The organism is Nitratireductor sp. OM-1 (genome assembly GCF_003296175.1).
In the GTDB taxonomy this organism is placed as follows: Bacteria; Pseudomonadota; Alphaproteobacteria; order Rhizobiales; family Rhizobiaceae; genus Nitratireductor; species Nitratireductor aquimarinus.
On the sequence record NZ_CP029208.1, the window covers coordinates 3,268,726 to 3,325,561 of the forward strand.

The 56,836-nt window shown below is 61.0% G+C and carries 54 protein-coding genes and 2 pseudogenes (1 of these 56 cut by a window edge); 32 read left to right on the plus strand and 24 right to left on the minus strand.

Annotated elements, in window-relative coordinates; genetic code table 11:
* Positions 1-387 precede the first annotated feature (387 nt).
* The 12 genes from DEJ54_RS15675 (at position 388) to DEJ54_RS15735 (ending at position 15,813) form a co-directional block, all read left to right on the plus strand.
* A complete protein-coding gene (locus DEJ54_RS15675; RefSeq protein WP_113155392.1) occupies positions 388-1,638 on the plus strand; it encodes an outer membrane protein in 1,251 nt (416 codons plus the stop codon).
* 254 nt (positions 1,639-1,892) lie between these two features.
* Positions 1,893-3,281 carry a diguanylate cyclase gene (locus tag DEJ54_RS15680; protein WP_113155393.1) on the plus strand — a complete coding sequence of 463 codons (1,389 nt, stop codon included), beginning with the start codon at positions 1,893-1,895 and terminating at the stop codon, positions 3,279-3,281.
* 262 nt (positions 3,282-3,543) lie between these two features.
* Positions 3,544-3,750 (plus strand): hypothetical protein, encoded by a 207-nt coding sequence (locus tag DEJ54_RS15685; protein ID WP_113156323.1) that lies wholly within the window; start codon positions 3,544-3,546, stop codon positions 3,748-3,750.
* A 221-nt stretch (positions 3,751-3,971) separates the two neighbouring features.
* A complete protein-coding gene (locus DEJ54_RS15690; protein WP_113155394.1) occupies positions 3,972-4,175 on the plus strand; it encodes a hypothetical protein in 204 nt (67 codons plus the stop codon).
* Positions 4,176-4,289: 114 nt separating this feature from the next.
* Positions 4,290-4,775: a hypothetical protein gene (locus DEJ54_RS15695; RefSeq protein WP_113155395.1), complete on the plus strand. Its 486-nt coding sequence runs from the start codon at positions 4,290-4,292 to the stop codon at positions 4,773-4,775.
* Between the two features lie 471 nt (positions 4,776-5,246).
* On the plus strand, positions 5,247-7,037 hold the full coding sequence (locus tag DEJ54_RS23245) for a hypothetical protein (protein ID WP_204360818.1): 1,791 nt from the start codon (positions 5,247-5,249) through the stop codon (positions 7,035-7,037).
* Between the two features lie 168 nt (positions 7,038-7,205).
* Complete coding sequence (locus DEJ54_RS15710; RefSeq protein WP_113155396.1) at positions 7,206-9,179, plus strand: type I secretion protein; 1,974 nt, start codon at positions 7,206-7,208, stop codon at positions 9,177-9,179.
* A 20-nt stretch (positions 9,180-9,199) separates the two neighbouring features.
* On the plus strand, positions 9,200-11,344 hold the full coding sequence (locus tag DEJ54_RS15715; protein ID WP_113155397.1) for a type I secretion system permease/ATPase: 2,145 nt from the start codon (positions 9,200-9,202) through the stop codon (positions 11,342-11,344).
* Positions 11,345-11,358: 14 nt separating this feature from the next.
* Positions 11,359-12,702 (plus strand): HlyD family type I secretion periplasmic adaptor subunit, encoded by a 1,344-nt coding sequence (locus DEJ54_RS15720; protein ID WP_113155398.1) that lies wholly within the window; start codon positions 11,359-11,361, stop codon positions 12,700-12,702.
* An 88-nt stretch (positions 12,703-12,790) separates the two neighbouring features.
* A complete protein-coding gene (locus DEJ54_RS15725; RefSeq protein WP_113156324.1) occupies positions 12,791-13,285 on the plus strand; it encodes a hypothetical protein in 495 nt (164 codons plus the stop codon).
* Positions 13,286-13,424: 139 nt separating this feature from the next.
* Positions 13,425-14,225 carry a methyltransferase, TIGR04325 family gene (locus DEJ54_RS15730; protein WP_113155399.1) on the plus strand — a complete coding sequence of 267 codons (801 nt, stop codon included), beginning with the start codon at positions 13,425-13,427 and terminating at the stop codon, positions 14,223-14,225.
* A gap of 133 nt (positions 14,226-14,358) precedes the next feature.
* Entirely contained in the window at positions 14,359-15,813 is a 1,455-nt protein-coding gene (locus DEJ54_RS15735) for a TrkH family potassium uptake protein (RefSeq protein ID WP_113155400.1), read from the plus strand.
* A 109-nt stretch (positions 15,814-15,922) separates the two neighbouring features.
* Here the strand turns inward: DEJ54_RS15735 and DEJ54_RS15740 are convergent, their stop codons facing one another.
* Positions 15,923-17,806 carry a murein L,D-transpeptidase gene (locus DEJ54_RS15740; protein WP_113155401.1) on the minus strand — a complete coding sequence of 628 codons (1,884 nt, stop codon included), beginning with the start codon at positions 17,804-17,806 and terminating at the stop codon, positions 15,923-15,925.
* Between the two features lie 190 nt (positions 17,807-17,996).
* Positions 17,997-18,950, minus strand: a complete 954-nt coding sequence (locus DEJ54_RS15745; RefSeq protein WP_113155402.1) for an alpha/beta fold hydrolase — start codon at positions 18,948-18,950, stop codon at positions 17,997-17,999.
* A gap of 48 nt (positions 18,951-18,998) precedes the next feature.
* On the opposite strand from DEJ54_RS15745, the gene DEJ54_RS15750 reads away from it, so the two are divergent.
* Positions 18,999-19,451: a MarR family winged helix-turn-helix transcriptional regulator gene (locus tag DEJ54_RS15750; RefSeq protein ID WP_113155403.1), complete on the plus strand. Its 453-nt coding sequence runs from the start codon at positions 18,999-19,001 to the stop codon at positions 19,449-19,451.
* A gap of 118 nt (positions 19,452-19,569) precedes the next feature.
* Here the strand turns inward: DEJ54_RS15750 and DEJ54_RS15755 are convergent, their stop codons facing one another.
* Entirely contained in the window at positions 19,570-20,397 is an 828-nt protein-coding gene (locus DEJ54_RS15755) for a helix-turn-helix domain-containing protein (protein ID WP_113155404.1), read from the minus strand.
* Between the two features lie 136 nt (positions 20,398-20,533).
* Here DEJ54_RS15755 and DEJ54_RS15760 point away from each other — a divergent pair, with 136 nt between their 5' ends.
* Positions 20,534-21,736, plus strand: coding sequence for an MFS transporter (locus tag DEJ54_RS15760; protein ID WP_283800772.1), 1,203 nt, complete (start codon positions 20,534-20,536; stop codon positions 21,734-21,736).
* Between the two features lie 72 nt (positions 21,737-21,808).
* Complete coding sequence (locus tag DEJ54_RS15765; protein ID WP_113155405.1) at positions 21,809-22,159, plus strand: VOC family protein; 351 nt, start codon at positions 21,809-21,811, stop codon at positions 22,157-22,159.
* Between the two features lie 23 nt (positions 22,160-22,182).
* Here the strand turns inward: DEJ54_RS15765 and DEJ54_RS15770 are convergent, their stop codons facing one another.
* Entirely contained in the window at positions 22,183-22,776 is a 594-nt protein-coding gene (locus DEJ54_RS15770) for a pyridoxamine 5'-phosphate oxidase family protein (protein WP_113156326.1), read from the minus strand.
* Positions 22,777-22,816: 40 nt separating this feature from the next.
* Entirely contained in the window at positions 22,817-23,170 is a 354-nt protein-coding gene (locus DEJ54_RS15775) for a gamma-butyrobetaine hydroxylase-like domain-containing protein (RefSeq protein WP_113155406.1), read from the minus strand.
* 177 nt (positions 23,171-23,347) lie between these two features.
* Between DEJ54_RS15775 and moaA the strand changes: the two genes are divergently transcribed.
* The 10 genes from moaA (at position 23,348) to DEJ54_RS15825 (ending at position 32,560) form a co-directional block, all read left to right on the plus strand.
* Positions 23,348-24,352: a GTP 3',8-cyclase MoaA gene (gene moaA, locus DEJ54_RS15780; RefSeq protein ID WP_113156327.1), complete on the plus strand. Its 1,005-nt coding sequence runs from the start codon at positions 23,348-23,350 to the stop codon at positions 24,350-24,352.
* Between the two features lie 418 nt (positions 24,353-24,770).
* The gene (locus DEJ54_RS15785; RefSeq protein ID WP_113155407.1) at positions 24,771-25,691 is read left to right on the plus strand and encodes a DMT family transporter; all 921 of its coding nucleotides are present in this window, start codon (positions 24,771-24,773) and stop codon (positions 25,689-25,691) included.
* A 100-nt stretch (positions 25,692-25,791) separates the two neighbouring features.
* A complete protein-coding gene (locus tag DEJ54_RS15790) occupies positions 25,792-26,997 on the plus strand; it encodes a multidrug effflux MFS transporter (RefSeq protein ID WP_113155408.1) in 1,206 nt (401 codons plus the stop codon).
* A gap of 9 nt (positions 26,998-27,006) precedes the next feature.
* Complete coding sequence (gene mobA, locus DEJ54_RS15795; protein WP_371685903.1) at positions 27,007-27,636, plus strand: molybdenum cofactor guanylyltransferase MobA; 630 nt, start codon at positions 27,007-27,009, stop codon at positions 27,634-27,636.
* Positions 27,633-28,151, plus strand: coding sequence for a molybdopterin-guanine dinucleotide biosynthesis protein B (gene mobB / locus DEJ54_RS15800; protein WP_113155409.1), 519 nt, complete (start codon positions 27,633-27,635; stop codon positions 28,149-28,151). Before mobA ends, mobB begins: the two co-directional genes overlap by 4 nt.
* 404 nt (positions 28,152-28,555) lie before the next feature.
* On the plus strand, positions 28,556-29,341 hold the full coding sequence (locus DEJ54_RS15805; protein WP_113155410.1) for an ABC transporter substrate-binding protein: 786 nt from the start codon (positions 28,556-28,558) through the stop codon (positions 29,339-29,341).
* A 169-nt stretch (positions 29,342-29,510) separates the two neighbouring features.
* A complete protein-coding gene (locus DEJ54_RS15810; RefSeq protein ID WP_113155411.1) occupies positions 29,511-30,224 on the plus strand; it encodes an ABC transporter permease in 714 nt (237 codons plus the stop codon).
* The gene (locus DEJ54_RS15815) at positions 30,221-31,045 is read left to right on the plus strand and encodes an ABC transporter permease (protein ID WP_113155412.1); all 825 of its coding nucleotides are present in this window, start codon (positions 30,221-30,223) and stop codon (positions 31,043-31,045) included. Before DEJ54_RS15810 ends, DEJ54_RS15815 begins: the two co-directional genes overlap by 4 nt.
* 24 nt (positions 31,046-31,069) lie before the next feature.
* On the plus strand, positions 31,070-31,960 hold the full coding sequence (locus DEJ54_RS15820) for an NAD(P)-dependent oxidoreductase (protein ID WP_256370543.1): 891 nt from the start codon (positions 31,070-31,072) through the stop codon (positions 31,958-31,960).
* A 9-nt stretch (positions 31,961-31,969) separates the two neighbouring features.
* Positions 31,970-32,560, plus strand: a complete 591-nt coding sequence (locus DEJ54_RS15825) for a DUF3299 domain-containing protein (protein ID WP_113155414.1) — start codon at positions 31,970-31,972, stop codon at positions 32,558-32,560.
* Here the strand turns inward: DEJ54_RS15825 and DEJ54_RS15830 are convergent.
* From DEJ54_RS15830 to DEJ54_RS15845, 4 genes are all read right to left on the minus strand, one after another.
* Positions 32,515-33,009 carry an Lrp/AsnC family transcriptional regulator gene (locus DEJ54_RS15830; protein WP_113155415.1) on the minus strand — a complete coding sequence of 165 codons (495 nt, stop codon included), beginning with the start codon at positions 33,007-33,009 and terminating at the stop codon, positions 32,515-32,517. The two genes, DEJ54_RS15825 and DEJ54_RS15830, sit on opposite strands and share 46 nt — an antisense overlap.
* Positions 33,010-33,108: 99 nt before the next feature.
* Positions 33,109-33,741: a uracil-DNA glycosylase family protein gene (locus DEJ54_RS15835; protein ID WP_162742321.1), complete on the minus strand. Its 633-nt coding sequence runs from the start codon at positions 33,739-33,741 to the stop codon at positions 33,109-33,111.
* A gap of 2 nt (positions 33,742-33,743) precedes the next feature.
* On the minus strand, positions 33,744-34,355 hold the full coding sequence (locus tag DEJ54_RS15840; protein ID WP_113155416.1) for a glutathione S-transferase: 612 nt from the start codon (positions 34,353-34,355) through the stop codon (positions 33,744-33,746).
* A complete protein-coding gene (locus DEJ54_RS15845) occupies positions 34,342-34,968 on the minus strand; it encodes a thermonuclease family protein (RefSeq protein WP_204360819.1) in 627 nt (208 codons plus the stop codon). The genes DEJ54_RS15840 and DEJ54_RS15845 overlap by 14 nt, the downstream gene beginning before the upstream one ends.
* Before the next feature lie 68 nt (positions 34,969-35,036).
* On the opposite strand from DEJ54_RS15845, the gene DEJ54_RS15850 reads away from it, so the two are divergent.
* Positions 35,037-36,578: a HAMP domain-containing sensor histidine kinase gene (locus DEJ54_RS15850; protein WP_113155417.1), complete on the plus strand. Its 1,542-nt coding sequence runs from the start codon at positions 35,037-35,039 to the stop codon at positions 36,576-36,578.
* A 14-nt stretch (positions 36,579-36,592) separates the two neighbouring features.
* On the opposite strand, the gene DEJ54_RS15855 is transcribed toward DEJ54_RS15850, so the two are convergent.
* The gene (locus DEJ54_RS15855; protein WP_113155418.1) at positions 36,593-37,561 is read right to left on the minus strand and encodes a nicotinate-nucleotide--dimethylbenzimidazole phosphoribosyltransferase; all 969 of its coding nucleotides are present in this window, start codon (positions 37,559-37,561) and stop codon (positions 36,593-36,595) included.
* Between the two features lie 143 nt (positions 37,562-37,704).
* Between DEJ54_RS15855 and DEJ54_RS15860 the strand changes: the two genes are divergently transcribed.
* Positions 37,705-37,929, plus strand: coding sequence for a DUF1289 domain-containing protein (locus DEJ54_RS15860; RefSeq protein ID WP_113156331.1), 225 nt, complete (start codon positions 37,705-37,707; stop codon positions 37,927-37,929).
* Positions 37,930-37,931: 2 nt separating this feature from the next.
* Positions 37,932-38,633, plus strand: a complete 702-nt coding sequence (locus DEJ54_RS15865) for a TIGR02281 family clan AA aspartic protease (protein WP_113155419.1) — start codon at positions 37,932-37,934, stop codon at positions 38,631-38,633.
* Between the two features lie 66 nt (positions 38,634-38,699).
* Here DEJ54_RS15865 and DEJ54_RS15870 read toward each other — a convergent pair whose 3' ends face one another.
* From DEJ54_RS15870 to DEJ54_RS23745, 7 genes and pseudogenes are all read right to left on the minus strand, one after another.
* Entirely contained in the window at positions 38,700-39,302 is a 603-nt protein-coding gene (locus tag DEJ54_RS15870; RefSeq protein ID WP_113155420.1) for a hypothetical protein, read from the minus strand.
* Positions 39,303-40,840: 1,538 nt separating this feature from the next.
* A complete protein-coding gene (locus DEJ54_RS23395) occupies positions 40,841-41,014 on the minus strand; it encodes an IS110 family transposase (protein ID WP_245447809.1) in 174 nt (57 codons plus the stop codon).
* Positions 40,965-41,099 (minus strand): hypothetical protein, encoded by a 135-nt coding sequence (locus tag DEJ54_RS23530; RefSeq protein WP_245447583.1) that lies wholly within the window; start codon positions 41,097-41,099, stop codon positions 40,965-40,967. Before DEJ54_RS23530 ends, DEJ54_RS23395 begins: the two co-directional genes overlap by 50 nt.
* 29 nt (positions 41,100-41,128) lie before the next feature.
* Positions 41,129-42,069 (minus strand): annotated as a pseudogene (locus DEJ54_RS23535) (IS256 family transposase); the annotation flags it as partial.
* Between the two features lie 184 nt (positions 42,070-42,253).
* Positions 42,254-42,382, minus strand: a complete 129-nt coding sequence (locus DEJ54_RS23620) for a hypothetical protein (protein ID WP_256370530.1) — start codon at positions 42,380-42,382, stop codon at positions 42,254-42,256.
* Positions 42,383-42,545: 163 nt separating this feature from the next.
* Positions 42,546-42,872: a transposase gene (locus DEJ54_RS15895; protein WP_371685980.1), complete on the minus strand. Its 327-nt coding sequence runs from the start codon at positions 42,870-42,872 to the stop codon at positions 42,546-42,548.
* A pseudogene (locus DEJ54_RS23745) lies at positions 42,846-43,004 on the minus strand (transposase); the annotation flags it as partial. The gene DEJ54_RS15895 and the pseudogene DEJ54_RS23745, both read right to left, overlap by 27 nt.
* A gap of 339 nt (positions 43,005-43,343) precedes the next feature.
* Here DEJ54_RS23745 and rpmG point away from each other — a divergent pair.
* A complete protein-coding gene (gene rpmG, locus DEJ54_RS15900; protein ID WP_007008183.1) occupies positions 43,344-43,511 on the plus strand; it encodes a 50S ribosomal protein L33 in 168 nt (55 codons plus the stop codon).
* Positions 43,512-44,088: 577 nt separating this feature from the next.
* On the opposite strand, the gene DEJ54_RS15905 is transcribed toward rpmG, so the two are convergent.
* The 3 genes from DEJ54_RS15905 to DEJ54_RS15915 form a co-directional block, all read right to left on the minus strand.
* Positions 44,089-46,164, minus strand: a complete 2,076-nt coding sequence (locus DEJ54_RS15905; protein ID WP_162742322.1) for a TonB-dependent receptor domain-containing protein — start codon at positions 46,162-46,164, stop codon at positions 44,089-44,091.
* Between the two features lie 372 nt (positions 46,165-46,536).
* Positions 46,537-47,901, minus strand: coding sequence for a PleD family two-component system response regulator (locus tag DEJ54_RS15910; RefSeq protein WP_113155423.1), 1,365 nt, complete (start codon positions 47,899-47,901; stop codon positions 46,537-46,539).
* A gap of 42 nt (positions 47,902-47,943) precedes the next feature.
* Entirely contained in the window at positions 47,944-48,315 is a 372-nt protein-coding gene (locus DEJ54_RS15915; protein WP_113155424.1) for a response regulator, read from the minus strand.
* A gap of 225 nt (positions 48,316-48,540) precedes the next feature.
* Here DEJ54_RS15915 and DEJ54_RS15920 point away from each other — a divergent pair, with 225 nt between their 5' ends.
* Together DEJ54_RS15920 and DEJ54_RS15925 are read left to right on the plus strand one after the other, a co-directional pair.
* The gene (locus tag DEJ54_RS15920; protein ID WP_113155425.1) at positions 48,541-48,825 is read left to right on the plus strand and encodes a DUF3572 domain-containing protein; all 285 of its coding nucleotides are present in this window, start codon (positions 48,541-48,543) and stop codon (positions 48,823-48,825) included.
* Positions 48,826-48,846: 21 nt separating this feature from the next.
* Positions 48,847-49,500 (plus strand): hypothetical protein, encoded by a 654-nt coding sequence (locus tag DEJ54_RS15925; RefSeq protein ID WP_113156332.1) that lies wholly within the window; start codon positions 48,847-48,849, stop codon positions 49,498-49,500.
* A gap of 184 nt (positions 49,501-49,684) precedes the next feature.
* Here the strand turns inward: DEJ54_RS15925 and DEJ54_RS15930 are convergent, their stop codons facing one another.
* A complete protein-coding gene (locus tag DEJ54_RS15930) occupies positions 49,685-50,260 on the minus strand; it encodes a GNAT family N-acetyltransferase (protein WP_113155426.1) in 576 nt (191 codons plus the stop codon).
* A 113-nt stretch (positions 50,261-50,373) separates the two neighbouring features.
* Here DEJ54_RS15930 and DEJ54_RS15935 point away from each other — a divergent pair, with 113 nt between their 5' ends.
* Complete coding sequence (locus DEJ54_RS15935) at positions 50,374-51,684, plus strand: DNA polymerase IV (RefSeq protein ID WP_113155427.1); 1,311 nt, start codon at positions 50,374-50,376, stop codon at positions 51,682-51,684.
* Between the two features lie 21 nt (positions 51,685-51,705).
* On the opposite strand, the gene DEJ54_RS15940 is transcribed toward DEJ54_RS15935, so the two are convergent.
* The 3 genes from DEJ54_RS15940 to dnaE all read right to left on the minus strand — a co-directional run.
* A complete protein-coding gene (locus tag DEJ54_RS15940; protein WP_113155428.1) occupies positions 51,706-52,728 on the minus strand; it encodes a M48 family metallopeptidase in 1,023 nt (340 codons plus the stop codon).
* Positions 52,729-52,785: 57 nt separating this feature from the next.
* Positions 52,786-53,889, minus strand: coding sequence for a YjgN family protein (locus tag DEJ54_RS15945; protein WP_113155429.1), 1,104 nt, complete (start codon positions 53,887-53,889; stop codon positions 52,786-52,788).
* Between the two features lie 100 nt (positions 53,890-53,989).
* A protein-coding gene (gene dnaE, locus DEJ54_RS15950) for a DNA polymerase III subunit alpha (RefSeq protein ID WP_113155430.1) crosses the window boundary here: on the minus strand, positions 53,990-56,836 show its 3' portion. It continues 678 nt past the right edge of the window; 2,847 of the gene's 3,525 nt are visible here — the last part of the coding sequence; its start codon lies off the right edge, out of view — the gene reads right to left on this strand; the stop codon is at positions 53,990-53,992.

A 56,836-nucleotide genomic window follows, 5' to 3' on the forward strand; every position in this document is an offset into this window, starting at 1 on the left:
CAGATGTGTCGCTCTTGGAATGTGTTTTCAAAGCATTTCACTACTCAAGTTCAGCGAAGCTCAATCGGCCTCACATCCTGTCTTCCCGTTCACGCAGCAATTCCGCGTTAACCCCATCGGGGCTGGAATCCTGGCCCGTCCACATAACTGTCAAGTGACGCCCTCAAGCCAGCGCCTCACACTCCCCGCACCTCACCGCCATCCACGCATCCTCAAGCTGAAATTACTGCAGGCGTTCTCCGGCATCGACAACATAGCTTCCCATACGGAATGTTGCATAAAGAACACAACCTATCCGCTTTCATATTTGGGCAATACGACCATATAGACTCTTTGCCGAACAACTGTATTAAGCCAACTGACTACATTTTCAGGGGGTGGATAATTATGAAAACGAGTCTCATCGCATTAGTTGCCGCAAGCTGCGGACTGGCGCTTGCCACGCAGTCTGCCACGGCGGCTGATCTCACGGAAAACACAACGTCAGGCTACAACTGGTCCGGCGTCTATGTTGGCTTTGGCGGCGGCGCAGGCGCGCTCGTCGGCGAAGTGGACATCAACCCGCTTGCCGCCTCGGCAAACGGCATCGGCGGCGAAGGTGTGTTCGGCGAACTCACCATCGGCTACGACTACATGATGTCGCCGCGCTTCCTCATCGGTGCGTTTGCTGACGCTCGGATCGGCAATATCGGCGCGAAGCTATCGATGGGTCCCGGTTCCATTGACGCCAAGGCCGACTACGGATTCGACGTGGGCGTGCGCGCTGGCTATCTGCTCACGCCCTCAACGCTTGCCTATGTTCTCGGCGGATACAGCTGGCAGCATTTCGACGTTTCCTCAAACCCGGCCGGCCTTGATTACAGCTGGGACAGCAGCGGCTTTGTCGTTGGCGCGGGCATCGAGACGGCAATCTCGAGCAACTGGACTCTCAAGTCGGAGTACCGGTACTCGCACTTCGGATCGGAAGACTTCGGTTCTGCCGGCGTGATCGAGGTTACACCATCGATGCACACGTTCCATGCGGGGCTGAACTATCGCTTCGGAATGAACTCCGGCGGTGCGGGCTTCGACGCGCCTTCGTACAGCTGGAATGGCCTGACAATCGGTGCGGCAGTGGGTGCCGGTGGCCTGGTTCATGATCTCAAAGTGCCTGGCCTCGGCCTCGGCTTCAACGGGATCGGCGCTGAGGGCATCTTCGCTGAAGCCTCGATCGGCTACGATATGGAGTTCAGCGGAAACTGGGTCGCAGGCGTGATGGCCAACGCGCGCTATTCCACGATCTCCAGCGAGCTTTCCGCGCCTGGCGGCAACGCCTCCATTGATGCCGACTACGGCTTCGACGTGCTCGCCCGCCTCGGCTACAAGGTTGGCGCAGGTACGCTTGTCTATGGTCTCGCCGGCTATAGCCACCAGCATTTCGAGATCAATGTCAGCGGCCTTGGCGGTCTCTATGACTGGAACGCCAGCGGCTTTTCGGTTGGCGGCGGCATCGAAACGGCCGTTACGGACCGCACCACGCTCAACCTCGAATATCGCTACTCTGACTACGGTTCCGAAGACTTCGGTTCGGCTGGCCTGTTTAAAGTTGACCCGTCCTCGCACACCGTGCGCGCCGGCCTCAAGTTCAAGCTGATGTAGGTCTGTAGCTACACCTTAAGAACACGGTCACGAGAGCCCGGACTGATGTTCGGGCTCTTTCATTTGATGACAAGCTGCGACGGCCTCCCCCTCACCTGCGCACCTTCCTCCCGGATCGGCCGCATGCGCGCCTGAAGACATCAGGAATTGGGCCTGTGCGTGGGCAAGATTGTCCCACCTCCCCATCACCGCTTGATTCCTTCAGGGTGCAACGTAAAGGGGAGCCGACGAAAGATTCGACGGGGGTTTGAGCGATGAACGGTCGGGCCGGAGTGCTGGGATGGCTTTCCTCCAGTGAAGACGAACGCGAGGCGGCTTGCAGCACGATTGTTCGTATCGTTCATCAGGAGGCCGACGCGCTGGTGGCCGCCTTCTACGAAGTCTTCCTTGGCGACACCCAGAGCGCCCAGTTTCTCAGCCACAATGTCGTGCAGGACAGGCTGCGCCACTCGCTGCGCAAATGGCTTCTCGCACTGGTGGAATTCGATCCGCTGGCCGACATTGAGGCTTTTGAGCACCGGCAGATCGAGATCGGCGAAGTGCACGCCCGCCTGAACATCCCCAACAATCTCGTTATGGAGGGCACGACCCTCATCAAAACGAAGGTCGCAGACAAGATTGCCACCGCCGGCAATCACAGCCCGTCCGCCTTCCATGCGATCATCCTGTTCAACGAGGTCGTGGATTACGCAATCAGGCTCATGAGCACGGCCTACATGTCGGGCGCGAACCGGCGAACCAAGACGGAAGAGGCCTTTCGCATCTTCTCGCTCGGTCAGGACATCAACCTGGAACGCGAAACCCAGCGCGCCGCGCTCATGGAATGGAGCCATTCGGTTCTCTTGTCCATGCTCGGCAATGAGAGCGAGCCGTCTCACAACAGTTTTGCGGCCTCGCCATTCGGCCTCTGGATCCGCCACCGTGCGGCAGTGCTGTTTCAGGGATCGCCACTGCTCGACAAGATCCAGCATCTCATCCGCGAAGTGGATACCGAGATCCTGCCGAACATTTCGAGCAGTCAGCCGGCATCACTGGTGATGTTTCAACGGCGCATCGACGAAATCAAGTTTCTGCTCAACGACCTGTTCAAGCTCGCAGCCGGCGTTGAGAACGGGCGCGATCCGCTGACGCAGACGCTGAACCGGCGCTTCCTGCCAACGGTTCTCGGGCGCGAAATCAGCCTGTCGAAGAAGGCAGGCACGCCACTGAGCGTGCTTATGGTCGACCTGGACCACTTCAAGACCGTCAATGATCGCTTCGGTCATCCGGCCGGTGACGCGGTTCTGAGCCAGACGGCGGAAACGATCCTTAACAATGTCCGTGCGACCGACTTCGTCTTTCGCTATGGCGGCGAAGAGTTTCTGATCGTGCTGGTCGAGACGGCGGAGAGCCAGGCCCAGGCACTGGCGGAGCGCATCCGCACGGAGCTGACGAAAACACCCATTTCCGTAGCCGAAACCGAAAGCATCAAGGTCACGGCTTCCATCGGCGTTGCCGCCTATGAGGGTCATCCGGACTACGAATATCTGATCAATGCTGCAGACGCCGCCCTCTATGCGGCAAAGCAGAATGGCCGCAACTGCGTCGTGGTCGCCGGAGACGAAAGCGGCACGTCCGCACTTTCTGCGTCCGGCCAAGGGTGATCCGTCCAGCTTGAGGCAAAAAGGCGCACGGGTTTGACTTCCGGGCGCCAGTGTCCGACATGTCAGTCATGCTCACCCACGACCGTCATAGACCGCGTTTTCCAAAGGGCAGCCGCAAACCCGGCTAGTTGCCTGACGCCACTACCTGCGAAGGCAAGAGCGGCGTCAGGATTATTCCACCCAAAACACGATCTGGACACAGCACGATGCCGCAGCTCCGCTGCGCGCGTCTGCGATCCTTTGCGAATTGAAGGAATGCAAAGTGAGCTTCAAATACAGTTTCACCTTTCCCATCGAAGGCCCCAACAAGCTCTCGCGGTTCAAGAGCTGGCTCGAGAAGAACGCGCCCGGCGTCGCCGTTTCCCTGCCCCCGCAGGTGCCCTCGAAAAGCACGTCGCTGACCGTTCGCGTCAGTTCCGTCGCCGACCGGGACATCCTGCTCAGGAACCTTGACGGGGCCTCGATCTAAGCCATAGGGCCGGCGTCGCCATCACTGGCGGCGCTGGTCCGCGCTACAGGCGTCCCGGACCGCACCATGGCGGTCCGGGATGTTTCGAAAACGAACCAAGGCCGTTCAGCTATTTAAAATTTTACTATTATCCTATTGTTTTTACTCATCTCTCTTTCATCAGAATCAACGATGCCTCTGCCGGTGAGCATTGTGACTTAACCCGATGAAGGAGACGGGACTTGAAAGACCGCTACGAGATCATCCTCGACCCTTCAAACCTCTGGACCGTCTGGGACAACTTAACCAACGAGCCGGCGGTGATCGGCATGACCATCGTTGCCGGCATCACCCAGTCCGAGGCCGAGGACGCCTGCTATGTTCTCAACGAAGTGGAGAAACGGCGGCGCAGCAGAGAAGAGCGCAGGCACGCCGCGAATTCCTGAAACATTCACTGAGACAGCCGCAGGTGCCGCAGATTGCGCCACATCCGGGCTTTCCTGCTTCAGAATATCGTCCTATTCGGGAACGGAACGATCCGATTCCCGGAGAGGAACATCATGAACCGCACCGCATCCGCCTTTCTGCTTGTCGCCGTACTGACGGGCCTTCTTGTCGCGCTCAGCTTCGCGCTGCGGATCAAGGGATACGGTTTCGGCACGCTCGGCATCGAGCGCCTCGACGGTCTGGCCAATGCCGCCAGCTTCATCCCGCTGGCAGCGCTTTACGCGTTCGCAGCCATGCTCGTGACAATCCTCCCCATTCGCGCAGCAGCCGTGGTTCACGCCAATGGCACAACACCGGTCTACTCGACGGCGCTGGTGCTTCTGGCAACCATTGTGGGCGTACAGGTCGCGCGCTTCGCCTTCGGCAATAATTCAGCGCTGTGGACGCTGATTGACTGGCAGTTCATCTTTGCCGCCGGCATCATCGTCGCGCATCTGTCGCTCGATACGCTGCGCCGCAACGTCCTTCTGCGGACGCTGGCATTCATCGGCTTCACGATCGCCACCCTCGCCTGCCTCTACTGGACGTTCCGCTTCTAGAACCGCCGCGAATCGCCGCCCGGTCTTGCGCGCCGCGTTCGCGCCAGGAGCAGCGTCTCAGCATCACAATCGACGCGTTTCCCCCAAAGATTACTACCCCGCCTCTAATCATTTTTAGGTGGGGGCTGAACCTATGGTGAGGCCTCAAACGGCCCTGCTCCACCGAATTTGCGGGTTTTTAGTCGCCGGTTCACGCACGACAATCCCTCCCGTCGGATAACTCCGAAAGGTCTGCCGCGAGAACTGATCTCGGGTCGCATCAAAGACGCGGGCGGTGGGGATTCGCTTCAGACATACAGGGTCGTCCGAATGAGGGAGGAGTGCATCTCGTTCGACATCCGAACGTGTTTCCGCACTTCAAAGGCGGCCGGAAGGCCGCAAAACAGCAGAACCGTGTGAGCACAATATCACCTGAGAGATGAACAGTGATCGTGTCCACACGGTTCTCATTTTGAGGATGAGGACACGATCATGCCCAAACAAAACGGTTTCGGCGTTTTCTTTCCTGGTTGGCCTGGGAACAGCCAGTCGCAGGATCAAGACCAGGATCAGGACCAGCATCAACATCAGGGTGAATGGCAGCATCAGGGCCAGGAACAGACTGCCCTGAACACGGCGGAAAACACGGCCGGCAATGATGCCGACAACAACGCCGACAATGATGCGAACAACACCAGCAACAATACCGGCACGAACGCCGCCAACAACACCGCAGGCAACGCCGCAAGCAATCAGGCAGAAAATGCCGCTGGCAACGAAGCCGCCAATGAGGCGGCCAACGCTGCGAGCAATGCGGCGCAGAACTCGGCCACAAACAACGCCACGAACAACACCGATGTGGCGACTGCCGTGGCCACATCCGTCAACACGTCCGTGAATGTCGGCCTCGACGGGTTCATCCCGAGTGATGACGACTTTGCAGATGTGGATGTCTATGACGGCGGTTCGGTCGACCAGCTGTTCATCAATCGCGATGGCGAGATTTCCTACGATCCGGGCGACGACATGACGTTCGAGGACATCCTGAACGACTCGCTCAATGGCGGCGGCAATGACAATGCCTTCGTGATCGGTCAGGTGAATGATCTCGTCGACAATGACACGCTTGAGAACCCGACCGTCTCCAACAATGCCGACTTCAACCAGAACGGCGACGCATCGGGCGGTGACGCCTATGCCGAAGAAGGCATCGTGGCCGGCGGCGACGGTGGCGAAGGCGGCGGCGATGCAGACGCCGACGGCGGCGCTGGCGCTCATGGCTGGGCCGATGGCGGCAACGCCAATGGCGGCGCGACCGATGACGCCAAGGCCTATGGCGGCAACGGCAATGGCGCAGCCGGCGGTTCCGGCGGCACGGCGACCGGTACGGGCCTTGGCCTCGGTGGTCTGGGCGTTGGCGTCGGTCTCGGCGGTGAAGGCGGCTCCGGTGGTGCCGGTGGCGCTGGCGGTGCTGGCGGCATGGGCGGCCTTGGCGGCACGGCAACCGGCGGTGACGGCGGTGAAGGCACCGGCGGCGACGGCGGTGACGGCGATGGCGGCGAAGGCGGCACCGGCGGTGAAGCCGGCGATGGCGGCGATGGCGCAGCAGCGGCCTCCGCAGCGGCAGCAGCAGACGCAGCAGCGGCTCTGGGCTTTGCAGACGCAGCAGCAGATGCAGCCGCAGCAGCTGCAGCAGCCCCTGGTGGCGATGGCGGCGCAGCAGGCGCTGGCGGCATGGGCGGCACCGGAACAGGTGCCGCAGGTGCTGAAGGCTCCGGCGGCAATGGCGGAACCGGAACCGGCGGCGACGGCGGCATGGGCGGCATGGGTGGCATGGGTGGCACCGGTGGCGCAGCCGACGGCGGCGGCGGCCTTGGTTTCGGCGCAGGTCAGGGCATGGGTATGGGCCTCGGCGCTGCCCGTGGCGGCAATGGAGGTGATGGAGGCGACGGCGCAGGCGGTTGGGCTTCTGCAGTCGGCGGAAACGCCGGTGATGCATGGGCCGGACCGGTCTCAGGCGGCAACGGCGGCGCCGGCGGCATGGGCGGCATCGCAACCACAGGTGCTGGCGGCGCAGGCGGCGCTGGCGGCATGTGGGGCTCCAACAATGGAGATGACGGCTATGTGACCGGAATCTCCGAGGCATCTGCCGATGCCATCGTGGATACGAGCGCCTTCAATCAACAGATCGTCATGGGCGCCAACGTGCTTGGAAACTCCGTGGACACGACAGTGGTCGGCGGCGATCTCAACAGCACGGTTGTCGGCGAAGACGACGCCTGACGGCAAACGAGAATTCCGGCGCCCTGTCCCCCTGGGCGCCGGAACCGGAGGTTTGCGCCTTTCACCCTTCGCCTGACACCCGCAAACCTCCGATCCTTTTTCGGGGCTGTCGACCGGCGATGGCAGAACACGAGGTTACTCGCCAAACCCGCAGCAAGGTAATGCTCCATGCATCTGGACTCCACCACGGAAGCAATCGCCCACTTCATAGGACTGTTCTCGCAGACGGTCGAAGAGGTGCGCATGCGGATGGATTATGTGGAGTTCGATCCGCTTGAAGAGACGGCGCCGGAGCAGGACGAACTCCTCAACATAAACATCAACATCATCAGCCCCTACCTTCTGAAGGACTACAGTCCGCGGGTGGAATACACGCCGCCTCCGACAGATCAGTTCAGGGAGAAGGTGGTTTCAGCGGTCGCGCACAATCCGATGGCGCTCGACGCCCAGAGCGGTGGCTTTGGCGGCGCGGGACCGTCTACTGACGCGATCGCCTTCAGAACCGGGGCCGAAGCCGCCGCCTTTCCCGAATACCAGCCGCTTGGCTCTCTCGCATGGTATGTGAAGCAGGAAGCGCGGCTCGAAGACAACGATTATCTCAGCATCGGTGATCATGGTCTGGTCATGAGCCAGGTCGGCGATCCCGGCGCAGCCCTTGCAGCACTGATAGGCGCTGCATCCGAATTCCAGCCCTTCAGCCATCTGGACGAACCCGGCTCGGCGGAAGAGATCGGCGATTTCATCATGCACGCGCCGCATCTGGCGGACGCCTTTGCAGATGATTTGCCCGATGGCGCAGACATATTCATCGCCCGCAGCGAGGCTCTCGAGGGGCAGTATGTGAATGGCGAGGCCGTTGAGGAAACGCCGCTTCTTGAAGACCACCTGCCCGATGGCGTGAAGGCCAACGGCGGCGAAGATGACGATGCAGAAACCGACTTCTCGCTCCATGCGAAGATCGAGGTTGAAGCCGGCGGCAATCTTCTGGTCAACGAAGCCATCCTCGTGAACGACTGGTATGGCGCGCCGGTGCTGGCGGTTGCCGGCGACTATGTTCATTTCAACACCATCAGCCAGTTGAATGTCTGGAGCGACAGCGACGCCGTTGGCGGCGCGCTCGAAGGCTGGCAATCGCTCACGGCGCAGCCGACAAAAGCCTTCAACATCGCGACGATGCAGACCATCGACAATCCGCGCCCTGAAACGGCCGGCAATGGCGAGGGCGAACCCGACTTCCCTTCCCACTGGCTGGTGTCGCGGATCGATGGCGACCTTGTTCTTGCAAACTGGGTCAAGCAGGTCAGCTTCGTCGAAGACAACGACATCACGGTGATGTCGGCAACCGGCGGCGGCACCGTGATTGAACTGGGCGGGAATCTGACCGTCAACGTCGCCTCGCTGGCCGAACTGGGCATCTATTACGACCTGATCATCATCGGCGGGAACATCTACAACGCCAACATCATCAGCCAGACGAACATCCTGCTTGATGACGATCTGGTGGGAACGCTCGAAGGGTTCGAGACCAGCGGCCCGACCTCGCTTTCCACCAGCGGGAACCTGCTCTGGAACGAGGCCTCGATCACCCAATACGGCACCATGTCGTTCGAGGCGCTGCCGCCGTCCTATCTGGAGGCGGCAAACCAGCTGGAGGCAGGCCCGGGCGCAGCTCCGGGCGCCCTGCTCGCCAGCGATGACTTTTCGGGAATGACGAACCTCAAGGTTCTCTACATTTCAGGCGACGTGGTGGACCTGCAATATATCAGCCAGACCAACGTTTTGGGCGATGCCGATCAGGTGGCGCTTGCAAAGGCGGGCGCAGAAGCCAACGCCGATGGCGACTGGAGTGTGTCGACCGGAGGGAATGCGCTGGTCAACCAGGCTGCGATCACCGATGGCGGCGTCAATGCGACGACCTATGCGGGCGGCAACGTCTATTCGGACGAATTGCTGATCCAGGCCGAGCTCATTTCAGACGATACCGGTCTCTACACGCAAAGCGGCGATGCGCTGGTGAACGAGGCGGTGGCATTTCTCAGCGATGACCTGATGGCTCCCGAACAGGATGGCGGGCACTCCGCACCGGATGCGGCAACACCGGATGCGGGTTCGGCAGACGTCATGCAGACCATGCTGGGTTAGCGGATACCGGGGGGAAACGCATGCTCGACAAACCGACAAAGCAACCTGCCCACGCGAAGGATGCATCATCCTGGGTGATCGAAGAAGCGCGGCCGAGAGAACAACGCGCAGAACCGCGCAGCAAACCACAGACGCTCTCGGTGGATCAGGAGATTTCCCGGATTTTCAGGGAAGTCGATGCGCGCGCAGCGCGGATGGCGCAAGAAGCAGCCAAACGGGAGGCGCAGCAGGACCGGGCAACGGATAATGCCGCCCCCAAAGCTTCCGAAACGCCACAGGCAAAGACTGCCCGGCGGGAAGCGGCAGCGCCGCAGAACAAGCCTCGGGAAGGCAGGAAGAGCGCGGCGAAAACAGCTCCTGCCGAGCAAAGGCAACGGTCGGCTGAGGAAGCGCCTCAGATCAAACAGTCGGGCGACACGAAGGAAAAATTCCATCGCCGTCTGGGGCCGGTCGACTTCTCAAAGAGCCTGTCCGCCGGGCTGGGCGCGGTGCGCAAGAACCTGCTGATGGTTCTGCTTTTCACCAATGCCAGCAACATTCTGGTGCTCGCGATCCCTGTCTATCTCTTCCAGATTTCGGACCGCGTTCTGACCAGCCGCTCCACCGATACGCTCATCATGCTGACCATTGTGATCATCGGGGCGGTGTTGCTGCAGGCGATTTTCGACGCGATCCGGCGCTTCATCCTGATGCGCACGGCCGTTGAGGTGGCAGCACAGCTGGGCGCGCCCATTCTGAGTGCGGCAGCGCGCGCTTCGCTGCATGGCACGGGCCGCGAATACCAGACGCTGGGCGACCTGCAACAGCTGCGCTCCTTCCTGGTTTCGGGCACGCTTCTGTCGTTCCTCGACATCCCGTTCGCGCCGATCTTCGTTCTCGCCGTTTTTCTGGTTCACCCGCATCTCGGCAGCATCGTGGTGCTGTCGGCCTTCCTGCTCATGATCGTCGCCTTCATCAACCAGCGCGCCACCGCCGCCCCGTTCGGCGAGGCCAATGTCTATCAGAGCAAGGCCAATATGCATCTGGATTCCATGGCGCGGAATTCGCAGATCATCAACGCGCTGGCGATGATCCCCGAAGCGGTGAAGATCTGGGGGCAGGACACGGCCGGATCACTGAAGGCGCAGGTCAAGGCGCAGGACCGCAACATCATGTCGGCCGCCACCTCGCGCGCCATCCGCCTCCTGACGCAGGTGGCCCTGCTCGGCTGGGGCGCTTATCTGGCGATCCAGGGATACATTACCGGCGGCATGGTGATTGCGGCATCGATCATCGCCGGTCGCGCGCTCGCGCCCATAGAAGGCTCCATCGAGGGCTGGAACCAGTTCATCCTTTCACGCGGCGCATACCGGCGCATCAAGGCGCTCCTGCAGGCCTCCCCGCTCAATCTGGAACGGCTCGTGCTGCCGAAACCCGAGGGACGGCTCGATGTGGAGCGCGTTCTCTACGTGCCGCAGGGAACAAAACGGGTCGTGCTCAACGGCATCAATTTCTCGCTGCGCCCGGGGGATTCGCTCGCAATCATCGGCAATTCCGGGGCCGGCAAGACCACGCTCGGCAAAATGCTGGTCGGCTCCATCCTGCCCACATCGGGCAGTGTGCGGCTCGATCTGATGGATCTGCGCAACTGGGACCAGCGCCAGTTCGGCGACAATATCGGTTACCTGCCGCAGGACGTTCAGCTCTTCCCCGGCTCGATCAAGGCCAATATCGCGCGCATGCGCGACGATGTGGACGACAGGGAAATCTATCAGGCAGCCATCCTGGCCGACGTGCATGAGATGATCGCCACCTTCCCGCAGGGCTATGAAACCATCGTGGCCGCCGATGGCTCACCGCTGTCGGGCGGGCAGAAGCAGCGCATTGCGCTGGCGCGCGCATTCTTCGGAAATCCACGCATGATCGTTCTGGATGAGCCGAATTCCAATCTCGACAGCGCCGGCGACGCCGCGCTTGCCCGCGCACTCAAACACGCCAAGGAAAACCGGATCACCATGATCGTCATCACGCAGCGGCCATCGCTGCTGCGCTATGTCGACAAGATCCTGCTGATGACCAACGGAACCATCTCGATGTTCGGCCGGCGCGAGGACGTGCTGCGCGCCCTTGCCGCCCACCAGGCCGGACAACTCGAAAACGGTCCCTTCGCCAACCAGCTTCCCTGAAGGGCAGGTCCATCATGAGCTCCACCGAAATCGCCAAGCTTCAAGACATGACGTGGTACGCGGAGGTGCCGCGTTCGATCCGCAAGCAGAGCATTGCCGGCATCATCCTGCTCATTATCTGTTTCGGCGGGTTCGGCATATGGGCCGCCTTCGCGCCGCTTGCAGCCGCCGTCATCTCACAGGGCAGTTTCGTCGCCACCGGTCAAAACAAGATCGTGCAGCATCTGGAAGGCGGCGTGATCAAGGACATTCTGGTGTCCGAAGGCGATCATGTGACCGCCGGCCAGCCGCTGGTGCAGCTGGACGAGACCTCAGCCCTTGCCAATGAACGCCAGCTTTTCCTGCGGCGGGCGCGGCTTGTGGCGATCGTCGCGCGGTTGTCTTCTGAATATGAGGAAAAGACCAGCATCGACTTCCCCGCCGATCTGACGGATCGGATGGCAGACCCGGAGATTGCGGAAATACTGGCGAGCCAGCGGCTCAATTTCGAATCCTCGCAGCGCAAGCTCCACAGTGAACTGGAGCTATTGAACAACAACATCGCCGCGCTGGAAATTCGCGGACGCGGCTACACGGCCCAGCACAAGGCCCTGACGCGGCAGCTCGCCTTCCTGACAGACGAGTATTCCGGCAAGCAGAAGCTCTATGAGCAGGGGCTGATGCGCAAACCCGAAATCTCCGCCATCCGGCGGGCCATGGCCGAGGCGGATGGCCAGCTCGGGCGTCTTTCGGCCGAAGTCGATGAAACCCATGCCCAGATGAAGCGCTATCGAGAGCAGGCCAACCAGACGCTCGCCGCCTATCGGCAGGCGGCCCTTGATGAGCTGCAGAGCATCGAGGCGGAGCTCGACGCGGTTCGCGAGCAGTCGCGCGCGGCAGAAAACATCCTGCGTCGCGCCACGATCAACACGCCAGTCGCAGGCACCGTCGTGCGGCTCTACTACCACACGCCCGGCGGCGTGATCGAAAGCGGCAAGAGCATTGCAGAGATTTTACCCTCGGACGTGCCGCTGATCATCGAAACGCAGATCCCGCGCACAAAGATCGACAGCGTGCGGGTGGGACAGGAAGCAACCGTGCGTCTGACCGCGCTCAACCAGCGCACCACGCCGGTCCTGACGGGCGAAGTGTTCTATGTTTCGGCCGACGCGCTGCGCGACGGCTCGGTCGATGAGAAACGCGAAATCTATCTGGCGCGGGTGCGGCTGCCGCCGAGCGAACTGGCGCGGGTTCACGGATTCCTGCCGACACCGGGTATGCCGGCCGAAGTCCTTATCCAGACGGCCGAACGCACCTTCTTCGAATATCTCTCGAAGCCCATCATGGACAGCATGAACCGGGCGTTTCGCGAGAACTAGGAAGGGTCACAGAAAGTAGACGACTGAAACGTGCGGTGATAGCATGAGGGACAATGAGCTATCCGAGGTGGACGCGAGCCGTTTCGCCATGAATGAAGCTACCCCACGTTTCCGAAAAGTACTCACACTGCTGGGGCAGCTCAATTACACGTGGACCAACACCGAGAGCCTTCTCATCCATCTGATCGCGGGACTTGCGCGGGTGGACATGGAAACGGCCACGATCATTTTCCTGACGCTGAACACGTCGCGCGCGCGGGTCGATCTGGTGGAGCGGCTGGCCAAGACATCGCGCACGGATGAGGCGGTTCGCAGGGATGTGCTGGGCGTTACGCGCCGGATGATGAGCGAAGCCAAGCTCAGGAACAAATACAACCACTGCATCTATTCCTTTGACGACACGGGCGAAAATGTCTCGACCCTGCTCATGCGGATTTCCGACAGCGGCGACCGGCTGAAATATGGCAAGGTGGACGCCATCGACGATGCGGAAATCGACAACATCACCGGGTCCATCAACCGGCTGATCGAGACCAACCGGGACATCTGGGCAATCGCAAAGCGGTATGGATTCCCGCTGTAAGGCCCGGCGTTAAGCCTATTTGGCGCAGCATTCATCAGTTTTGCCGTATCGGTCATCCCCTTTGCAGCAGGTAATGTTTTGTCGTGACCGGCTTTGGCCCGGCGGCGACAAGGGGGACCAGGGGTACCAGGGGCCAGACATGCCGATGGAGCAGATCAAACAGAGGATCAAGGGAGCCCGGGGCGCGGTCGCCCTGCCCTTCAAGACGGCGGCGGGTCGTCTGCGCATGGCAACAGGGCTTCCCGTGCGCTTTTCCGGCGCCTATGCCTCATTCGATGAAGCGCTTGCCGCCGCGCAGCGTCAGGGGCTTGCGGGCTATGATCACGACGCGGTGGCGGATGTGGCCTTCGAGCGCATGTGCCAGCTCGTTCCCTGGGATTATCCGCTTCTGTTTTGGCTCAGCCGACTTGAGAGCCACATCGGCACGGTGGTCGATGCGGGCGGTCATATGGGCACGAAGTTCAGGGCGTTCCGCAGGTCTCTGCCCTCCATCGACAGGCTGAACTGGACCGTCTACGACCTGCCCGCCATCGTCAAAGCCGGTGAGAAACGCGCCAGGGCGGATGGCCTGAGCGCGCTCACCTTCACGAGCCGGCTCGAAGATGGCGGCCCCTGTGACCTCTTTCTGGGGTCGGGTCTGCTGCAATATCTGAACGTTCCCCTGCCGGAGCTGCTTGGACGCCTGAGCGCTCCGCCCCGGCATCTTCTGTTGAACAAGGTCGCGCTGCGCAAGGGAAAGACGCTCGTGACGCTGGAGCGCATCGGCCCCGCTCTCGTGCCCTATCAGATCCGCAACGAAGCCGAATTTCTGGAGATGCTTGCGGCTCTTGGCTACAGGATTGAAGACCGCTGGAGCATTCCCTCGCTCTCCCATACCATCGACACGCACCCCGAATTCGGCGCCAGCGAAAGCGCTGGGTTTTACTGCGTAATGCCATGATTGCCGGGCTTTGCAGGGGCTGTTGCTCACTGGCAAGCCCTGCCGGTTATGCATGGCTACCCTCTCCAAAACCACTTTTCCTGACGCATTTTCTCCTCTACCAACGGTGCCCGCACCTACCGAGGTAGAGACATTGCAAACATCGACAATCCGAACAGCCACCTATCCAGCGGCCATTTTCGCCGTCTACGTGGCCGCTTCGATGCTCCTTCCCGCCGCCGTCGATCTCTATTACGGCAATGATGACTGGCAGGTTTTCGTCGTCTGCTCACTGGCGACAGGCGCAATCGCACTGACAATCGCAGCCGCCACACGCGCCCCTCTTACCCGTGGCTCCACCCAGTCCACATTTCTCGTGGTGGTCATTCTCTGGCTGATGCTCGGCCTGGTCGGCGCGCTGCCATTCTACACCGCCTCGCTCAAGCTCGATCTGGCCGAGGCCGTTTTCGAATCCGTCTCGGCCATCACGACGACCGGCTCCACCGTGATCTCCGGGCTCGACGGACTGCCGCCCGGCCTTCTCCTCTGGCGCTCAATCCTGCAATGGATCGGCGGCATCGGCGTTGTGGCGCTTGGCCTGTTCCTGCTGCCACTTCTCAAGGTCGGCGGGTTTTCCTACTTCCGGGTGGAATCCTCCGACATCGAAAACCGCCCCTTCGACCGTTTCATCAGCTTTCTGTTCGCGCTGGTCGGCATCTACTGCCTTTTGACCGGGCTCTGCGCGCTGTCCTATGCGGCCGCGGGCATGGACAATTTCGACGCGATCAATCATGCGATGACCACCATCGCAACCGGCGGGTTCTCCACCCATGATGCCTCGTTCGGCTATTTTGAGGGCAATACGGTGCTCTGGGTCGGCACATTCTTCATGCTGATGGCGGCCCTGCCCTTCTCGATCCTCGTCCTGTTCTTCGCACGCGGACGGCTCGACGCGCTGCGCGATCCGCAGATCCGGCTCTTTCTCGGCTATGTGACGGTGATCGTCATCGTTCTGGCCGTTCAACGCAGGATCACGACCGGCCAGCCCTTCGATGACATTCTCGCCTCCACGGCGTTCAACTTCGCGTCGATCATCACCACAACGGGTTTTGCCAGCGAGGACTACACGCTGTGGGGACCTTTCGCGGTGACGCTCGCCTTCTTCGCGACCTTCCTCGGCGGCTGTTCCGGCTCCACTTCGGGCGGCGTGAAGGCGTATCGCTTCCTCATACTGGGCGCGATGCTGCGCAATGGTCTGCGCCTTCTCATCCATCCACATTCGGTGCGCGCCCTGCGCTATGGCAAGCGCATCGTGGATGTGGAGATGCAGCGTTCGGTGGTTCTGTTCGTGGTCGGCTTCCTTGCCTCCTGGGTGCTGGCAACGCTGCTTCTGGCCGCCACCGGGCTCGACTTCCTGACCTCGCTCACGGGTTCACTGACGGCGCTTACCAATGTGGGTCCGGGCCTTGGCACCACCATCGGACCATCCGGCAATTTCGCGCCGCTCAGCGACTTTGCGAAATGGGTTCTTTCAGCGACCATGCTGCTTGGCCGACTGGAAATCCTTGCGGTCGTCGTCCTGCTGCTGCCGACTTTCTGGCGCGACTAACGAGCATGCTGGCCAGGGGCAGGCCCCTGGGTCAGACAAACAAAAACGGCCACCGCTCAAGAGCGATGGCCGCAAAACCCTGCCGCAATGCGACGCCTGATCCTCCCGATCAGGAATTGGGCGAGCGCGTATCGGTGACCTTCTCGATCGCAATCCCCAGGCGCTCATCACGCCCATAGACATCGCCATGATAGGCGATCACACCATCCGTCTGCGGCCATGCCGTGAAATAACCGACATAGACGGGGATCTTGCGCTCGATCTTGCGCCGTGTCGGGCGACTGCGATCACCGCTCTCAATGGCGCGCGCCACGTCGTCGACGGAAACATCGAGCAGCGCCGCCGCCATGGCGCGCGGATCGGCCAGACGCACGCAACCATGGCTGAAAGCGCGCGTGTCGCGCTGGAACAGGCTCTTGGAAGGCGTGTCATGCATGTAGATGGCGTGCCGGTTGGGGAACAGGATCTTCAACTCACCAAGCGCGTTGCGGCGGCCCGGCTTCTGACGGACGCTGAAAGGCACATTGCGACCATACTGGCCCCAGTCGACGGCGGACGACGAGACCTTGCGCCCCTGACCGTTGATCACCTCGTAGCCGTTCCGGTCGAGATAGCTCGGATCGCGCCACAGCTTGGGCAGCATCTCGTTGACGATGATGGAGCGCGGCACCCCCCAATAGGGGTTGAACTCCACCGTCTCCAGCTCGTCATGGAAGAAATTGGTCTGGTTGGCAGACCGGCCCACCACCGTGCGCATGGAAATGCGCGGCTCGCCCTTGTCGAAGAAATCGACATTGAAGGAAGCGGCGTTGATCACCACCCGCGTTTCGCCCAGCTCCGAGGGGTGCCAGCGCAGACGCTCCAGCGTGTAGAGAACCTTGTCGATGCGCGCAGCCTTGGAAACGCCGGCAATCGCGGCGACGGTGCGCGGCCCGATGACGCCATCCGGCTTGAGGCCCCTCTCCTCCTGCGCGGCCTTCACAACAGGCACCAGCGCCTGAACATAAACCTCACTGCCGGCATGCTCTTTCAGCGCCGCGCCATGGGTTTCCAGAAAAGCGGCATCTGCATCGCGCTCGATGAGCTTGAGCAGCTTTGCCAGTTCGGGATTGGTTCCGCCCGGGCGGACAAACGTCTTGGGGTCTACGATGATCTCACGCTCGGCAGCGCCGCGCAGCATCTCCAGCTCCGCGCGCAGCTTGCGATAAGTGTCGTTCTGCGGATGCCGCCGCTCCAGATAGATATCGGCGTCGGCCATGTTGGCCATGAAGCCGAGCGACTGTTCCAGGTTCATCGGCTTCTTGGCGAAGTCGTGATAGCCGGATAACTTGTTCGGATTGATGCGGCCCGCATGGGCATCACGCGCATAGCGTAATGCACGGGCAGAAAGCAACATCTCGAAACGGATCAGTTCCTTCTGGCGTGCCGCGATGTCATCATAGGAAAAATCGCTGCCCGGCACGCCGACCGTATAGTCGCTGTCGGAGAGCCCATAGCTGGAAGCCTCAGAAAGAACGCGCAGAACCTGCCGCGCACGATCATTGGGCTGGTATCCGGAAACCCAGATGAAATCGGGCCTGCTCGAATAGAAGCCGACCAGCGCCTTCGCGATATCCTTCTCGGCGTAGAGTTCCATCCCCTCCAGCATCGGCAATGCCTCGCGGAAGGAAACGCCCTCGAGGGTTGGCTGAAAAGCGCCCTCTGCCTCTGGAAGCGTGATCTCGGAGAACTCGACATGGGCGAGGCTCTCCGGCTTGTAATTGTAATAGGAAGGCGCGGAGATCTTTGGCGCCTTCGCAGGCACACGACGCTGCGGCGCGGGCTCAACAGGCTTCGGCGGCGGCGCGGAACGCGCGGCGCTGGAGCGGTTGTTGCCACCGAACAGCATATCGAAAAGATTGTCGCCCTGGGCATGTGCTGCCCCTGCATGCCCCGCAAACACAGCCAGGGCCGCACAGGCCAGCCAGGTCTTGCGTGTGGATTTCAAAATCATCGATCACCCCGCCGAGATCCGAACTATATTCCAGGAGCGCCATTTGCGGACAGGCTTCCAGCGGCGGCCAGAGACCGCAACCGATGACGCCTGCACGTAAAACGCTTCCCAAACATGAATCGCAACCAAAATAACAGTTCAAACAGGATCGGTCGCGGGCAGATCGATAAAATTGTCGGGAAATGCACGCTCAGTTGGGGATTGGTAAATGTTTCTCTAATGGCCGCATAAGGGGCACATCCTCACGCCGCAGCTTGCGCGTGGCGACAAAGGCGGCGACACGCGCTGCGATCCCCGGATCGGCGAGAATGCGGCGATGACCGAGCCCCGGCGCCCATGTCACCGAAACATGCCGCCCTGCTGCCGCCATCGCCCTGGCGTCGGTGGCAGGAACCTCCTTGTCATCGGGCGCGTGGACAATCAGGGTCGGGATATCGAGGGCGCTCAGTTGATCTCTCCCGACGAAACTGGAAAGCGGCGTTCCGGCAATAATCTCACCCCGCCCTTCAAACACGTCTTGAGCCTTTGGGCTGAGTTTCAGAAACTGCCCGAACTGCGTGAAAAGATCAGGCAGCGCGTTCGGTGCGCCGATCATCACAAGCCTGCGCACCGGAACCGGCGGTATTCCATCAATGGACCCGGCCACCGCATTGAGGGCAACGGCGCCACCGAAGGAATGCCCGACCATTGCGTCGAACGGCCCAAGCCATTGGGCCGCACTTTGCACGGCTGCGACGGCCTTGGGGATGTTCAAAACCCGCCCGCCGGACGAACCATGGCCCGGAAGGTCGAGCGACACCACGCGAAACCCACGCTCCAGAAGCGCCTCGATGATGGCGCGCATATGCTCCGTGCGCGAACGCCAGCCATGCAGCACAAGCACGGTCGGCCCGTCGCGACGCCCGCCCCAATTGGTGAACTCGTAAGCCGCAACACGGCCGTGCTCCGTCGTGAGACTGTGCCTGCGGGCGCTGTTCATGAAATTCTGCGCCTTTGACAGGAGACGCTTTTCCTTCTCCGTCAGCTTCTGCGGGCTCGGCGTACGGCAGAAGAGCCGGAAGGCAAGACGACCTGCGAGGCTTGGCGCGACATGATCGATTGTGCCAAAAAGACCCCGTAAGATCCTCAGATTGAGTGCGGTCATGTCGGCAATCCATGATAATGTTCAATCATGAACAAAGTTAGTTCAAGCATGAACAAAAAACAAGAACTTCCCTGGGACAATCCGCGCTTCCGTACATGGGTTGCAGTCGCGCGCGCCGAAAAGGCCATTGTAAGGGCCCTTGGCAAGGCACTCGAACCGCTGGGCCTGAAGATCGCGCAGCTCGACATGCTGATGAATCTGTATCGCCACCCCGGTCAGTCGCAGCACGATCTGGCGCGCAGGCTTCTGGTCGGCCGCTCCAACATCACCATGCTTTTGCCGCAGCTTGAAACCCAGGGGCTCGTGCGCCGCGAAAACGATGCAAAGGACCGTCGCATTCTCAGGCTCTACCTGACGCCCGATGGCGAGGAACGGCTGATGGAAGCGCTCGCCGTCTATACGGAACTTATCGACCGCGTCATGGCCCAGTCCACGCCGGAACAGTGCGAGGCCATGGGCGAGCAGATGCGCAAGATCAGCGAGACACTGGCGCAGGACTAGCGCTTCGACCCGAAAGTCGGAATCGATTTTCGGAAAGCACGATGCGTCGATTCAATAGGTTAGAGCGTCCTTTGTGCGTCCGAATGGACGCACGGCGCTCCAGCAGCAGCGCGCGGGGTCAGGACCCGTCTTCCCTCTCGGGCAGTTTCAGATAGTTGCGCGGCGAAGAGCCGAGCATGCGTTTGAACATGGTGGTGAAGGCGGCGACACTGTCATAGCCGAGATCATAGGCGACGCTCGTCACCGGCTCGCCGCTCACAAGCCTGGGCAGGGCCGCAAAGAGGCTCGCCTGCTGACGCCAGACCGAGAGGCTAACACCCGCTTCCTGCTTGAAGCGCCGCGTGAAAGTGCGTCGGCTCATGCCCGCGTCGCGCGCCCAGTCATCAATGGTGACCCGGCTTGCCGGCGCATCGAGAAAGGCCCGGCACATCCGCGCAAGCCGCGCATCAGCGGGAAACGGCAGGCCGAGCGGCAATTCCGGCAGGCGCGGAATTTCGTGCAGAATGAGCTTGTAGATAAGCCCGTTGCGCCCGGTCGGCTGCGCCACATGGGGCAGCGGCGCCACCTCCTCCAGAAGACTGTGCATCAGCGGGGTTACACCGACCACACGCGGCCTGTCGGGCAGATCGGAAATCGCCTCCGGCAGCACATAGACCGACTGCATGCGCACATCGGTCACCATGTCCACGGCATGCACGATGCCGGGCGGAATCCAGATCGCCTGCCCCGTCGGCACCATCCAGTGCCCGAACACGGTCTTGACCAGAACAACGCCGCTGCGCGCATGAAGAAGCTGGCCGCGGCTGTGGCGATGCGCTTCCACCCGAACATGCGCCGCCTGCTCGATCTCGCCAACGACAAGATCGCCTTCCGCCTCCTCGATCCACGACCGGCGCTTTTCGTCATTGACCGGGCGATCCCCGTTCATGACGACGGTACTGGGCATTCTATTGGCTCTGTCGGCTGGATTCATTTGGCCCACTTGCGAAAAAACTAGACCAAATCACCAAGGAAGGTCATTTGCAACAGGCGTATAAGCGGTTGCCGCTTCGCCGACGGCGTTTTTCGCATGGAGTTCCGACGTGACCGACACCACCGCCAATCGCGTTCCCGTTCAGGCCGAGAAGACCGCTTTCGCGGTGCTCATCGCCGTCAGCTTCTGTCACATGCTCAACGACATCATGCAGTCGATGCTTGCGGCCATCTACCCGATGCTGAAAGCGGATTACGGGCTCGACTTCTGGCAGATCGGTCTTTTGACCATGGCGTTTCAGGTCACCGCTTCGCTGCTTCAGCCAGCCATCGGGCTGACGACAGACAAGAAGCCGATGCCCTATTCGCTGCCGGTCGGCATGGGGTCGACCTTCATCGGCCTTCTGCTTCTGGCGACGGCGGCCAATTACTCGCTGCTTCTGGTGGGCGCGATGTTCGTCGGCCTCGGATCAGCGATCTTTCACCCGGAATCCTCGCGTGTGGCGCGCCTCGCATCTGGCGGGCGCTACGGCCTTGCACAGGCCGTATTTCAGGTGGGCGGCAATGCCGGAACGGCCATCGGGCCGCTGCTTGCCGCCTTCATCGTGGTGCCGCGCGGCCAGACCAGCGTCGCCTGGTTCTCGCTCGCGGCACTTCTGGGCATGATCGTGCTGTGGCGCGTCAGCGCCTGGTACGCAGCCTATCGCCAGCGCGCGGCCTCTCGTCCGGCGCCAGCAAAAACGCTCACTCTGCCAAAAGGCAAGGTGGCCATGTCGCTCGCCATTCTCGTCTCGCTGGTCTTCGCCAAGAATGTCTATATGGCCGGCATTTCCAGCTACTACACCTTCTTCCTCATCGAGAAGTTCGGTGTGACGGTGCAGCAGTCGCAGATCCTGCTCTTCGTCTTCCTGGGGTCCGTTGCGGCCGGCACGGTTCTGGGCGGGCTGGTCGGCGACCGCATCGGCTCCAAGACGGTGATCTGGTTCTCTATCCTCGGTGTGCTGCCCTTCACGCTGGCCCTGCCCTATGCGAATTTCTTCTGGACGCCGGTCCTGACCGTGGCCATCGGCCTGATCCTCGCATCGGCCTTTCCGCAGATCGTGGTCTTCGCACAGGAGCTTCTGCCCGGTCGCGTGGGCATGGTCGCAGGCATGTTCTTCGGCTTCGCCTTCGGTCTCGGCGGGCTTGGCGCAGCCGTGCTCGGCATCGTCGCCGACAGTCAGGGCATCGAGTTCGTCTACAAGATCTGTTCCTACCTGCCGCTGCTTGGCCTGTTGACCGTGTTCCTGCCGAACCTCAAAAAAGCTGGTTAGATCGCCGTGCGTCCATCCGGACGCACAAAAGACGATCCAAACCATTGACGGAGCTTGAAGAGGAGAAGCGCCATGAAGGTGAAGCGCATCGTCAGCAACATCGCCGCAGACAGGCCTGAAGCGGCATGCCGCTTTTATGGCGATGTTCTGGGACTGGAAACGCTGATGGATCAGGGCTGGATCGTCACCCATGGCGCAGACGAACGGATGAGCGTTCAGCTCAGCGTCATGTCCGAGGGGGGATCGGGCACGCCCGTGCCCGATCTGTCGATCGAGGTGGATGATCTCGACGAAGCGCTGCGGCGGGTCGAGGCGGCAGGCTTTCCGATAGAATACGGACCGGCCGACGAGCCCTGGAGTGTGCGCCGTTTCTACACGCGCGACCCCTTCGGCAAGCTCATCAACATCCTCACCCACAAATAGGCAACGGCCCGCCAGTCAGCGCGTCACCACATGGTCTGGCGCGCACGCTCCGGCCAATCGCGATCATAAGCCTCGCCGTCGATCTCAGCGCGGCTTGTCGCCTGCAGGATCTGGCCGGCCGTTGGCAGGCTCTGCGGATCGACATGGTTTTCAGCGTTCCACAGATCGGACCGGACAATCGCCCGCGCGCACTGAAAATAGACCTCGTCGACCGCGAGCACGATGACCGAACGCGGGGCAGCCTCATCGACAGTAAAAGATGTACACAGCTCGGGATCGACCGAGAGCTTCGCACGCCCGTTGACGCGCAGCGTGGTGCCCGATCCGGGAATGAGGAAGAGGAAAGCCACGCGGTCATCACGGATGATGTTGCGCAGGGAATCGGTCCGGTTGTTGCCGCGCCGGTCGGGCATCATCAGGGTGCGGTCATCGTGGATGCGCACGAAACCCGGCCTGTCGCCGCGCGGAGAACAGTCAATGCCTTCCGGCCCGATGGTCGCCAGCGCCACAAAGGGCGAGGCTTCGATCAGCTGCGCATATTCGGGAATGACACGGTCGGTAACCTTGGTCAGCGAGGCCGCGCCCGGCTTTCCGTAAAGCGCCTCAAGCGCCTCCATGGAGGCGATGATGTGTTCTTCATTCTCATGCGTTGCAGCGTCATGCGTCACGGCTCAACCCCTTCTCCTCCAATTCATCCAGATACCCCTGCCATTTGGCGTCTTTCTGCGCAGCGAGCTCATGGAGGTAGACCCATGTGAAAATGCCGCTCTGATGCGCATCGCTGAACACGATCCGCACCGCATAATTGCCCACGGGCTCAACCCGGCTGATGGTGACATGCCGCTTGCCGGGAACGGTGACGCGCTGCTCGGGCGAATGGCCCTGCACTTCAGCGGATGGAGAAAGAACCCGCAGCATCTCGGCAGAAAGCTCCGCCGGCTCGGCATCGGAAAACAGAACCGTCAGCAAAGAACGATCCCTGGAAACACGCAATTCCTTGGGTGGTCTCATTGTGCACCGCCTTTCGCCAACAGACCTATTCAGCTTTGGTTCAACTGAAAAGCCCTGCGATGCGGATTGCCCACGAGAACAGCCCGGTGCTAGTGTCACGGCGCTTGAATTGTCTGCCCCGATCCACGACATGAGAAGGGTGGAAACATGATCGGAACCGCCAGCGGAAGCGAGCCTATGACGCAGAGCAACATGATCGACCCCTTTGGCCGCGCCATCGACTATCTGCGCGTTTCGGTTACTGATCGCTGCGACTTCCGGTGCGTCTACTGCATGGCGGAAGACATGACGTTTCTGCCCAAGCGCGATCTTCTGAGCCTGGAAGAGCTGGACCGGCTGTGCACCGTCTTCATCGAAAAGGGTGTGCGGCGGCTTCGGCTGACCGGCGGTGAGCCGCTGGTGCGCAAGAACATCATGCATCTGGTGCTGCAGCTTTCGCGCCACCTGAAATCCGGCGCACTCGATGAGCTGACGCTCACCAGCAACGGCTCCCAGCTCGAGCGTTTTGCCACCGAGCTTGCCGATTGCGGCGTTCGGCGCATCAACGTTTCCATCGACACGCTCGATGCGGACAAGTTTCACGCCATCACCCGCTGGGGCAAGCTCGACAAGGTGATGCGTGGCATTGAAGCTGCGGAGGCCGCCGGCCTCAAGATCAAGCTGAACACCGTCGCGCTCAAGGGCTTCAACGAAGACGAAATCTCCGAAATGCTGCGCTGGGCGCATGGCCGCGGCATGGACATGACCGTGATCGAGACCATGCCCATGGGTGAGATCGACGGCGACCGGACCGACCAGTATCTTCCGCTTTCGCTCCTGCGCGCACAGCTTGAGAAGCAGTTCACGCTGACCGACATTCCGTTCAAGACGAGCGGACCGGCGCGCTATGTCGAGGTGGCGGAAACGGGCGGCAAGCTCGGCTTCATCACCCCGATGACGCATAATTTCTGCGAAAGCTGCAACCGCGTGCGCATCACCTGCACGGGCATGCTCTACATGTGCCTGGGTCAGGACGATTCTGCAGATCTGCGCGATGCGCTGCGGGCTTCGGAAGGCAATGACCTGCTTGCCGAAACCATCGACAGGGCCATTGCCCGCAAGCCCAAGGGGCACGACTTCATCATCGACCGGCGCACCAACCGCCCCTCGGTGTCGCGGCATATGAGCGTTACTGGCGGCTAAGGTCCCGGACCGAAAGGCGGAACGCTTCTTCGGTCTTTCCCATACTCCATCGTATTCGCGCGATGCATGGTTCGGCTGGCTCAGCATGAGGGAAGCAGTTCCTGACAAGGCGCCTTGATCAAAGACGTTCCAACGCGTTTGGCAGTCAGTGTCCTCCCTCATGGTGAGCCAGCCGAACCACGCGTGTTCTGAAAATCTTCGTGTGTCTCGCAGGGTGCGTCAGAATGGATCCGGGGCCGGATTCGGGGCGTTTTTCGCGGCCTCAACGATTGCCAAATCAATAAGGTATACTTAGCATCAACACGAGATGTGCGGGGAGCAGATTCGCTTTCGCGCATAACCGTTGAAACTCCTTCGACGTGGAAGCGCCGCCCCCGGCGGGCGGTGTGTTTCCACGTGCCTGCATCGCGGGGTAGTCGTGTCCTTTTCGCCGAATGCGCGCGGTGCGCTTTTCATGTGTGTGGCCCTTGCCGGCTTCACCATCAATGATGCTTTGACCAAGCTCGTTGCCGAAGTCATGAACATGGGACAGGTCATGCTTGTGCGCGGCGTCATGGCGACTGCGCTTATGCTTCTGTTCGCGTGGCGCACGAAAGCGCTGCAGCAGCCCAGAGCCATCCTGCACCCCATGGTCGCGCTGCGGGTTGCCGGCGAGACAGGCGCAACGATCTGCTTCCTGTCGGCTCTTGCGCATATGCCCATCGCCAACCTGACAGCGGTCATGCAGGTGCTGCCACTCACCGTCACCATGGGCGCGGCCTTCTTTCTCAGTGAGCCCGTTGGCTGGCGTCGCTGGAGCGCGATTGCCGTGGGCTTTATCGGCATCCTGATCATCATCAGGCCGGGGTTTGACGCCTTCAACGCCTATTCGCTCTATGGCGTGGCGGCAGTTGCCTTCGCGACCATGCGCGACCTGACAACACGCAAGATCCCCGAGGATATCCCCTCATCCCTGATCTCCACCGCCACCGCCGCAGCGGTCACGCTTGCCGGCGCTGTTCTGGTCGTCCCCTATGGCGGCTGGTCGCCGATGAGCAATGCGGATTTCGCAATCCTTGTCGGCGCGACGCTGTGCGTGGTCTGCGGTTATCATTTCATCGTGGTTTCGCTTCGCGTGGGAGAACTCTCCTTCATCGCGCCCTTCCGGTACACGGCGCTGCTCTGGGCCATTGCGCTCGGCATCGTCCTTTTCGGCGACTGGCCGGACTGGGCCATGATCCTCGGCGCAGGGCTGGTTGTCGGTTCCGGCCTCTACACGCTCTATCGCGAACAGATCATCGACAGGGTCAAACCTGCCGCTGAAAGCACAACCCCCAGCATGGCCACGGAGGGCACATGAGGGGCAACAGGCAGTCACAAAAGCGCCTGACCATTGCCAACGAGGCTGTGCACCGCATCTCCGGTCACAGTCTCTGATAAATCAAGGTTCTCAAGACGTTATGGAAAAGCATTTACCTCGCTCTGCCACCCCTCCCCATATCGTCACGCTGGTGATCGCGAGCGCCACCGCCGCCGTCTCCATGAACCTTTTCCTTCCCTCACTGCCCGGAATGGCGGAGTATTTTCAGGCCGATTACAGGGTCGTCCAGCTTGCCGTTTCGCTCTACCTGGCCGCAACCGCGATATTGCAGCTCGGCATCGGCCCCGCCTCCGACCGCTTTGGCCGCCGGCCGGTCATGCTCACCTCGTTCGTCATCTTCATCCTGGCCACCATCGCCGCCCTTGTGGCCCCCAACATCACCATTTTTCTGATCTGCCGGGTGATGCAGGCCTTCGCCGCCGCCGGCATGGTCCTGTCGCGCGCCATCGTGCGTGACACGGTCGGCGCGGACGAAGCGGCAAGCCGCATCGGCTACATCACCATGGGCATGACGCTCGCCCCCATGCTCGGCCCCGTTATCGGCGGCTTTCTGGATGAACTCTATGGCTGGAAGTCCACCTTCTATCTCATCCTGGGCTTTGGGCTTATCTCTTTCGTGGTGGTCTATCTCGACCTCGGCGAGACCCATCACAACCGTTCGACCAGCCTCACCAAACAGCTGAAAACCTACCCCGAACTGTTCCGCGCCCGTCGCTTCTGGGGTTACACCGCCACTGCGGGGATGGCGTCCGGCGCGTTCTTCGCGTTTCTTGGCGGCGGCCCCTATGTGGCCACCGAGATCCTGGGTCTGACGCCATCGCAATACGGCCTGTATTTCATCTTCATCTCGGTCGGCTACATGATCGGCAACTTCATGTCCGGTCGCTATTCGCGGCGCATCGGCATCAACCCGATGATGCTCGCCGGCAACATTGTCGCCTCGCTGGGCCTCCTGCTGGCTCTGGCGCTGTTCCTTGTCGGCTTCTACCATCCAATGTCGCTGTTCGGCCCCTCATTCCTCGTGGGCATCGGCAATGGCATGACCATGCCGAACGCCAATGCAGGCATTGTCAGCGTGCGTCCGCATCTGGCCGGCTCGGCGTCGGGCCTGGGCGGAGCGTTGCAGATCGGCGGCGGCGCGGCCCTTTCCGTTCTCGCCGGCGCTCTCCTTTCACCCGATACCGGCCCCTACCCGCTCATCTGGGTCATGCTGATCTCGTCGTCGCTCGGCATCGTCACATCGCTCTATGTGATTTACGTTGCCCGGCAGGTCGGAGATGTTTGAGGCAGGTACATGAGCATGAGCAAGGGCATTGTCGGGATCATTCTTGCCGGTGGCGAAGCCAGCCGCATGGGCGGCGGCGACAAGGGCATGCTCGCGCTTGAGGAAGCCTCGCTGATGGAAACGGTGATCGCGCGGCTTTCCCCTCAGGTCGACCGGCTGGCGCTCAACGCCAATGGCGATCCCGAACGCTTTGCGACACTGGGGCTCGATGTGGTCTCCGACCCGCTGCCAGAGCGCGTCGGCCCTCTGGGCGGCATTCTCGCCGGCCTGCAATGGGCACGGAAAAATGAGCCCGGCGCCACCCACGTCGTCACGGCAGCAGCCGACACGCCCTTCTTCCCGGATGATCTGGTGGAACGGTTGGCCGAAGCCGGCGGGAGCGCCAAAACGGTGGCCCTTGCGCGTTCAGGCGAAAGGCTGCATCCGGTTTTCGGGCTCTGGCCTGTGTGCATCGCCGACGATCTCGCCCGACATATCGCCGAAGGCGGAAGCCGCCGTGTCGCCGCCTATGCCTGCGATGTCCAGAAGGCGGCAATCGTGGATTTCCCGCAAAGCGCCGAAGGCGATCCATTCTTCAACGTCAACACGCCCGATGACCTTGAACAGGCGCGCGACAGAAGCAGAAGAGAGAAGTCGTGAATCAGCCCGTATTCGGCATTGTCGGCTGGAAAAACTCCGGCAAGACCACTTTGACCGTCGCGCTCGTGGAGACGCTGACGAAACGCGGCTTCAGGATCGCAACGCTGAAGCATGCGCACCACGATTTCGACATTGATCACGAAGGAACGGATTCGTTCCGCCATCGCCGCGCGGGCGCAGGCGAAATCGCCATCGTGTCTGGCAGGCGCTGGGCGATGATCCATGAACTCACCGATGAAAAAGAGCCAACAATGGAGGAGATGCTGTCACGGCTTTCTCCCTGCGATCTGGTGCTCATCGAAGGTTTCAAGCGCGCCGGCCACCCAAAGCTCGAATGCCGCCGGCAGGCTTCCGGCGACAAGGCCTTTCTTGCGGCATCAGACCCGGCAATCGTTGCTGTGGCCGCCGACCACGAAACCGAAGGTGGTGCATTGCCGGTCTTCGACCTTGATGACATAGACGCCATTGCCGATTTCATCGTCAATCATACGGGAATCGCGCGCGGCGACGGCTAGGGTCAGACCCATTAATATGGCCGCAATGGTCGGCCTGATTTGTGCGGATACGCGAAGCAAGACCGAAGGAAGACTTCACGTCTTTCAAGGCTTTGCGACAAAGTAGCCCGTGCAAATCATGCTGATCCGAAGGACGCTCGATAGACTGGCGACCTGCTGCGTCACCCCCCTTGACCGGGGGAAGCCCCCGCTCTGCGGGCGTTTCCTTGCATCTTTTGGTCTATCGAACGCCATTGCGGCCATAGTAATGGGTTCTGACCCTGGGTTCCTGCGCCTTCCTTGCATTGCCTCCGAGCTGTCACCTTTACGGTTGCAATTTGCGGCAAATCGGTGGGAATATCCGGCTTCATGCACCGCCCCGGTCAAAATGGAAGGCGGCACATAATAAGATGAGAGGAACTAGAATGCTTATTTCACGGCGTATCGCGCTCGCCCTGCCCGCAGCCGCCCTGGCGCTCGCAGTTGGCTCGGCCCATGCCCAGGACACGATGAAGCTGAAGATCGGCACCGAAGGCGCCTATCCTCCCTTCAACAACCTGACCGCCGATGGCTCTCTGGAAGGCTTCGACGTGGACATCGCCAAGGCGCTCTGCGCCGAGATGAAGGCGGAGTGCGAGTTCGTGACGCAGGATTGGGACGGCATCATTCCCGCCCTTCAGGCCGGCAAGTTCGACGCCATCATCGCTTCCATGTCGATCACCGAGGACCGCAAGAAGCAGGTCGACTTCTCCAACAAGTATTACAACACGCCGCCGGCGCTCGTTGTGCCGAAGGAATCCGACATCACCGGCACGTCCAGGGAGGATCTGGCCGGCAAGGTGATCGGCGCGCAGGGCGCAACCACCCATGCGACTTTCGCCGAAACGACCTTCAGCGACAGCGACGTGAAGGTTTATCCGACCGCCGAGGAATACAAGCTCGACATGGTGAACGGTCGTCTGGACGCCGTGATCGATGACGTGATCGTGCTTCAGGAGTTCCTCGACAGCGAAGATGGCGCCTGCTGCAAGGTGCTCGGCACGCTTACCCCGGATGAAGCCATCTACGGCCCCGGCATTGGCATTGCCGTGCGTCAGGGCGAGGATGAGCTCCGCGAGAAGCTGAACGCTGCAATCACCGCCATTCGGGAAAACGGAAAATACAAGGAAATCAACGACCAGTATTTCTCGTTCGACGTCTACGGCGATTGAGCGCAGTCATCATGTGTCGATTGACATAGCCGCAGGCGGCCGGACCCAAAAGGTTCGGCCGCCTGTTGCGTATCGGGCGGCGTTTGCTTAAGGGCGCCGTTACCAGAAATGAAATCGCCAATCCGCATGGGGGTGCAGGATCAGGCGGTTCGAGTAAGGATTTTGGGAGATGGAAGGGGTTTGGACCCTTTTGAGTTTCGGCCCTGAGGGCTGGGGCGACAATATCGCCAAAGGCGTTCTGTTGACGGTAACCCTGGCGCTGGCCACCTTACCTCTGGGGCTCGCCATCGGCTTCTTCGTCGCGCTGGGCAAGCGCTCGAACGACAAGGCCTTACGGCTTGCAGCAAACATCTACACGACGATTTTCCGCGGTCTTCCTGAACTGCTGACGCTGTTTCTCGTCTTCTACGGCGCGCAGATCGGCCTGCAGAAGCTCGTGCATTTGTTCAACCCGGACGCCAATATCGAGATCAACGCCTTCGTGGCCGGCATGGTCGCGCTGGGCGCTGTGTTCTCCTCCTATGCCAGCGAGGTTTTCCTTGCGGCGTTTCGGGCGATCCCGGACGGGCAATATGAAGGCGGGCATGCCATCGGCCTTTCCAACGGGCAGACCATGCGGCTCGTCATCCTGCCGCAGCTCATTCGCCTCGCCCTGCCCGGCCTGTCCAATCTGTGGCTGATCCTCCTCAAGGACACCGCACTCGTGTCCGTGATAGGCCTCACCGACATCCTGCGCCAGACCGGCATCGCGGCCCGCGTCACCAAGGAGGCGTTCCTGTTCTACGGCATTGCCTGCCTCCTCTATCTCGTCCTCGCCATGCTTTCCTCCATCGCCCTTGGCGCGATCGAAAGACGGACGAAACGCCATGGAGTGCAGCGATGAGCGCGAACGGCACAATTGCGGTGGAGCGGCCACCGGAAGTCAAACAGGGTTGGACGCGCGCCCGCATCATCGGCGTCGTTCTGCTCACGATCTGGGCAGCACTTGGGCTCGGCGTTCTGATCTTCATGGTCAATGCATGGGATCCCGAAATCTTCGCCCGCTATGCGCCGCGCTACCTGTCGGGCCTGTGGGTCACGATCCAGCTCGTCGCCGTTTCGGTCATCTGCGGCGCACTGCTCTCCGTTCCCATTGCGCTCGGGCGCATGTCGCGGAACAAGCTGATCGCCGGACTGGCCTATGCCTATGTCTACTTCTTCCGCGGCACGCCGCTTCTGGCGCAGACCTTCCTGATCTATTACGGCCTCGGTTCGTTTCGTCCGGAACTTCAGGCCATCGGTCTCTGGGGCTTTTTCCGCGAGGCATGGTACTGCGCGGCCTTTGCCTTCACGCTCAACACCTCTGCCTATCAGGCGGAAATCCTGCGCGGCGCGGTGGAAAGCGTCGGGCGCGGACAATGGGAGGCGGCCTCGGCTCTGGGGCTTTCAAAACTCCAGACGCTGCGCAAGATCATCATCCCCCAGGCCCTGATCGTGGCGCTGAGGCCCTATGGCAATGAGATCATCCTCATGATCAAGGGTTCGGCCATCGTCGCCATCATCACGGTCTACGACCTGATGGGCGAGACACGGCGCGCCTATGCCCGCACCTTCGACTTCCAGACTTACATCTGGGCCGCCATCATCTATCTTGGCATTGTCGAGGTGCTGCGCAACGCGATCGACTGGATCGAACTCCGCATCACAAAGCATCTGAAGCGCTAGCGCGACCTGCGCCAGCACACGCATATCAAGGGAGAAAATTTCCGAATGGCAGACGTCGCATTCATCGGGCTCGGGGTCATGGGATATCCGATGGCCGCGCATCTTCAAAACAAGGGCGGTCATACGGTCACGGTCTACAACCGCACGGCCGCCAAGGCCCGGAAATGGGTTGAAGAGCATGGCGGCGCGAGCGCCCCGACGCCCCGTGAGGCCGCCGCAGGCAAGGACTTCGTGTTTTCCTGCGTCGGCAATGACGATGACCTTCGCTCGGTGACACTCGGCGAAGACGGCGCTTTCCAGAGCATGAAGGAAGGCGCGATCTTCATCGACAACACCACGGCGTCGGCGGAAGTGGCGCGCGAACTGGCCGAGGCGGCGCAGGAGCGCGGCTTTGGCTTCATCGATGCCCCGGTCTCCGGCGGTCAGGCGGGTGCTGAAAACGGCGTGCTCACGGTCATGTGCGGCGGTGACGAGGCCGTGTTCGAGAAGGCGAAACCGGTCATCTCCTCCTTCGCGCGCATGGTCGGCCTGATGGGCCCGGCGGGTGCCGGCCAGCTCACCAAGATGATCAACCAGATCTGCATTGCAGGCCTCGTTCAGGGGCTGGCCGAAGGCATTCATTTCGGCCAGAAAGCCGGTCTCGATATCGAAAAAGTCGTCGATGTAATCTCCAAGGGCGCTGCCGGTTCCTGGCAGATGGAGAACCGTCACAAGACGATGAACGAAGGCGCATATGAGTTTGGCTTCGCGGTCGACTGGATGCGCAAGGATCTCGGCATCTGCCTCTCCGAAGCCAATCGCAACGGGGCGAGCCTGCCGGTCACGGCGCTGGTCGACCAGTTTTACAAGGACGTGCAGAAGATGGGCGGCAATCGCTGGGACACTTCATCCCTCCTCGCCCGACTGTCAAAATAGGAGCGAGCGATGGCTGGCCGGTTCCGGGTGTTTCATGCAGCAATCCTGAGCATCTTCGCGACACCGGCCTTCATCGCACCGGCCAGCGCCAGCGCAGTTGAGGCAAGACAGATCGACTGGCCGGATCTCTCCCCCGCCCACGGCAATCCTGATGGGCCCGCGCTTGCAACGGGTCTTGACGAAGAAACGATCAGGCTGTCAGGTTATCTCCTGCCGGCCGATCGCGAGGGCGAACTGGTCTACGCCTTCATGCTGGTCGCGCGGCGCGGCGCTTGCAGCCACATGCAGCAGCCGCCGGCCAATCAGGTCATCCGCGTGGTGCCATCGGAGCCCTACCGGCTCAGTTCCAACTATGAGCCGGTCACGATCACCGGCGCTCTGCGCCCCGGCCTGGAAAAGACGCAGCTTTTCATTCTGGACGGAGCGGCCATCATCGAATCCGGCTACACGATGCGCCGCGCGGAAGTGAGCCCGAACCGGAACGCGCCTGCATGGCGCGACCCGTCACAGGACAATCCGTGGCATCGGGTCACAAGAGGTGCCGAGCTTTCCGCTCAGCCGCCGTTGGAGCCACCGGAATCCTTGTCGAGCACCAGATAGTCCAGCGGCAGCTCGGTCGTGTATTTGATCTGCTCCATGGCGAAGGTGGACGAGACATCGCGAATCTCGATCTTGCCGATGAGCTTTTTGTAGAAAGCGTCATAGGCCGCAATGTCCGGAACGACCACGCGCAGCAGATAGTCCACATCGCCGCTCATGCGGTAGAACTCGACCACTTCGGGAAACTGCTGGATCACTTCGGAAAAGCGCTTCAGCCATTCATGGCTGTGCATGTTGGTGCGGATCGAGACGAAGACATTGACCCGCGCGTTGATCTTTTCCGGATCAAGCACCGCCACACGCCGGCGAATGACGCCTTCTTCCTCCAGCTTCTGAATGCGCCGCCAGCAGGGCGTCGTCGACAGGCCCACCTTTTTTGCAACATCGGCAACAGCAAGGGTCGAATTTTCCTGCAAGAGGCGCAGGATCTTGCGATCAAGGCGGTCCATGACAAACTCCGGAGAAAAAGATTTCCTAAAATGACAGGAGCCATACCGCTCAACAAGAAATTTTTTGCTCAAAAACTCGAGATTGAGACCGAAGAATTCTCAAACCGGTGAGATAAGCCGACGGATTTCCTCCCGGAGAACCGGCAGCAGATCGCGCTCGAACCAGGGATTCTTCCTGAGCCAGGCAGTGTTGCGCCACGAGGGATGCGGCAGAGGCAGGACGCGCGGGCTTCGAGGCAGCGCCAAAAGCCGCCGCCAGTCGCCAACCGTCTCTGTCAGCGTGCGTGAACGCTCGCCCCCCAGATGCCAGGCCTGCGCATATTGCCCGATCACCAGGACGAGTTCGATCTGCGGCATGAGCGCCATCAGCTGCCCGCGCCAGGCGGGTGCGCATTCCCGGCGCGGCGGCAGATCGCCGCCTTTCGCATCAAGGCCCGGAAAGCAGAACCCCATCGGCACAATGGCAAAACGCGACGGATCGTAGAATGTCGGGCGGTCCACCTGAAGCCAGTCCCGCAGCCGGTCTCCCGAGCGATCGTCGAATGGCAGGCCGGAAGCGTGAACCCGCGTGCCCGGCGCCTGCCCGGCGATCAGAATGCGCGCGGTCGAGGAACCCACCACCACGGGGCGCGGTTCATGCGGGAGGGGTTTGCCCTCGGGATCTTCCACGCAGAGACGGCAGGCGCGGACCTGCTCCAGAAGGGCTGCCAGCGCTCCGTCCTGCATGTCCATGCTCAGGCCTGCGCGCTCGGCCTTCCGGCCACCGTATGATACCAGCGCATCACATGATCGAGCCCATCGGGAATGGAAATCCGCGCCAGCTTCATGAAATCAACGCTTGAGAGCCCGGTAATGTCGGCGATGCTGTAATCATCACCGGCGATGAAGGGACGGTCGGCAAGTTCTCCGTCGAGATAGGTGAGGAACTCCAGCGCCCTGGGCTTGTTCGCCTCCCCCCATTCGCCGACCTGCGGCACTTCCCAGTCCTTCATGGCCGGGTGCAGATGGCGAAACGCCTGTGCGATGGGAAAGAACAGGTGCATTTCCACGCGGCGCTGCCACATCTCCACCTGCGCCATGCCGAGCGCGCCCTTGCCAAACAGGGCAGGCTCCGGGTGCAGCGCCTCGAAATACCGGCAGATCGCCACCGTCTCGGTGAGAACCGTGCCATCATCAAGCTCCAGCACCGGCAGGCGCTGCAGCGGGTTCAGCCGCGTCAGCGTTTCCGACTTGTGCTCAAGCGCGCCCATGTCCACGGGGACAATCGGCACTTCAATGCCTTTCTCGGCCAGGAATATGCGCACACGCCGTGGATTGGGTGCCCTGCCCCCGTCATAAAGCTTCATCTTGCGTTCCCTGTCCTTCGCCTGAAAACCACTGTCTTATCTGCTCCCAGAGACGGCCGAGCAAATCATCATCCTGCGACGGAGCCTCGCCCTGATGCGCGGCGCGCCAATCGCGCGGCGCATCGAAGCCACCGGCCCAGATGCCACGACGGCCGCGGCGCGCCTCCGCCTCGACTGCATCGTAATCGCCATAGGCCATTGCCCAGCCAGCCTCCACGAGCGCACGGCCGATATCCTCCCCATCCACCATACAGCGGGCGAGAAGCCGCTCATAGCGATCGCGCTCATATCCCTCGCAAATCACCTCCGCCCGCACCACCAGCCGCTGCAGGGCGCGAAGCGCCTCACGCCCGCAGGCATAGTTTTGACCATCGCGCGTGCAGGACTGGTTGTATTCCGGCGCATCAATACCCTTGAGGCGGATACGTTCGCCGGACAGGGTGAGCGTATCGCCGTCATGGACGATCACGGCGCCCGTGAGCGTCTCGCTGCTCAGCCACTGAAGCCGGTCAACGAGAAGCGCAATCCCGCCCAGAAGCAGCAGGGTTAAAGCGAGGTCGGCAAGCCGTATGCGCCTGCTTCCACGACGGCGCGTGTATCGACGGCCACTCATTTCCTGAAGGGTCTCTTAATCATTCACGAATAATCTGGGTGGCAAATAGCGGGAATTCGAAACAGGTGATGGTGCCGGAAGCGTCAAAATCGGCCGACAAGTTCGCCGACAAGTTCATTGTGGACCGCACCAAGCCGCATCGCAACAGCAATGTGGGGCTTGCCGTGCGGCGCACCCGTGATCGGCTGTCCCAAAATCTCGGTCCGCCCGATTTCAACCGCGACATGCTCAAACTGCATGCGCGGGCCATCCTCTCCAACGCCATCAAGCCGCCCCTCCTGATCTTTTCGATCTGCGTGGGCGGTCTCTATGCGGGGTTCGACGCACAGCGGATTTTCATCTGGGCGTTTGCCTGCCTCGCCTGCTACCTGCCGCTCATTGCCCTGGCGCATCGCCTCAACCGGCTGCCGGAAAACGAAATCGAAGTCACGCGCACACGCTATCGCTTATATGCAGCGCATTTCGCCAGCGGCCTCGGATGGGCCTATTTCGCCATCTTATCCGTCCCCGCAAGCGCATTGACGGACCCGGCCGTCATTCAGGGCGCGGTGCTTCTGTTCGTCATCGCGGGAACGGCCATCGTCACCGCATCGCTTGGCGGTGCGCTTGTCGCGGCCTTCGCGCTGCCCGTTTGCCTCTTCGCCTTCACAGTCAGCGCAGAGCCCGACACAGCGAGCATGGTTACCGCGCTGGTTCTCGCCGCATCGCTGCCATTCCTCGCCTATGTGGCGCATCACCGCAATCGCGCGGCTCTGAGACTGCTTGCCTTTGAGAGCGAAAAGAATGCGCTGATCGGTGAGCTGGAAACCGCAAAATCCATGTCGGATGAGGCGCGCCGGCGCGCCGAAGAGGCGAACCTCGCCAAGTCGCGCTTTCTCGCATCCATGAGCCATGAGCTCAGAACGCCGCTCAACGCCATTCTCGGCTTTTCCGAGGTCATGGCGAACCAGGTGCTCGGTCCGCTCGACAATCCCACCTACCGGGATTACGCAAACGACATTCACACATCCGGCAAACATCTGCTCAGCCTGATCAACGAGATCCTCGATCTTTCGCGCATCGAGGCGGGACGGTACCGGCTGAACGAGGAACCGCTCCTTCTCGGCCCCATCGTGGAAGACTGCTGCCGGCTGATGGAGATGAAGGCGCGCGGCAAGGGTATCAGCCTCAGGCTGGAAGTCGAACCGACGCTGTTACGCCTTTTCGCCGACGAGCGCGCCATCCGCCAGATCACGCTCAACCTGCTTGCCAATGCGGTGAAATTCAGCCCCACGGGAAGCGAAGTGCGCATTCGCGTCGGCTGGACGGCCGGTGGCGGGCAGTATCTGGCAATCAAGGACAATGGCCCCGGCATCCCCGACGACGAGTTGGCCGTCGTTCTTTCGGCCTTCGGTCAGGGCTCCATCGCCATCAAGAGCGCCGAACAGGGCACCGGTCTTGGCTTGCCCATCGTGCAGGGGCTGACAGCGCTGCATGACGGGGTCTTCGAGCTGAATTCGAGACTGCGCTCGGGCACGGACGCCATTGTCGCCTTCCCGCGCTCGCGGGTGATGGAAGAGCTTCCAGCCGTTCCAAGAGAGCGCAAACGCGCCTCAGGCGGAGCCGCCTGAGGCTGCCTGACAGTTTATCCTAATCGCTTGGCGACTTCCGCCACGCCGCCGGCAAGAGCGGCAGCCGATTTCACCAGACCGACCGCAATCGCACCGGCGCAGCCTTCTTCGCCCGAGAACCCGAGGTCGAGAAGCGGCGTGAGTTCGAGCTTTTCAGCCGCCCATATCTCAAGCGAAGAGCCGGCGCCGGCCAGCACGCAATGCGAGATCATGTCTGGCGACAAACGGTAAAGGACGGCGGCGGCAGCGAGCCCCGGCACACCGTCGAGCACCACAGGAATGCCCTGCGCGCGGGCTGCAAGAATGGCGCCGGTCAGAGCCGCGATGTCGCGCCCGCCAAGCCGGCGCAACGCCTCCAGAGGATCGGCAAGCTGCCCCGCATGGAAAGAAAGCGCGCCTGCGACGATATCCCGGTCAGCGCCATCGACCACATCGGCTCCGCCCTCGAACAGTGCCGTGAGAAGTGCGGATGCAGCCGCCCTTGCCTGCGCACCAACAGCACCGACGCAAAGCAGGTCAACGCCCTCGGCCGTTGCCTCCATGCCGAACGCGATGGTCGCGGCGCAGGAGCGTTCATCCAGAGATGCGCCCTTGCGGATGTCGTCCGCAGGCAGATCAAGCGCGAGGTCGAACACGTTCAGCGAAAGATCGTTCGCCACGCAAAGATGAGAAACCGCAGCCGCACCGGCAGCAACGGCATCCACGCGCGCACGCTGCGCGGCAAGCGGATCGCCTGCATCTTCCGTCGCAAAGCCATGCGTCGCGGCATAGAGCGCGACACCGGATTTGCCGATCAACGGCGGCACGCGGCGGCGCGTGCGCGCAAGCCAGACACCCAGCGCCCTGAGACGGCCCAGCGTCTCTCCCGCATAACCCGCCCGGTCGAATGCCTGCGCCATGGCTGTCGCGGCATTGTCGTCAGGCGCTTCGATCTGCTCGAGCAGCGAGCGCACATCGTCGAAAGGCATTCCGGAGAAGGACATGAAATCTGGTTCCCGATTGGTTTCGGCAACGAGATACCCACCACAGCCGCCCGGTGCAATGGTGAATAGACGGGCGCGGCGACTTGCGCCACAGGACGCCATGCCCCATGTCTTGGCAGAACACTGGAAAGACCATGCCTGACATGAAATCGCCCTGCATCCTCGTATGCTCCATCGACCTGACATCGGGACTTTGCTTCGGCTGCGGGCGCACGCGCGAGGAGATCGCCGGCTGGATCGCCATGTCGGACGAGGAGCGCGGCGCAATCATGGACGCACTTCCATCGCGTCTTGAGACGATAGAACGCAAACCACGACGCGAAACCCGGCGGAGCCGGCTCACACGAACGCGCGCACAGGAGCAATAGCCATGCGGCTTTTCTGGATTGTCATGGCGCTGCTTGGCGGCGGATTGATCCTGCTGATCGCCAATCACGATTCCGGCCGCGTCCTCGGACTGGAGAACGCCACCTTTGCCGCAACGCTTTATCTCGGGCTCTGGGGCGCGGTCCTGCTGGTCGGCATTCTGGGATCGGGCATGCGGATTGGCGAAGCCGCACGCTCCCTCGCCTTCTGGGTGTTCCTGCTTCTCGCACTCATCGCCGTCTATCAGTATCGTTACGAGCTTCAGGATTTCGCCAGCCGCGTCACGGCCGGCCTCATTCCCGGCAGCCCCGTCTCCATGGTCAGCAGCGAGGGCAATGCCCGGGTCATGGTGGAGCGCTCGGCCAACGGGCATTTCGAGGTGATCGCCGATGTGAACGGACAGGCTCTGCGCATGCTCATCGACACAGGTGCGAGCAGCATCGTTCTGTCCGACGACGATGCGAGACGGGCCGGTTTCGACCCGTCCACGCTGCGTTTTCAGATCCCGGTCGCGACCGCCAACGGCACCGCCATGGTCGCCCGCGCCCGGGCGCAGGAAGTGCGCATAGGCGCTATCGCGCGCAGTGATGTGCCGGTCTACATCGCCCAGCCCGGCCGCCTTGGGCAGAGCCTTCTGGGCATGAGTTTCATCAACACCCTTTCCGGCTTCGAACTGCGCGGCGACCGGATCGTCCTGCAGGACTGACAGGCCGTTGAAGGTCCGACGCATCACGGACCTCCTCCAGCAAATCGCCGGAGGAGATCTGGTTTATCAGCGAGAACCCGACAGGACTTTGGCTTCGACTTCCAGCCGATAGCGGGCGCCGACCCTCCGCCATTCCCTGGCAATATCCTTGCGCATCACTTTGAGTCGCTTCTGGGCCAGACGCCTGCCTTCTCCATTTTCCGTATAGACCAGCCTTAGAACCGACGGTTCCTTGACGAGCAGCTCGACCATCTGGGCAAGGCTAGCCTGCCATTCAGGACGCAGAGCCACCACACCCTCGTCAAAGGCCGTGTCGCTCAGATCAAGCCGCACAACACGACCAACGGAAGCACCGAACAGGAACTTGGATGCCTTGCCGGCAGTCAGGCGGACGACACGTGGATTCTCCGTCGTGAGACGATAGCCGGAAGGCAGTGAACGCATGTCGAGCTTCAGGATGTAGTTCGTGCCAATACGCTGGTCGGGCAGGTCCGCACAGGCGATATGGAAACGACCTTCTGCATCCGCCGTCACCAGGAGCCCTTTCACCGTTGCAACCCGAACACCGGCAAGCCCGCGCTCTCCATCGTCCTGATACCCGTTGCGGTTCTGGTCATCGAACACTTTGCCAATGATGTCGCCGCAGTGGAAGACCTCCTCGACCACCATTTAAACAACGGCCGAGGCAACACGCGACATTAGATTACCCTCAAGGTCTTCAACCCACATCCGGTTCACATATTCGTCAGGCTAGGCTGCTACTGTCACCGCAAGATCAAGCGTAATCTCGACGGCCTCGTCCCTTGTAATGACAATATTCTCGAAAGTGAGCTTCCGGCCCGCAACCACCGTGTCAATCGAGGCACCATCGCATGGCCGATCCTAGTACGAAGGTGACCCCGGGAGGCGTCATGACGACGATGCTCACTGTTGTAGGGTCAGAGAGACCAAACATTTTGGCCAGGATCGTGTATGGCACACTATCGCCACGGCGCACCTCGCTAAGCGATACCATCTTGTCGATTGCGTATCCCAGCAGATCGACCAGCACCTCCACTTCAGGTGCCGTTCCGAGCTGACCAAGCGGCCCCGTACCCGATGCCGACGCCCTGTGCTGCATCAATGTCACCGTGAGTCAGCGCATATCGGGCCATGAAGGTCGCGCTTTCATCGGCGGGCAGGTCAGCGCTCGGCGGTGTGAAGGACGACAGTCAGTCACCTCCGGGACGTTCGTTGAAGCGCAGCCCTGCACAGACCGACCAAACATCCGTGTGGCTCACATTGCTGTCTTTCGTCACCGTGAACGTGTAGAGGATCATAGCGCTGGGCTCGGCCGAACTCCGGTATCGCCTCATAAGCACCCGTCTTGTCGATCACGAGCACCACATTCTGCAACAACGGGTCGCAGTAGGATCGTCTGCCTCACCATCCCACCCCACTCGGCATCCATATCTGTCGTGTCTAACAGATCGTCCGATTGACCCGAAACGCTTGTTCCGCCAGCCCTAAGGCCTAAAGTCTCAGCCTTTGCAACCACCCTACTTATATCTAGGTCCTCATATGTCAAAAGATAAGCCCCGGCAGCGCAGATCACCGAGCGGATTTATCCAGTCGTGGCGGTTTGAAAGCAACTGGGCGTCAATCCACACTCTCTACGCATGGAAGAAGAAGTTCTCGCTGCACGCTGATAGCGGTGACAAGGAGCGTAACATCCTAAAAATGTCAACGCGTGTTTTCGCCAAGGATGCACAGTGGAATGCGCGTTCGTCGCCGAAAATTGCCCGTTGTTCTCGGTGCGGGCGATGTGTTGTTGCCTGAACATCCAATCGAACGGCTTTTACGCCTAGGACATAGATCTGTAATTTGTAGAGTTTAACGGTGTTTCCCTTGATAGCTTCAAGGATCTGTCCGCACTGACGGCTGAGAGCAGCGTTTGTGCTGTATCGGGTTTCACAAGGTCGAATGTTTCATTGACTCAAAGCGGGCTCATTGGCCCATCCGGTAACCTTCGCAAATCGTTCGTCCCTGCGTCCCGTCTCGAGACTCCGCCCTCGGGTCAGCTTTCCGACTTCACCGCTGACAAACAGTTTCTACCTCACTTCATGCTTCGAACAAAGTGCCATCGCGCAGCATGGCGTGCATGACGACGGTAAGACGGCGAGCAAGCGCCACGCGTGCCTTTCTCAGCCTCCGCCGCCTCGCGATCTTCATGGCCCACCTTTTGAGGGCGAAGCTGCCGCGACTGCGCGTGAGGAACGAGTTGCGGCTTCGTAGAGCAACTTGCGCACCATACTGTCGCCTTGTTTGGTGATGAGGCTGGTCCAATAGATTTCACTGGACTGATGACGGCTTGGGGATGAGCCAGAAGTAAGCGCCGGCAGTGCGCGATTGTCGGAAGCAGCCAACCTCATCGACGGCAGCGGCAAAAGCAGCAGAGGTTTTAACACCGACACCGGGGAATCTCATGAGTTGCCGACAGGACCGGGATTGGTGGGCGCGATCGCCGGATACCGCTTTGCCAGATCGCTATCCTCGAACTCTGCCAGGGCCAGTTCGGCCACGTCGGCATTCACCGCCGTGTAGACCGCCTTGAGAGCCGCGGCGACGGCCTTGCGGCCCTTGTAGCTGGCGAAGTTCATGGAATGGCGCAACAGGTGGACGATACATGTCTGAACCCGTGTCTGGGGAAAGGCCGCCTCGATAGCCTGAGGGAAGCCCTTCAGCCCGTCCACGACGGCGATGAGGATGTCCTGGACGCCCCGGTTGCGCAGGTCGCTGAGAACCTTGGCCCAGAACTTCGCGCCCTCATTGACCTGGAACCACAGTCCCAGAACGTCCCGCGTGCCATCTGGTAGAACCGCCAGGGTCACGAAGACCGCCTTGTTCGAGACTGTCCCGTCGCTGCGGATGTTGACCCGGATCGCGTCCATGAAGACGATCAGATAGCAGGGCTCCAGAGGGCGGTTCTGCCAGGCGGTGACCTTCCCCATCACCGCATCGGTGATCGCGGAAATCAGGCTGGGCGAGGCCTCGACTCCCTAGATTTCCTCGATATGACCCTGGATCTCGCGGGGGGTCATTCCGCGGGCATACATGCTGACGATCTTGCGGTCGAACTCGGGGAAGCGCCGCTGATGTTTGGCAATCAGGACCGGAACTAAGGGACCATCGCGGTCACGAGGAATATACAGGACAACCTTACCGCTGTCGGTGGTAACCGTCTTCTGGCTGCGCCCGTTGCGGCGATTGGGGGGCTGGTTCTGGCCCTCCGGCGCTTCCTCCGCGCGCTCTTCATCGAGATGGAGTCTATCTCCGTGCTCAGCGCACGTTCCGCCAGCGCCTTGGTCAGTTCCGTCAGGATGCCGGTCTTGCCAAAAAGATCGCCAGGCGAGCGGCCTTCCATCAGCCGTTCTAGAAGGTCTTTGTCGATGCTCAAACGTGGGTCTCCTCTCAGAGCAGTTACCACGTCAGGGCACAAAATTACGCATAGTCCCTGCGCGGGCTGGAGATTTGAGATACACCTCCTTGTAGAACCTGTTCCTGGCCAATTGAGCTAGGCCGGCTGCGTCATGAGGGGCGGTCTTGTACGCCTTCAATGCCTTCAGACTCTGACGTGCCTGCTATGCATCGATGCACACGACGGGAACGCTGAGAGCCCGGCGACCGTGACAGATCGCCGGCGACATACGGCCGGTTTCAATCACCGCTCGTTCGACACCGCCGGCTTCACGCACTGCATATGCGATCATGTCGGGAGTGGTCTCGACCTTAATCGAGGCGATCTTCCCGCTCTTCTCATCCACGATGCAGACCTACGTAGTTTCCATCGACAGATCCAGTCCAGCATAGTGTTTCATGGCTGCTTCCTTCCTTCAGCTTCGACAGCCAGATATGTGAGCCATCTATCAGCTCCTAGGGCAGCGACCACAAATTTCCCGATGACCCATTATGTCCGATCCATAGGCGGATTGCGGCGAGTTTGATGAGAGCGAGATAGTTCTCGTCGTGCTTTTCGTATCGTGTGGCGATGGCCCGACAATATTTGATGCGGTTGAAGAACCGCTCGATGACGTTTCGAAACCGATAGGGCCAGCGGCTGAAAGGTGGCTTTTCTCGTCGGTAGGAGACGGGCTTGGCGCAAAGCCAGCCTCCTTGCGCCTTCACTTGCCGACGCAATGCGTCACTGTCATAAGCAGCATCGGCCCAAAGCGCCTGGCTCGAACCGATTGCTTCCAGCATGTAGGCCCAAGGCGAGCCCGTGCGCAACCGCCAGTAGATGCCATTCAGCACTTTGCGATCATCGACTCGTGGCACACCACGCGACTTGTTGGAAAGTAGCGGTTCGATGACCGACCATTCAAAATCGGTCAGTTCTTAGCCACGCTGGGACATGACAAACTCCTTTCGGAGTTTGAAACACTTATCGCTGTGAGCCGCTACTCATTTATGAGTTTGTGTCCTAGCGGCGATAACGTCGCATCATGAGTTGTGACACTGTATCTTTGCGGTTTCTGCGCCAGCAGCTTAGGGCTTTGCCGCCCGCGCCTCCCTCTCCTCCGAAGTGGCAGAGCACGACTTACCGACAACCCGCCAGCAAGACCGGCTTGACTTTCCGCGCGTACCCTTTATGTGTCCGCCAGACTCTTTAAGCGCTTGGTGGAGAGATTCTGCTGGTGCGCGACCAACAAACATCAGGAACGGACGACAGCTATGGCGAAGGCCACGACCATCAAGATCAAGCTCCAGTCGACGGCCGACACGGGCTTCTTCTACGTCACGAAGAAGAACAGCCGGACGATGACCGACAAGATGACCAAGCGGAAATACGACCCCATCGCGAAGAAGCATGTGGAGTTCAAGGAAACGAAGATCAAATAGATCCCGTTTTCGCCGCACAAAAACGCCGCCCAGAGCGGCGTTTTTTTTATGCGCGCATGAAATATCCGCCCACGCATCTGCGGTGACCGGCAGGTTCAGTGGCTGACCGTGAATGGTGAAATGATTTGGGGGTCGGTCGGCAAACTGGCAGCGGTACGAGGAGGCCACTAAAGACCAGCGCCGACCGACCGACCCCACGGACCCAGGAGATGCGGCGGACCTGAGCATCATGGGGTGTCTTGGAGGCATGCGCGTCAGAGCCATATCGGCCCGACCATGCAACTGCCTTTATCGGTCGAGAGATTTGCGCAGGGCAGTAAGAAAATCAACACTTACTTAACCATTGCCGCCAACTCCCTGACGTTAGGGTAAATATGGCGCGCGACCGGCGTTGCGTCAGCCCCCAATAGGGTGAGAGCGCCATCACTCTTTCGTGCCTGACAGATGACCGGCCTACCACACCCGAAACAAAGCCACCCACCCACAACCGAAAACGCCGCACATCCGGGAGGACATGCGGCGCTCTTGACGGCAGGAATGCCGTGCGACCGAAACCGCACGGCGAAGGGATGGCGACCTAGAATTTCGCAGTCGCTCCCAGAATGAAGGTCCGGCCCCTGCCCCTTTTTGAATTCATCGATTCCGGCCCGGACGCAGCCACCGCATAGCTCTTGTCGAACAGATTTTCGACCGTGAAGAACACGTTGAAATCCTCGCGGATCTCATAGCTGCCATAGGCATCGTAGAGCGTGTAGGCCTCAAGGTCCTCCGGCTCCATCATGCCGTTTGCCTGCCGGCTTGGGCCGACATAACGCATCTGTGCGCCAAGATTCAGCCGCTGCTCAAGAAGACGCACGCCCACATCCACCGTGGCGTAGGTCTCGGGCAGGAAGCCGGCATCACCATTGCCCCAGCCCGTACCGAAGCCTACCGGCTGATCGGTATCCGCATTGGTGTAGGACGCATTCACGTAGAAGGCTCCCGCGTCATAGCTGCCCTGCACTTCCCAGCCGGACATGCGGGTGGTGCCGGGCGCATTCACCCATTTGGCGACCTGCCACGGAATTCCCGTCACATCCGCCAGATCGTTGACGATGTAGTTTTCGATGTCGTGACTGTAATAGCCGACCTTCAGGCGCAGGCGGTCGTCGGGCAGCAGGACACCATCCCTGTGCAGATTGACGCCCACATCCCAGCCTCTGCGAACCTCCGGCTCAAGCCCCAGATTGTTCGCATAGGCCGAGCCGATGCCATCGCCAAACGGGATCATCGTCCACAGCATCTCCTGAACGGTGGGCGGGCGGGCGGTGTGCGCATAGGTGGCGTAAAGCTGCATCCAGTCGAGCGGATCGGCGGCAAGCGTCACCTTGGGCAGGAACTCACCACCGGAGCGCGAGACCTTCCGGTTGCCGCAGTCCGGCCCGCCGGGCGGACAGTCCCCCGTACCCGCACTGTATGCGGTCTGCTGCCCGGACATGTTCCAGTAATCGTAGCGCAGCCCGGCCGTCAGCGAGAAGATGTTCCAGTCCAGCGTGACATCGGAGAAGGCGCTCGCCTTCTGCATCCTACCCGGCGGGTTCGCGCCACGGCGACGCAGCACCTCGAAATCCGTGGAACCGTAGGAAAGCCCGTAATACCAGGAAAGGTCCACGCCCTCGCCCACCACGAAGCGTGACGTGTTGGCGAGGCTCGCGCCGAAGGAACGGTCCCGGGATTCACGACCGCGATAGCCGCCGCCAAACTCGGAATCGTACGTCATCTCCGTTTCGTTGTAGTAGACATTGGCCGCAAGATCGATCAGCGCCGACCCCGGATCATATGTGTAATCGAGCGTGTAGGTCTGGTTCTTCAGGCTTTGCTCGTAATTGCTGCTGGTGAAGCGGTTGTCATACCAGCGCCCGCCAAGCTTGAGCCGATGCTCGCCATTGGGTTCGAAATCGAGCTTGACCAGTCCACCCGCAGGCGCATTGGCAACCCTGTCGTAATCGGGAAACACCGCGCCATCCGCCGTTTCATAATCGTGAAAATCGGAATAGGCGAGCGCGCCGACAATGCTCACATCTCCAGTCTGACCGGGGAACATCTTGCCCCGCGCGCCGCCAGCGAGCAGACCTGACCAGCGATAACCATTGGTGCCGGCCTTGAAGCGGGTGAGCGCACCGATGTCAGCGCCCGGCTTCAGAACGTCATCCACCTCAAGCGTGCGGAAATTGGCAGCGCCGGCCAGCGTTCCCGCACCGGCCGCGCCCGAAACCGCGCCCCGCGCCACATCCACACCGGCCAGAAGCTCGGGATGCACGTAAAGCAGATTGCCCCCCGACGAACCATGCCCGCCCACATTCCGGAAGGTCTGCGGCACGCCGTCGATCATGGCGTTGACGCGGCCATAGCCGGTCAGTCCGCGAATGTTGACCTCGATCGCCGGATTGGTGCTCGGGGAATAGGTGAAGGACCCCGGAACCGAACGCACCGCCGTTCGCACATCGCCGCCGAAGCGCTCCTGCAGTGCCTGCTCATCAAGCGAGCCGACCGCCGCAGGCGTGGTGTAGACTGCTTCGCCCGAGGGCAGAAGCGTCTGGTCATCAACCACCACCAGCCGTTTCAGCCGATGGGTCCTGCCCTCACCCACGTCACCCGAAACGGCTTGCTCCACCTCTTCCTCTGCCGGTGATGCCTGCTCCTGGGCAAAGGCTGCATGCGCACATAAGAAAGAACAAGCGAAGACACTTCCCGCAAACAACCTGCGGGAATCATCGATGATCAAAGCCAACGAAACCTCCTGTCGGACTAAAGCAGAATTTCGGGCTGGCTGAACATTTGCTTGCTGGAATGTACTTTTGCTTAGCCTCGCGGCATCAGCACGTCAAACGGGCTCCCAAAACCACTGGGCAATGCCTCAGACCGCGGCAAACCGTTATCCGCCACGGAAAAAACATGATTACTACAGTCAAGTTTAAGGGCGCGAGCGCTCAAACTGCGACAGTTTTACACAATAAATTTTATCAAAAGACCGCAGCACGCCACCTCACGCGGCGGGAGCCACCACGCAATTGCGCCCTGCATTCTTGGCATCATACAGGGCCAGGTCGACACGTTTGAGCAGAGTGGCCGGGTCGTCATGCGCGCCGGCGGTGGCCACAACGCCCACACTGGTCGTCACCGCAATCGCATTCTTGCCACCGTCGACCGTGAACGGGTCGCTGGCAATGGCGACACGAAGACGCTCGGCCACGGTCTCCGCAACATCAAGCGGGGTATCCGGCATCACCACAACAAATTCCTCACCGCCAAAACGGCAGATGAGATCAATGCCACGAATGTTCTGGCGGAGCCGGTCGGCGAATTCGCGCAGCACATCGTCGCCGCCCTGATGCCCCCAGCTGTCATTGATGGCCTTGAAGCAGTCGATATCGGCCATCATCACCGAGAGAGGCCGCCCGCGCGCGGCGGACCGGGCAAGCAGCCTCGGCAGATGCGTGTCCAGATAGCGTCGGTTGTGAAGCCCCGTCAGCGGGTCGGTCACGGCCATCTGGAAGCTCTCGCTCACGCTGGAGCGCAGACGGTCATTGTAGCGTTTGCGGCGCAGCTGCGTGCGCAGGCGCGCCATGAGTTCCTGTTGATCCACCGGGCGCACGATATAGTCGTTCACGCCGAGTTCGAGAGCCCGCGCGATCATCGCATCGTCGCCCTTGTCGGCCACCAGCATGACCGGCAGAAGCCGCGTGCGATCCAGCGCCCGTAATTGTGCACACAGCCGCAGCGGATCGTAAGTCGTGTAAGCAGATGTGACGAGAATGCACTCGTAGCTGCCATCGGCGGCGCGGAACAGACCGGCCTGCGGGTCATCCTCGACATCAACCCTGTAGCCATCACGCAGCATGTTGGCGATGGTTGCAGAAGACTGCGCGTCTTCATCGATCAACAGAATGGAGGGCGCAGCACGACGCTCCTCTTCAATACCATCGTCAAAACCGGCATTGCGCGCCGTCACGGTGCGCAGGCGCAATTCATCCGTCAGCATTTTCAGCCGCACCAGACTTTTCACGCGCGTCACAAGCTGCAGATCATTGACCGGCTTCGAGAGAAAATCATCCGCACCGGCTTCAAGCCCCCTGATGCGATCCGCCGTCTCTTCAAGGGAGGTGACCATGATGACGGGAATGTGCTGCGTAGCCGGATCGGCCTTCAGCCGGCGGCACACCTCGAACCCATCGAGCTCCGGCATCATCACGTCCAAAAGCACGACATCCACCTTGCCGTCCGCGCAGATCTTCAGCGCCTCTGCGCCACTATGCGCGCAGACCACCTCGAAATACTCGGCCAGAAGCCGGCTTTCGAGCAGCTTCACATTGGAAGGGACATCATCGACGACAAGGATGCGCGCGGTCATGGTCGGCTCCTCAGATGAATACTGGAGAGGCCGGGTGCAGCATCAGGCGTCTCCGAGATAGGATTTGATCGTTTCGATGAAGCTCGGCACGGAGATCGGCTTGGAAATGTAAGCCTCGCATCCGCCCTGGCGGATCCGCTCCTCATCGCCCTTCATCGCAAAGGCCGTGACCGCGATGACCGGGATCGTGTGCAGATCGTCATCCTGCTTGAGCCATTTGGTGACTTCCAGACCGGAAACCTCCGGCAGCTGGATGTCCATCAGGATGAGGTCAGGCCGATGCTCACGCGCAAGATCAAGCGCATGCAGCCCGTCGCGCGTACGCACTGTCTCATAACCGCTTGCCTCAATGAGATCGCGAAAGAGCTTCATGTTGAGCTCATTGTCTTCGACGATCATGACTTTCTTCGACATCAAACCCCGTCCCACTCAACTCCGCCGTAACAGCAGACCGCCGGTTGCCGACCGCGATGTGCGATACACCGAAATTTCAGACGCCACCCTTGCACGATTTGATTTATGAATCGGTAATGGACGCCTGCGAATCGTAGTCTTCCAGCATAACGGCCTTGGTTTTGCGCGCAATTCACGTGTTGAAAATGCAGCAGCGGGCCAAACACCCTATATTGAGGATGAACCATGCAACGCGAGGAAGCCGAAACCATTGCCGTGTCCGCCCTGGCCTTCATTGCGGCAGACGGCGAACTTCTGCCGCGCTTCCTGTCGCTGACCGGCATCGAGGCCCACCAGATCCGCGCTGCCGCCGCCGAACCGGGTTTTCTGGCGGGTGTTCTGCAGTTCGTGCTGGCGCATGAGCCGACAGTGCTGCGCTTTTGCGAAGAAAGCGGCATCGCGCCCGAGCGGGTTGCGCGCGCGCCAGCCGCCCTGCCCCATGGCAACACATCTTACGACATTCAGCCCTGACACGATTTGGACGGCACAAACATGACGATCGATCCGGAAACCTCCCGGCAAATTGACGAATTATCGCTCAGCAGCGATCCCCTGCTGGTGCTCGATGTGGACGACGTGATCCTGGAATTCATCCGGCCGTTTCCGGAATATCTGCGCACGCGCGGCTTCGAGCTGAAGCTCGAGAGCTTCGGCCTCAACGGAAACGTCACCGACCTCGCCTCCGGAGACCGCGTGAGCAATGAAACCGTGGCGCAGCTCGTCGATGCGTTTTTCGAGGTCCAGCATGACTGGCAGGCGCTGGCCGAAGACGCCTCCGAAACCATTGCACGGCTTTCGAAAGCAAGCCAGGTGGTGCTCCTGACCGCCATGCCCCACCGCTACCGGCAGACGCGCCGCACCCTGCTCGACCAGCTGGAAATGCACTATCCGCTGCTCACGACCGAGCGCGCCAAGGGCCCGGCCATCCAGCGCCTGCGCGGCAAGCACCAGCGTCCCGTCGCCTTCGTCGACGACATGTATTACAACCTCGTCTCGGTGCGCGACACGGTGGAGGACGCGCATCTCTTCCACCTGATGGCCGACAATTCCGTGCGCACGCTGATGCCGCCGATCCCCGAGGGCGTAACGGCGGTGGAACACTGGAAAGAGGCCGGGGAGAAGATCGCCCGCTCACTGCAAATCTAGAGAAACTCCAACAAAAGTGGAAACCGGCTTTGCGGCTGGAATTATGCAAAATCAATAAGATAGCGCATTACCGGTGAACCTTTTTTCGTCAGCAACGCTCTAAAGGTTCACACCGCACCTGCCGGGCCTGGCAAAGACAACGTCGCGCCCGGCCAGAACCAAAGCGCATCACAGCATCACACGCTCAAAGCGAAAACCGCATCAGCGGCCGCCCCGCCTTGCGCTCGGCGACCGTCTGGAACCCGGCCTTTTCAAAGACCCGCGTCGACCCCACGAACAGGCCGATGGAACGCTTGTCGTTCGACCGGGTGATCGGGCAGGCTTCCAGCAGGCGCGCGCCATTTTGCCGGGCAAAATCGATACCGGCGGCAACGAGCGCGTGAGACAGTCCCTTTCGGCGCGCCGAGCTTCGCAGGAAGAAGCACGAGATCGCCCAGATTCCGTCCTCACGCTCCTCGCCCTCTTCCAGTGGCGCGGAGACACGCCCCTTGTTGTTCCATTCGGGAATGTCGGCGCGCGGCCCGATCTGCATCCAGCCATCCGCCTGCGCGCCATCCATGAGCAAGAGCCCCGGAGGCGGGCCGGCTGCAATCCGCGCCTTGATGTGATCCCTGTTGCTCTCGCGGTCGTTTTGTCGCCGCACCGCCGGTGGCAGACGAAAATGCGTGCACCAGCAACCATAACAGGCGCCCTGCCTGCCAAACAAATCCTCGAATGCCGACCACAAATCCGGCGTCAGGGGCGCGATCCGATAGTCCACCCTGACCTCTTGCAACCCGGCTTCTGGCAACCCGGCCTCCTCCATACCGCAGCTTGTGCCATGACGGCGTTTCAAGTAAGATGCATGTTCACTTTATGTTCACATGATCGATCATGCCTGTCAACGCCCTCCCGCATGGCATTTGCCGCGATTGCCTGACCCCGGCGAACACCGCATCGCGGCGTTGCCGGTCATGCGGGAGCCCGCGCATGCTCGCCCATGCCGAGCTTGACCGCCTGTCTCTCGCGCATGTCGACTGCGATGCCTTCTACGCATCGGTGGAGAAGCGGGACAACCCGGCCCTTCGCGACAGGCCCGTCATCATTGGTGGCGGCAAACGCGGTGTCGTCTCCACCGCCTGCTACATCGCCCGCATCCACGGCGTTCGCTCCGCCATGCCCATGTTCAAGGCGCTCGAAGCATGCCCCGAGGCTGTCGTGGTCAAGCCGGACATGGAGAAATATTCAAGGGTCGGCCGCCAGGTGCGCTCGATGATGGAGGCGCTCACCCCTATGGTCGAGCCGCTGTCCATCGACGAAGCCTTTCTCGATCTCGCCGGCACGGAAAAGCTGCATGGCGCGCCGGCGGCCATGGTGCTCGCCCGCTTCGCGCGGCAGGTGGAAGAGGAAATCGGCATCACCGTTTCGGTCGGCCTCTCCTACTGCAAGTTCTTGGCCAAAGTCGCTTCAGACCTGGACAAGCCGCGCGGCTTTTCCGTGATCGGTCAGGAAGAGGCCGTCAGTTTTCTTCAGAAACAACCCGTCACGCTCATCTGGGGCGTCGGCAAGGCCTTTGCCGCCACGCTCGGCAAGGATGGCATCCGCACCATCGGTCAGCTTCAAACCATGGAGCGCAACGAGCTGATGCGGCGTTACGGCACGATGGGCGACCGGCTCTATCACCTTTCGCGCGGCATGGATGAACGTGGCGTGAAACCGCGCAGTGAAGCAAAAAGCGTTTCGTCTGAAACCACGTTCAACACGGATCTGTCCCGGATGGAGGATCTGGTGCCGGTCCTGCGCGCGTTGTCCGAGCGGGTTTCCGCCCGGCTTAAGGAAGCCGACATTGCCGGCCGAACCGTCGTTCTGAAACTCAAAACCGCCGACTTCCGGCTGCGCACCCGCAACCGGCAGCTCGGAGACCCGACACGGCTCGCCGACCGCATCTTTCACACAGGGCTGGAACTCCTGAAACGGGAGGTGGACGGCACCCGCTTTCGCCTTCTTGGCATCGGTGTCAGCGACCTGACCGACGCCGGCAGGGCCGATCCGCAAGACCTTGTCGACGGGCTTTCCCACAAGCGCGCACTCGCCGAGGGAGCCATTGACAGCCTGCGCGAAAAATTCGGCAAACAGGCTGTCGAGACCGGCTATACGTTCGGGCGCTCCAAAGTTGCGCGCCCGCAGCGCGACGGCGAGGATTGAGCCAGCTGCTTGGGGCCTGCCCTACTGGCCGCGAAGCTCATCAACACGCTGCCGAACCGCGTCACGCCGATCCTTCGTATCTGGATGCGTGGAGAACCAGCCAGTCTCATCGGAACCGCCAGCGTCCTCAACCACACGGTCCAGAAGCCCCACAAAAGCCAACGGATCGCGGCCCGCCTTCGCCATCAGCCCGACACTGTAGAGATCGGCATGGGTCTCGAACTCACGCGAATAGACAAGGGTCTGCAGAGCGCTTGCCTGCACGATCACATCATCGACCAACTGGCTCGCATCACCACCGATCAGCCCCACCATGAAACCAATGCCCAGAACGCGATAGATCTGCTGCAGCGAGTGCCGCTCGCGCACATGGCCGATCTCATGGGCGATGACGCCGGCAATCTCGTCGTCAGACCGGGCAAGCCCGACCAGTTCGTCCGTAACAATGATCGTGCCGCCCGGCAGCGCCAGCGCATTCGCGCCTATCATGCCGCCCTGCCGCAGTTCCAGTCTCAGCGCGGGTCCATCATCGCCTGCGATCTGCGCCAGTTCATCGAACATGTCGTGCAGCGCCCTCTGGCGCTCTTCGGCAAGTTCCGAGGGGGAGAACACGGTGCGATCCACCGTCTCAAGCGTTCCCCGGTCCATCGCGACAATGATGGGCTGCGGCGTCACCAGCGCGGCCCCCGAAGCCAGAAGCGGGACGCCAAACCGGTAGACGACGAAGATGAGCCCCATCGTCACCACGGCGGCAGCCGCCACGAAGCCCAGATGTCCCTCAAGACGCATCAGCCGCGCGAAGAAGCTGCCACCCGTCTTCAGGAAGCCGTCCACATCGGCACCAAGCGGGGCTTCGAAAACACCGCCATCGGCAAAGGTGATCTTGCGCGGCACACCGGCAACCGGGTCGGAGACGGAAGCGATTACCGGCTCCAGCGCCTCCGTTTCATCGGCAAGACGCAGCACCAGCCGTTCCGGAACGCCGGAAAGGTTGGCCGCCACGACACGCGAGGAACCGGGTGGGAAGTAACGTCCCTCAATCATGGCCTATCCCTGTTTCGACGCAATCGACCATGCAGGTCTGGAGAATGGCGCAAGCCCTCAAAGTCCGAAATCGATGCCTTCGATATCGAAGAACTCGGCCGCGCCGACATTGCCCTCCGGTGCGGCTTCATCGACGAAATCGTCAAGCGGGCCGACCGCAAACACACCAGTGCTGACCACCAGATAGCGCCAGCTGCGCACTGCGGCCCACGGCCGCAAGAGGCCAAGCGTCAAAATGGTGGCGAACAGGTTTGAGACCAGAATCCAGACATAGCGGAGCCGCCCCACACGTGATGTGAAACGGTGCTGGCCATCAAGCACGGTGTGATTGTAGGCGATATTGCGCACACCGGCCTCATAGAAGAGATAGGCAAGCGCCAGCGCAATATAGGCACCGATGGAAGCGCCAGTCAGGATGCCGGCCATCGATCCATAATTGAAGACATCGAATAGCTCATCCTGACCGAGCCGAAGCGTGTTTCCCGCCGAGACAACGCCGAAACCGATCAGGAAGCCCCCTCCGACGAAAACCATCAGGACAAGCCCGATGAAGATAACCGTCACTCCCAGATTTCCGTAAAGCGCGGTGAGCGGCGCCTGCGTTTCAAAGCGGGTCGATCCATAGCCCAGATGGCGACCGAGATAGTTGCGTGCCAATTTCGAAGCCACGGGAGCAAGAAGCCCTGCGGATACAAGGGCGACCACCGGCATGATCACGAAGGCGAAAAATGCGCCCCAATAGGTCCCGCGGAAATTCAGCCGCACATTGCGATAGCTGGTCATCCGTGCGTTGAAGGCCATCGACTTGTTCAGAAGCCACGGAAAGGCAATCAGATAAGGAATGATGAGCAGCCCGAAGAATGGCGAAACACTGATCAGCACATTGTAGGCAAGCAGAAAGGCCACCACGATGATGCGCCCGATCAGGATTCTGGTGGGCCGCGCGTGGTATTCGAAATTGTGCCCGTCGAGCCAGCTGTTTCCATAAAAATAGCGCAACCGGCGCACCTTCGCCCAGGCAGTGTAAATGCCGAGCGTGATGATCGACAGGAACAGATTGACGATCCAGATACCAAAATACTCAGAAGCGCGCCCGGTGAAGGAAAACGGAAGATGCACAGGCGTTTGGCGGCTTTCCGCCGCCGTCTCAACGTAATTCATGAAAAACAGGCCCCAAAACTAAAAAATAATGAAAAATCCCTGATCGCGGAAATTTGCAAAAACGACCAGAAGTTGCTGCGCTCACCTTGTGGCGCAACGCCTAAACAAGTTCAACCTCCACAACGCCTGGCACCGCCCGCATGGCGGCTGCAACCTGCGGCGAGATACGGTAGCGGTTGGGTAACCCGACCTCGATCTCGCCCTGCCCGCCTTCCTTGATGACGACGAGGCTCACCTGCGCGTCGCCGCGCTGGGTCAGCTGCGAGGAGATGGCGGCCAGCGGCTTGGGGTCGCGCAGATAGATGCGCAGCGCCTTCTGCATCCGGCAGGCTTCCTCCTCAAGCGACTGCACGCCCTGAATGCGCAGATTGACGCCTTCGGGCCGGTTTTCAGCCCCCACCATGATAACCACGGAGGAACCCGCTTCCAGAAGATCGCGATATTGCGCCAGCGCCTCGGAGAACAGAACGGCCTCATACTGTCCGGTGGCGTCGGACAACTGGATGATGCCCATCTTGTTGCCGGTGCGCGTGCGCCGCTCCTGCTTGGAGGTGACGGTGCCGGCAAGCCGCCCGGCGGTCGCCCCGCGCTTCACTGCAGCCTGGAACGTGCCCCAGTTCTGCACGCGCATTTTCTCGAGGATCTCGGCATACTCATCCAGCGGATGCGCCGAGAGATAGCAGCCGACCACCTGGAATTCGCGATGCAGCTTGTCGGCAGCGGACCATGGCTCGACCACCGGAAGATGGATCTTCTGCGGCTCGCCGCCGCCCGACATGCCGAAAATGTCGCCCTGCCCCATGGCAGCGTCTTCGGCCGCGCGTGCCGCCATGCCCATAAGCCGGTCGATGCCGCCGAACAGGGCCGCGCGGTCGAGACCGAAACAGTCGAATGCGCCCGCCTGAATCAGGCTTTCCAGAACACGTTTGCCGACGATCTTGGGATCGATGCGGGCGCAGAAATCCTCAAGGCTCTCAAACTGCTTCTCATTGCGCTTCTCGACGATGTGCTCCACCGCCGCGTCGCCCACGCCCTTGATGGCGGCGAGCGAGTAGAAAATCTTGTTCTCACCCACTTCGAACGGACGGTGCGAGGTCAGAACCGATGGCGACACGACTTCGATGTCGAGCCGCATGGCGTCGCGGCGGAAGTCGTTCAGCTTGTCGGAGTTGGCCATGTCGTAGGTCATCGACGCGGCGAGGAACTCGACCGGGTAATGCGCCTTCAGATAGGCCGTCTGATAGGAGACGATGGCGTAGGCAGCGGCGTGTGACTTGTTGAAGCCGTAGTCGGCGAACTTGGCGAGCAGGTCGAAGATGAAGTTTGCCTGCTGCTTGGAAACGCCGCGCTCGGTCGCGCCATCGACGAAGATGCCGCGCTGCTTCTCCATCTCCGCGCGGATCTTCTTGCCCATGGCGCGGCGCAGAAGGTCAGCCTGTCCGAGCGTGTAGCCGGCCAGCTCCTGCGCGATCTGCATCACCTGCTCCTGGTAAACGATAACGCCCTGCGTCTCCTTCACCAGATGGTCGATCTTGGGGTGGATCGAGGCGATTTCCTCGTCACCATGCTTGCGCGCATTGTAGGTGGGAATGTTCTCCATCGGACCGGGACGATAGAGCGCGACCAGCGCGATAATGTCCTCGATGCGGTCGGGCTTCATGCCGATCAGCGCCTTGCGCATGCCGGCCGATTCCACCTGGAACACGCCGACCGTCTCGCCGCGCGAGAGCATCGCGTAGGTTTCCGGATCGTCGAGCGGGATATGCGCCAGATCGATCTCGATGCCCCGGCGGCGGATGAGCTTCACCGCCGTTTCCAGAACGGTCAGCGTCTTCAGGCCGAGAAAGTCGAACTTCACCAGCCCCGCCTGCTCGACCCATTTCATGTTGAACTGGGTGACCGGCATGTCGGAGCGCGGGTCTCGATACATCGGCACCAGCTCGGAGAGCGGACGGTCGCCGATCACGATGCCGGCGGCGTGCGTCGAGGCGTGACGGTAGAGGCCCTCGAGCTTCTGGGCATAGTCGAGAAGCGTGCCAACAATAGGCTCCTTCTCCACTTCTTCGGCGAAGCGCGGCTCATCCTCGATGGCCTTGGGCAGCGGCGTGGGATTGGCCGGGTTCGACGGCACCATCTTGCAGAGCCGGTCGACCTGGCCATAGGGCATCTGCAGCACGCGCCCCACATCGCGCAGAACGGCGCGGGCCTGCAGCGTACCGAAGGTGATGATCTGGCCCACCTGATCGCGGCCATATTTGCGCTGCACGTAGCGGATCACCTCTTCGCGGCGATCCTGACAGAAGTCGATATCAAAGTCGGGCATCGACACGCGGTCGGGGTTCAGGAAGCGCTCGAACAGAAGCGAGAAGCGCAGCGGGTCCACATCGGTAATGGTGAGCGCGTAGGCGACCAGCGAGCCCGCACCCGAACCACGACCCGGCCCCACAGGGATATCCTGAGCCTTCGCCCATTTGATGAAGTCCGAAACGATCAGGAAGTAGCCCGGGAACTTCATCCGCTCAATAATGCCGAGCTCATAGTCAAGGCGCTCGGCATATTGCTCGCGCGTATAGCCTTCGGCCAGACCCTGTGAATTGAGGCGGTGGTCGAGACCTTCGCGGGCCTGACGCCGCAATTCGTCAGCCTCGGCCTGAAGCGCCGCCTCGGCGTCGGCCGCATCCGCGCCCGTAAAGCGCGGCAGGATCGGCGGATGCGTCTGCGTGAAATAGGAACAGCGCCGGGCGATCTCGATCGTGTTGTCGATGGCCTCGGGCAGATCGGAAAAGAGCCGCGCCATCTCGGCCTGGCTCTTGAGATAATTGTCCGGCGTGAGCTGGCGGCGGTCGTCCATGGCGATCACCGCGCCCTCGGCGATGGCGATCAGCGCGTCATGGGCCTCGTAATCCTCGCGGGCGGGAAAAAACGCCTCATTGGTCGCAACCAGCGG

What these genes read in the sequence shown, in the direction of transcription:
- DEJ54_RS15675 (WP_113155392.1), top strand. Translation starts at nt 388, where the DNA reads ATGAAAACGAGTCTCATCGCATTAGTTGCCGCAAGCTGCGGACTGGCG.
- DEJ54_RS15680 (WP_113155393.1), top strand. Translation starts at nt 1,893, where the DNA reads ATGAACGGTCGGGCCGGAGTGCTGGGATGGCTTTCCTCCAGTGAAGAC.
- DEJ54_RS15695 (WP_113155395.1), top strand. Translation starts at nt 4,290, where the DNA reads ATGAACCGCACCGCATCCGCCTTTCTGCTTGTCGCCGTACTGACGGGC.
- DEJ54_RS23245 (WP_204360818.1), top strand. Translation starts at nt 5,247, where the DNA reads ATGCCCAAACAAAACGGTTTCGGCGTTTTCTTTCCTGGTTGGCCTGGG.
- DEJ54_RS15710 (WP_113155396.1), top strand. Translation starts at nt 7,206, where the DNA reads ATGCATCTGGACTCCACCACGGAAGCAATCGCCCACTTCATAGGACTG.
- DEJ54_RS15715 (WP_113155397.1), top strand. Translation starts at nt 9,200, where the DNA reads ATGCTCGACAAACCGACAAAGCAACCTGCCCACGCGAAGGATGCATCA.
- DEJ54_RS15720 (WP_113155398.1), top strand. Translation starts at nt 11,359, where the DNA reads ATGAGCTCCACCGAAATCGCCAAGCTTCAAGACATGACGTGGTACGCG.
- DEJ54_RS15725 (WP_113156324.1), top strand. Translation starts at nt 12,791, where the DNA reads ATGAATGAAGCTACCCCACGTTTCCGAAAAGTACTCACACTGCTGGGG.
- DEJ54_RS15730 (WP_113155399.1), top strand. Translation starts at nt 13,425, where the DNA reads ATGCCGATGGAGCAGATCAAACAGAGGATCAAGGGAGCCCGGGGCGCG.
- DEJ54_RS15740 (WP_113155401.1), bottom strand. Translation starts at nt 17,806, where the DNA reads ATGATTTTGAAATCCACACGCAAGACCTGGCTGGCCTGTGCGGCCCTG.
- DEJ54_RS15745 (WP_113155402.1), bottom strand. Translation starts at nt 18,950, where the DNA reads ATGACCGCACTCAATCTGAGGATCTTACGGGGTCTTTTTGGCACAATC.
- DEJ54_RS15750 (WP_113155403.1), top strand. Translation starts at nt 18,999, where the DNA reads ATGAACAAAAAACAAGAACTTCCCTGGGACAATCCGCGCTTCCGTACA.
- DEJ54_RS15755 (WP_113155404.1), bottom strand. Translation starts at nt 20,397, where the DNA reads ATGCCCAGTACCGTCGTCATGAACGGGGATCGCCCGGTCAATGACGAA.
- DEJ54_RS15765 (WP_113155405.1), top strand. Translation starts at nt 21,809, where the DNA reads ATGAAGGTGAAGCGCATCGTCAGCAACATCGCCGCAGACAGGCCTGAA.
- DEJ54_RS15770 (WP_113156326.1), bottom strand. Translation starts at nt 22,776, where the DNA reads ATGGAGGCGCTTGAGGCGCTTTACGGAAAGCCGGGCGCGGCCTCGCTG.
- DEJ54_RS15775 (WP_113155406.1), bottom strand. Translation starts at nt 23,170, where the DNA reads ATGAGACCACCCAAGGAATTGCGTGTTTCCAGGGATCGTTCTTTGCTG.
- moaA (WP_113156327.1), top strand. Translation starts at nt 23,348, where the DNA reads ATGACGCAGAGCAACATGATCGACCCCTTTGGCCGCGCCATCGACTAT.
- DEJ54_RS15790 (WP_113155408.1), top strand. Translation starts at nt 25,792, where the DNA reads ATGGAAAAGCATTTACCTCGCTCTGCCACCCCTCCCCATATCGTCACG.
- mobA (WP_371685903.1), top strand. Translation starts at nt 27,007, where the DNA reads ATGAGCATGAGCAAGGGCATTGTCGGGATCATTCTTGCCGGTGGCGAA.
- DEJ54_RS15805 (WP_113155410.1), top strand. Translation starts at nt 28,556, where the DNA reads ATGCTTATTTCACGGCGTATCGCGCTCGCCCTGCCCGCAGCCGCCCTG.
- DEJ54_RS15810 (WP_113155411.1), top strand. Translation starts at nt 29,511, where the DNA reads ATGGAAGGGGTTTGGACCCTTTTGAGTTTCGGCCCTGAGGGCTGGGGC.
- DEJ54_RS15815 (WP_113155412.1), top strand. Translation starts at nt 30,221, where the DNA reads ATGAGCGCGAACGGCACAATTGCGGTGGAGCGGCCACCGGAAGTCAAA.
- DEJ54_RS15825 (WP_113155414.1), top strand. Translation starts at nt 31,970, where the DNA reads ATGGCTGGCCGGTTCCGGGTGTTTCATGCAGCAATCCTGAGCATCTTC.
- DEJ54_RS15830 (WP_113155415.1), bottom strand. Translation starts at nt 33,009, where the DNA reads ATGGACCGCCTTGATCGCAAGATCCTGCGCCTCTTGCAGGAAAATTCG.
- DEJ54_RS15835 (WP_162742321.1), bottom strand. Translation starts at nt 33,741, where the DNA reads ATGGACATGCAGGACGGAGCGCTGGCAGCCCTTCTGGAGCAGGTCCGC.
- DEJ54_RS15840 (WP_113155416.1), bottom strand. Translation starts at nt 34,355, where the DNA reads ATGAAGCTTTATGACGGGGGCAGGGCACCCAATCCACGGCGTGTGCGC.
- DEJ54_RS15845 (WP_204360819.1), bottom strand. Translation starts at nt 34,968, where the DNA reads ATGAGTGGCCGTCGATACACGCGCCGTCGTGGAAGCAGGCGCATACGG.
- DEJ54_RS15850 (WP_113155417.1), top strand. Translation starts at nt 35,037, where the DNA reads ATGGTGCCGGAAGCGTCAAAATCGGCCGACAAGTTCGCCGACAAGTTC.
- DEJ54_RS15855 (WP_113155418.1), bottom strand. Translation starts at nt 37,561, where the DNA reads ATGTCCTTCTCCGGAATGCCTTTCGACGATGTGCGCTCGCTGCTCGAG.
- DEJ54_RS15860 (WP_113156331.1), top strand. Translation starts at nt 37,705, where the DNA reads ATGAAATCGCCCTGCATCCTCGTATGCTCCATCGACCTGACATCGGGA.
- DEJ54_RS15865 (WP_113155419.1), top strand. Translation starts at nt 37,932, where the DNA reads ATGCGGCTTTTCTGGATTGTCATGGCGCTGCTTGGCGGCGGATTGATC.
- DEJ54_RS15870 (WP_113155420.1), bottom strand. Translation starts at nt 39,302, where the DNA reads ATGGTGGTCGAGGAGGTCTTCCACTGCGGCGACATCATTGGCAAAGTG.
- DEJ54_RS23530 (WP_245447583.1), bottom strand. Translation starts at nt 41,099, where the DNA reads ATGAGATTCCCCGGTGTCGGTGTTAAAACCTCTGCTGCTTTTGCCGCT.
- DEJ54_RS23620 (WP_256370530.1), bottom strand. Translation starts at nt 42,382, where the DNA reads ATGATCGCATATGCAGTGCGTGAAGCCGGCGGTGTCGAACGAGCGGTG.
- DEJ54_RS15895 (WP_371685980.1), bottom strand. Translation starts at nt 42,872, where the DNA reads ATGCTGGAAGCAATCGGTTCGAGCCAGGCGCTTTGGGCCGATGCTGCT.
- rpmG (WP_007008183.1), top strand. Translation starts at nt 43,344, where the DNA reads ATGGCGAAGGCCACGACCATCAAGATCAAGCTCCAGTCGACGGCCGAC.
- DEJ54_RS15910 (WP_113155423.1), bottom strand. Translation starts at nt 47,901, where the DNA reads ATGACCGCGCGCATCCTTGTCGTCGATGATGTCCCTTCCAATGTGAAG.
- DEJ54_RS15915 (WP_113155424.1), bottom strand. Translation starts at nt 48,315, where the DNA reads ATGTCGAAGAAAGTCATGATCGTCGAAGACAATGAGCTCAACATGAAG.
- DEJ54_RS15920 (WP_113155425.1), top strand. Translation starts at nt 48,541, where the DNA reads ATGCAACGCGAGGAAGCCGAAACCATTGCCGTGTCCGCCCTGGCCTTC.
- DEJ54_RS15925 (WP_113156332.1), top strand. Translation starts at nt 48,847, where the DNA reads ATGACGATCGATCCGGAAACCTCCCGGCAAATTGACGAATTATCGCTC.
- DEJ54_RS15935 (WP_113155427.1), top strand. Translation starts at nt 50,374, where the DNA reads ATGCCTGTCAACGCCCTCCCGCATGGCATTTGCCGCGATTGCCTGACC.
- DEJ54_RS15940 (WP_113155428.1), bottom strand. Translation starts at nt 52,728, where the DNA reads ATGATTGAGGGACGTTACTTCCCACCCGGTTCCTCGCGTGTCGTGGCG.
- DEJ54_RS15945 (WP_113155429.1), bottom strand. Translation starts at nt 53,889, where the DNA reads ATGAATTACGTTGAGACGGCGGCGGAAAGCCGCCAAACGCCTGTGCAT.